At 45.6% G+C, this 57,671-nt stretch carries 49 protein-coding genes and 4 tRNA genes (1 of these 53 cut by a window edge); 25 read left to right on the plus strand and 28 right to left on the minus strand.

Features of this window, described 5'->3' with window-relative positions:
• From ACXABW_RS13625 to ACXABW_RS13635, 3 genes are all read left to right on the plus strand, one after another.
• Nucleotides 1–598: the 3' portion of a DMT family transporter gene (locus ACXABW_RS13625; RefSeq protein WP_457523129.1), read on the plus strand. Its footprint begins 290 nt before the window's first position; only the last 598 of its 888 coding nucleotides appear in the window; its start codon lies off the left edge, out of view; the stop codon is at nt 596–598.
• Between the two features lie 262 nt (nt 599–860).
• Entirely contained in the window at nt 861–2,393 is a 1,533-nt protein-coding gene (gpmM, locus tag ACXABW_RS13630) for a 2,3-bisphosphoglycerate-independent phosphoglycerate mutase (RefSeq protein ID WP_457523131.1), read from the plus strand.
• Nucleotides 2,394–2,593: 200 nt separating this feature from the next.
• Nucleotides 2,594–3,733, plus strand: coding sequence for a murein hydrolase activator EnvC family protein (locus ACXABW_RS13635; RefSeq protein ID WP_457523133.1), 1,140 nt, complete (start codon nt 2,594–2,596; stop codon nt 3,731–3,733).
• Between the two features lie 114 nt (nt 3,734–3,847).
• Here the strand turns inward: ACXABW_RS13635 and ACXABW_RS13640 are convergent, their stop codons facing one another.
• The 4 genes from ACXABW_RS13640 to nudC all read right to left on the minus strand — a co-directional run bounded on the left by ACXABW_RS13640 (nt 3,848) and on the right by nudC (nt 7,779).
• Nucleotides 3,848–4,804, minus strand: coding sequence for a DHHA1 domain-containing protein (locus ACXABW_RS13640; RefSeq protein ID WP_457523135.1), 957 nt, complete (start codon nt 4,802–4,804; stop codon nt 3,848–3,850).
• A gap of 120 nt (nt 4,805–4,924) precedes the next feature.
• Complete coding sequence (locus ACXABW_RS13645; protein WP_457523137.1) at nt 4,925–5,560, minus strand: TetR/AcrR family transcriptional regulator; 636 nt, start codon at nt 5,558–5,560, stop codon at nt 4,925–4,927.
• Between the two features lie 103 nt (nt 5,561–5,663).
• Nucleotides 5,664–6,731, minus strand: coding sequence for a uroporphyrinogen decarboxylase (gene hemE / locus ACXABW_RS13650; protein WP_252028489.1), 1,068 nt, complete (start codon nt 6,729–6,731; stop codon nt 5,664–5,666).
• Between the two features lie 256 nt (nt 6,732–6,987).
• Complete coding sequence (nudC, locus tag ACXABW_RS13655; RefSeq protein ID WP_457523139.1) at nt 6,988–7,779, minus strand: NAD(+) diphosphatase; 792 nt, start codon at nt 7,777–7,779, stop codon at nt 6,988–6,990.
• Nucleotides 7,780–7,956: 177 nt separating this feature from the next.
• On the opposite strand from nudC, the gene rsd reads away from it, so the two are divergent.
• A complete protein-coding gene (gene rsd / locus ACXABW_RS13660) occupies nt 7,957–8,451 on the plus strand; it encodes a sigma D regulator (RefSeq protein WP_252028495.1) in 495 nt (164 codons plus the stop codon).
• Nucleotides 8,452–8,593: 142 nt separating this feature from the next.
• Here rsd and rpoC read toward each other — a convergent pair whose 3' ends face one another.
• The 13 genes from rpoC to ACXABW_RS13725 form a co-directional block, all read right to left on the minus strand.
• Nucleotides 8,594–12,796, minus strand: coding sequence for a DNA-directed RNA polymerase subunit beta' (gene rpoC / locus ACXABW_RS13665; protein WP_457523141.1), 4,203 nt, complete (start codon nt 12,794–12,796; stop codon nt 8,594–8,596).
• A 104-nt stretch (nt 12,797–12,900) separates the two neighbouring features.
• Nucleotides 12,901–16,929, minus strand: coding sequence for a DNA-directed RNA polymerase subunit beta (rpoB, locus tag ACXABW_RS13670; protein ID WP_457523142.1), 4,029 nt, complete (start codon nt 16,927–16,929; stop codon nt 12,901–12,903).
• 234 nt (nt 16,930–17,163) lie between these two features.
• Nucleotides 17,164–17,532 (minus strand): 50S ribosomal protein L7/L12, encoded by a 369-nt coding sequence (rplL, locus tag ACXABW_RS13675; protein ID WP_252028505.1) that lies wholly within the window; start codon nt 17,530–17,532, stop codon nt 17,164–17,166.
• A 57-nt stretch (nt 17,533–17,589) separates the two neighbouring features.
• Entirely contained in the window at nt 17,590–18,084 is a 495-nt protein-coding gene (gene rplJ / locus ACXABW_RS13680; protein ID WP_252028508.1) for a 50S ribosomal protein L10, read from the minus strand.
• A 249-nt stretch (nt 18,085–18,333) separates the two neighbouring features.
• Nucleotides 18,334–19,038, minus strand: coding sequence for a 50S ribosomal protein L1 (gene rplA / locus ACXABW_RS13685; RefSeq protein WP_252028512.1), 705 nt, complete (start codon nt 19,036–19,038; stop codon nt 18,334–18,336).
• Nucleotides 19,039–19,042: 4 nt separating this feature from the next.
• Nucleotides 19,043–19,471 (minus strand): 50S ribosomal protein L11, encoded by a 429-nt coding sequence (rplK, locus tag ACXABW_RS13690; protein ID WP_008078231.1) that lies wholly within the window; start codon nt 19,469–19,471, stop codon nt 19,043–19,045.
• A gap of 146 nt (nt 19,472–19,617) precedes the next feature.
• The gene (nusG, locus tag ACXABW_RS13695) at nt 19,618–20,166 is read right to left on the minus strand and encodes a transcription termination/antitermination protein NusG (protein ID WP_047042347.1); all 549 of its coding nucleotides are present in this window, start codon (nt 20,164–20,166) and stop codon (nt 19,618–19,620) included.
• A gap of 12 nt (nt 20,167–20,178) precedes the next feature.
• Nucleotides 20,179–20,559 (minus strand): preprotein translocase subunit SecE, encoded by a 381-nt coding sequence (gene secE / locus ACXABW_RS13700; protein ID WP_457523145.1) that lies wholly within the window; start codon nt 20,557–20,559, stop codon nt 20,179–20,181.
• Between the two features lie 274 nt (nt 20,560–20,833).
• Nucleotides 20,834–22,018: an elongation factor Tu gene (gene tuf, locus ACXABW_RS13705; RefSeq protein ID WP_252028435.1), complete on the minus strand. Its 1,185-nt coding sequence runs from the start codon at nt 22,016–22,018 to the stop codon at nt 20,834–20,836.
• A 101-nt stretch (nt 22,019–22,119) separates the two neighbouring features.
• Nucleotides 22,120–22,195: transfer RNA gene (locus ACXABW_RS13710), tRNA-Thr, on the minus strand.
• 13 nt (nt 22,196–22,208) lie between these two features.
• Nucleotides 22,209–22,283 (minus strand) — tRNA-Gly (locus tag ACXABW_RS13715).
• Between the two features lie 35 nt (nt 22,284–22,318).
• A tRNA-Tyr gene (locus ACXABW_RS13720) sits at nt 22,319–22,403 on the minus strand.
• A gap of 48 nt (nt 22,404–22,451) precedes the next feature.
• A tRNA-Thr gene (locus tag ACXABW_RS13725) sits at nt 22,452–22,527 on the minus strand.
• A 212-nt stretch (nt 22,528–22,739) separates the two neighbouring features.
• On the opposite strand from ACXABW_RS13725, the gene coaA reads away from it, so the two are divergent.
• The gene (gene coaA / locus ACXABW_RS13730) at nt 22,740–23,663 is read left to right on the plus strand and encodes a type I pantothenate kinase (RefSeq protein ID WP_265687358.1); all 924 of its coding nucleotides are present in this window, start codon (nt 22,740–22,742) and stop codon (nt 23,661–23,663) included.
• A 64-nt stretch (nt 23,664–23,727) separates the two neighbouring features.
• On the opposite strand, the gene ACXABW_RS13735 is transcribed toward coaA, so the two are convergent.
• Both ACXABW_RS13735 and ACXABW_RS13740 read right to left on the minus strand, forming a co-directional pair.
• Nucleotides 23,728–24,153 carry a DUF805 domain-containing protein gene (locus ACXABW_RS13735; protein WP_252028521.1) on the minus strand — a complete coding sequence of 142 codons (426 nt, stop codon included), beginning with the start codon at nt 24,151–24,153 and terminating at the stop codon, nt 23,728–23,730.
• Between the two features lie 35 nt (nt 24,154–24,188).
• Nucleotides 24,189–24,536, minus strand: a complete 348-nt coding sequence (locus ACXABW_RS13740; RefSeq protein ID WP_252028524.1) for a 5-carboxymethyl-2-hydroxymuconate Delta-isomerase — start codon at nt 24,534–24,536, stop codon at nt 24,189–24,191.
• 237 nt (nt 24,537–24,773) lie between these two features.
• On the opposite strand from ACXABW_RS13740, the gene tpiA reads away from it, so the two are divergent.
• Nucleotides 24,774–25,544: a triose-phosphate isomerase gene (gene tpiA / locus ACXABW_RS13745; protein WP_457523147.1), complete on the plus strand. Its 771-nt coding sequence runs from the start codon at nt 24,774–24,776 to the stop codon at nt 25,542–25,544.
• A gap of 80 nt (nt 25,545–25,624) precedes the next feature.
• On the opposite strand, the gene ACXABW_RS13750 is transcribed toward tpiA, so the two are convergent.
• Nucleotides 25,625–26,857, minus strand: a complete 1,233-nt coding sequence (locus ACXABW_RS13750; protein ID WP_457523149.1) for a styrene monooxygenase/indole monooxygenase family protein — start codon at nt 26,855–26,857, stop codon at nt 25,625–25,627.
• 242 nt (nt 26,858–27,099) lie between these two features.
• Between ACXABW_RS13750 and ACXABW_RS13755 the strand changes: the two genes are divergently transcribed.
• Nucleotides 27,100–28,443, plus strand: a complete 1,344-nt coding sequence (locus ACXABW_RS13755; RefSeq protein WP_457523150.1) for an MATE family efflux transporter — start codon at nt 27,100–27,102, stop codon at nt 28,441–28,443.
• A gap of 64 nt (nt 28,444–28,507) precedes the next feature.
• On the opposite strand, the gene rraA is transcribed toward ACXABW_RS13755, so the two are convergent.
• The 3 genes from rraA to efp all read right to left on the minus strand — a co-directional run bounded on the left by rraA (nt 28,508) and on the right by efp (nt 30,689).
• Complete coding sequence (rraA, locus tag ACXABW_RS13760) at nt 28,508–29,020, minus strand: ribonuclease E activity regulator RraA (protein WP_252028535.1); 513 nt, start codon at nt 29,018–29,020, stop codon at nt 28,508–28,510.
• Nucleotides 29,021–29,096: 76 nt separating this feature from the next.
• Nucleotides 29,097–30,014 (minus strand): 1,4-dihydroxy-2-naphthoate polyprenyltransferase, encoded by a 918-nt coding sequence (locus ACXABW_RS13765; RefSeq protein WP_457523152.1) that lies wholly within the window; start codon nt 30,012–30,014, stop codon nt 29,097–29,099.
• 108 nt (nt 30,015–30,122) lie between these two features.
• On the minus strand, nt 30,123–30,689 hold the full coding sequence (efp, locus tag ACXABW_RS13770; protein ID WP_252028537.1) for an elongation factor P: 567 nt from the start codon (nt 30,687–30,689) through the stop codon (nt 30,123–30,125).
• Between the two features lie 32 nt (nt 30,690–30,721).
• Here efp and epmB point away from each other — a divergent pair, with 32 nt between their 5' ends.
• The 3 genes from epmB (at nt 30,722) to ACXABW_RS13785 (ending at nt 33,836) form a co-directional block, all read left to right on the plus strand.
• A complete protein-coding gene (gene epmB, locus ACXABW_RS13775; RefSeq protein WP_265687363.1) occupies nt 30,722–31,744 on the plus strand; it encodes an EF-P beta-lysylation protein EpmB in 1,023 nt (340 codons plus the stop codon).
• Nucleotides 31,745–31,821: 77 nt separating this feature from the next.
• Complete coding sequence (locus ACXABW_RS13780; protein ID WP_457523154.1) at nt 31,822–32,310, plus strand: MgtC/SapB family protein; 489 nt, start codon at nt 31,822–31,824, stop codon at nt 32,308–32,310.
• 203 nt (nt 32,311–32,513) lie between these two features.
• Nucleotides 32,514–33,836, plus strand: a complete 1,323-nt coding sequence (locus tag ACXABW_RS13785) for an anaerobic C4-dicarboxylate transporter (protein WP_457523156.1) — start codon at nt 32,514–32,516, stop codon at nt 33,834–33,836.
• Between the two features lie 84 nt (nt 33,837–33,920).
• Here the strand turns inward: ACXABW_RS13785 and pfkA are convergent, their stop codons facing one another.
• The 3 genes from pfkA to ACXABW_RS13800 all read right to left on the minus strand — a co-directional run bounded on the left by pfkA (nt 33,921) and on the right by ACXABW_RS13800 (nt 36,711).
• A complete protein-coding gene (pfkA, locus tag ACXABW_RS13790; protein ID WP_252028541.1) occupies nt 33,921–34,883 on the minus strand; it encodes a 6-phosphofructokinase in 963 nt (320 codons plus the stop codon).
• A gap of 286 nt (nt 34,884–35,169) precedes the next feature.
• Entirely contained in the window at nt 35,170–36,078 is a 909-nt protein-coding gene (gene fieF / locus ACXABW_RS13795; protein ID WP_457523157.1) for a CDF family cation-efflux transporter FieF, read from the minus strand.
• A gap of 138 nt (nt 36,079–36,216) precedes the next feature.
• The gene (locus ACXABW_RS13800) at nt 36,217–36,711 is read right to left on the minus strand and encodes a CpxP family protein (RefSeq protein ID WP_252028544.1); all 495 of its coding nucleotides are present in this window, start codon (nt 36,709–36,711) and stop codon (nt 36,217–36,219) included.
• Nucleotides 36,712–36,986: 275 nt separating this feature from the next.
• Between ACXABW_RS13800 and ACXABW_RS13805 the strand changes: the two genes are divergently transcribed.
• The 4 genes from ACXABW_RS13805 to trmL all read left to right on the plus strand — a co-directional run bounded on the left by ACXABW_RS13805 (nt 36,987) and on the right by trmL (nt 40,397).
• The gene (locus ACXABW_RS13805; protein ID WP_457523158.1) at nt 36,987–37,679 is read left to right on the plus strand and encodes a response regulator; all 693 of its coding nucleotides are present in this window, start codon (nt 36,987–36,989) and stop codon (nt 37,677–37,679) included.
• Nucleotides 37,679–39,055, plus strand: a complete 1,377-nt coding sequence (cpxA, locus tag ACXABW_RS13810; RefSeq protein WP_457523159.1) for an envelope stress sensor histidine kinase CpxA — start codon at nt 37,679–37,681, stop codon at nt 39,053–39,055. Before ACXABW_RS13805 ends, cpxA begins: the two co-directional genes overlap by 1 nt.
• Before the next feature lie 103 nt (nt 39,056–39,158).
• Nucleotides 39,159–39,776 carry a superoxide dismutase gene (locus tag ACXABW_RS13815; protein WP_457523161.1) on the plus strand — a complete coding sequence of 206 codons (618 nt, stop codon included), beginning with the start codon at nt 39,159–39,161 and terminating at the stop codon, nt 39,774–39,776.
• 141 nt (nt 39,777–39,917) lie between these two features.
• Nucleotides 39,918–40,397 (plus strand): tRNA (uridine(34)/cytosine(34)/5-carboxymethylaminomethyluridine(34)-2'-O)-methyltransferase TrmL, encoded by a 480-nt coding sequence (gene trmL / locus ACXABW_RS13820; RefSeq protein WP_252028552.1) that lies wholly within the window; start codon nt 39,918–39,920, stop codon nt 40,395–40,397.
• 101 nt (nt 40,398–40,498) lie between these two features.
• On the opposite strand, the gene ACXABW_RS13825 is transcribed toward trmL, so the two are convergent.
• The gene (locus ACXABW_RS13825; protein WP_252028553.1) at nt 40,499–41,020 is read right to left on the minus strand and encodes an FxsA family protein; all 522 of its coding nucleotides are present in this window, start codon (nt 41,018–41,020) and stop codon (nt 40,499–40,501) included.
• A 320-nt stretch (nt 41,021–41,340) separates the two neighbouring features.
• Between ACXABW_RS13825 and aspA the strand changes: the two genes are divergently transcribed.
• The 11 genes from aspA (at nt 41,341) to ACXABW_RS13880 (ending at nt 55,568) form a co-directional block, all read left to right on the plus strand.
• Complete coding sequence (gene aspA / locus ACXABW_RS13830; RefSeq protein WP_252028555.1) at nt 41,341–42,792, plus strand: aspartate ammonia-lyase; 1,452 nt, start codon at nt 41,341–41,343, stop codon at nt 42,790–42,792.
• 169 nt (nt 42,793–42,961) lie between these two features.
• Nucleotides 42,962–44,269, plus strand: coding sequence for an anaerobic C4-dicarboxylate transporter (locus tag ACXABW_RS13835; protein ID WP_457523163.1), 1,308 nt, complete (start codon nt 42,962–42,964; stop codon nt 44,267–44,269).
• A 513-nt stretch (nt 44,270–44,782) separates the two neighbouring features.
• Nucleotides 44,783–46,231, plus strand: coding sequence for a YfcC family protein (locus tag ACXABW_RS13840; RefSeq protein WP_252028558.1), 1,449 nt, complete (start codon nt 44,783–44,785; stop codon nt 46,229–46,231).
• Between the two features lie 672 nt (nt 46,232–46,903).
• Nucleotides 46,904–48,127, plus strand: a complete 1,224-nt coding sequence (gene arcA / locus ACXABW_RS13845; RefSeq protein WP_252028560.1) for an arginine deiminase — start codon at nt 46,904–46,906, stop codon at nt 48,125–48,127.
• Nucleotides 48,128–48,195: 68 nt separating this feature from the next.
• A complete protein-coding gene (gene arcC, locus ACXABW_RS13850) occupies nt 48,196–49,107 on the plus strand; it encodes a carbamate kinase (protein WP_252028562.1) in 912 nt (303 codons plus the stop codon).
• Between the two features lie 99 nt (nt 49,108–49,206).
• Nucleotides 49,207–50,217 (plus strand): ornithine carbamoyltransferase, encoded by a 1,011-nt coding sequence (locus ACXABW_RS13855; protein ID WP_457523166.1) that lies wholly within the window; start codon nt 49,207–49,209, stop codon nt 50,215–50,217.
• Between the two features lie 413 nt (nt 50,218–50,630).
• On the plus strand, nt 50,631–51,560 hold the full coding sequence (gene pyrB, locus ACXABW_RS13860) for an aspartate carbamoyltransferase (RefSeq protein WP_457523168.1): 930 nt from the start codon (nt 50,631–50,633) through the stop codon (nt 51,558–51,560).
• A 16-nt stretch (nt 51,561–51,576) separates the two neighbouring features.
• Entirely contained in the window at nt 51,577–52,041 is a 465-nt protein-coding gene (gene pyrI / locus ACXABW_RS13865; protein ID WP_457523170.1) for an aspartate carbamoyltransferase regulatory subunit, read from the plus strand.
• 303 nt (nt 52,042–52,344) lie between these two features.
• Nucleotides 52,345–52,833, plus strand: coding sequence for an arginine repressor (locus tag ACXABW_RS13870; RefSeq protein WP_252028571.1), 489 nt, complete (start codon nt 52,345–52,347; stop codon nt 52,831–52,833).
• 139 nt (nt 52,834–52,972) lie between these two features.
• Nucleotides 52,973–54,766 (plus strand): protein-disulfide reductase DsbD, encoded by a 1,794-nt coding sequence (locus ACXABW_RS13875; RefSeq protein WP_457523172.1) that lies wholly within the window; start codon nt 52,973–52,975, stop codon nt 54,764–54,766.
• Nucleotides 54,767–54,938: 172 nt separating this feature from the next.
• Nucleotides 54,939–55,568, plus strand: coding sequence for a response regulator (locus ACXABW_RS13880; RefSeq protein WP_252028576.1), 630 nt, complete (start codon nt 54,939–54,941; stop codon nt 55,566–55,568).
• A 44-nt stretch (nt 55,569–55,612) separates the two neighbouring features.
• On the opposite strand, the gene ACXABW_RS13885 is transcribed toward ACXABW_RS13880, so the two are convergent.
• The gene (locus ACXABW_RS13885) at nt 55,613–57,337 is read right to left on the minus strand and encodes a potassium/proton antiporter (protein ID WP_457525031.1); all 1,725 of its coding nucleotides are present in this window, start codon (nt 57,335–57,337) and stop codon (nt 55,613–55,615) included.
• Nucleotides 57,338–57,671: the final 334 nt, after the last annotated feature.

Here is a 57,671-nt window from a genome sequence, read left to right on the forward strand (position 1 = left end):
TTCTTGTCATGCCGTTTTCTCTGCTATTTTAGGCTACTTCATTTTCAGTGAAACCATGTCCAATTTAGAGCTGCTCGGCTCTTTGCTGGTGTTTTCAGGCGTTTTGACCGCAATCTTTTTTGGTCGTAGAGGTCAATCAAATAATAAATTAGAAATGATAAAAGGGAATGTGTGGTTTGGAGTGGCGCTTGGCTTGACGGCTGCTATGTGTCAAGCACTAGGGGGCATAATTGCAAAACCTATTATGCAAACGGCCATTGACCCTGTTGCCGCGTCCGCAATGAGAATGATCACCGCTTTTATCGCACATTGCTTGTTTCTGCTGTCCGGAGCCAAACTTGCCAAGGCGACTCAACCAATGAACCGTTCAATCTTCCTCATTACTGCCATTAACGGTTTCTTAGCCATGGCAGTTGGAATGACACTGATCTTATATGCGCTGCAAGAAGGCAATGTCGGCATGGTTGCACTGCTCTCTTCAACAACACCGATAATGCTTTTGCCTATTCTCTGGTTCTACACCAAACAACGACCTAATCGCTATGCTTGGATTGGTGCAATTGTGGCAGTAATCGGCACCGGAATATTGGTTGGTTAGTCATTACTCAGCTATTAGATTAATAGGCATTATCTTCTTTCTTGGATAACTAAACTGTCCGAAACTACAGTTAATGAATTACTTTCGTTTCTGTCGGCTAACTACGCTTTCACCCGTAAATGTGAAAGATAGCTACAATAAATCACAAACAATATTTGATCTTAGCCTACAGTTTTGGTTAAAAAGTGTAGTAAAATTACGCTAGTTTTGTTTCAAGGTCTTCAAGACCGACAGTTACTTAAAATTTGACGAGGTCATCACTATGTCAGCTAAGAAGCCAATGGCTCTAGTTATTCTTGACGGTTACGGTCACCGTGAAGATACCGCAAGCAACGCGATCGCAAATGCAAAAACACCAGTATTAGACAGTCTATTTGCAAACAACCCAAACACGTTAATCTCTGCATCTGGCATGGATGTTGGCCTACCAGACGGTCAAATGGGTAACTCCGAAGTTGGCCACACAAACATCGGTGCTGGCCGAGTGGTATACCAAGACCTAACTCGCATCACTAAATCAATCGCTGACGGTGAGTTCGCTGAAACTCCAGCGCTAGTGGAAGCTATCGACTCAGCTGTTAAAGCAGAGAAAGCGGTACACATCATGGGTCTTATGTCTCCAGGTGGCGTACACTCTCACGAAGACCACATCTACGCAGCAGTTGAAATGGCAGCTGCACGTGGCGCAGAGAAGATCTACCTACACTGCTTCCTAGACGGTCGTGACACGCCACCACGCAGCGCAGAGAACTCTCTACAACGTTTCCAAGACCTATTCGCTACGCTTGGCAAAGGTCGCGTAGCGTCTCTAGTAGGTCGTTACTACGCAATGGACCGTGATAACAACTGGGATCGCGTTCAAGTTGCTTACGATCTTCTAACTCAAGCTAAAGCAGAATTCACATCAGAAACTGCAGTTGCTGGTCTAGAAGCGGCTTACGCTCGTGACGAGAACGACGAGTTCGTTAAAGCAACAGCTATTAAAGCTGAAGGTCAAGAAGACGCAGTGATCGCAGATGGCGACGCAGTTATCTTCATGAACTACCGTGCTGACCGTGCACGTCAAATCACTCGTACTTTCGTACCAGATTTTGCAGGCTTCGAGCGCGCTGTATTCCCAGCTATCAACTTCGTGATGCTTACTCAATACGCAGCCGATATCCCTCTATCAATTGCGTTCCCACCAGCATCTCTAGAGAACACGTACGGTGAGTGGCTATCTAAGCAAGGTAAAACTCAGCTACGTATCTCTGAAACTGAAAAATACGCACACGTTACTTTCTTCTTCAACGGCGGTGTTGAAGACGAGTTTGAAGGTGAAGAGCGTCAGCTAGTTGCATCACCAAAAGTAGCAACGTACGACCTACAACCTGAAATGAGCTCAGAAGAACTCACTGAGAAGATGGTTGCTGCGATTAAGTCAGGCAAGTACGACACAATTATTTGTAACTACCCTAACCCAGATATGGTTGGCCACACAGGCGTATACGAAGCGGCAGAAAAAGCAATTGAAGCGGTTGATACGTGTGTAGGTAAAGTCGTTGCTGCCATTGAAGAAGTGGGCGGCCAAATGCTAATCACTGCTGACCACGGTAACGCAGAAATGATGGTAGACCCAGAGACAGGTGGTACGCACACTGCGCACACGAACCTACCTGTTCCTCTTATCTACGTTGGCGAAAAGCAAGTCGAGTTTAAAGAAGGCGGTAAGCTGTCTGATCTAGCTCCTACAATGCTAGCGCTTACTGACTTAGAAATTCCTGCAGAAATGTCAGGTCAAGTCATCATCAAGTAACTCGCAACACTGATTACTTCCAACGCCCTCAGTTTTCAAGCTGGGGGCGTTTTTTATTGCCGATGTAAGTTTCACGCTTTCATATATTCCAATGACTTAGAATCAGTGAAGTTATAGCAAGATTTGACTTAATCCTTTCTTCTGACAAATGACTTTGGGTATACTGATTTCCCCTGTTGGCATGTGCATATTGGTTTACCATGAAGAAACGTTATACATCGTCGTTAATATCGAAGAGCCGTTGCTCCTCTATCGCAGTTCTAACGACGCTCGCTATAGGGTTTCCCAGCGCATACGCATCTTCACCGAGTGAACTCAAAGAGGTAAAGAGCGAAATATCTCGCCAGCAAAGTTCTCTCAGTAGCCAACAGAAAAAGCTCAACTCTCTACAAGACTCACTGCGTAAGCAAGAGGTTGGGATCAGCTCGCTTGAAACACAGATAAAAAAAACCAAATCCGACCTCGCTACCACCAACACGAATATCGATACGCTACACAACAACATTCAACAACTCGAACAGCAAAAAAATACACAAACCGAACGCTTAGAAGAATTAATCAAAACCTATTACGTTACTCAGCGTGCTAAAGCCAGCTCGAATATTTTGAACAACGGAGTTGAAGAAGATCGAATTAGCCAATACTTTCAGCACCTTGCTAAAGAGCGAGCAGCTGTTATTGAAGAGCTTGAAAAAACACATCAGCAACTTGCTGACAATGAACGCCAGCTAGCACTAGAAAAAGAGCAAATTACCCAACTACTTAACGAGCAAACACGTAAGCGAGACTCCCTAGCAAAAACTCAGAATCAACGTAAAAAGACTCTTGGCCAAATTAAGAAAAGTATTTCTAACGATCAGGTATACCTGTCAGAACTGCAACGTAACGAAACTCGCCTAAAGGCTGAAATAGCCAAAGCAGCCAAACGCAATGCTGTACCGATGAACGGATTAGGCAGCAAACAAGGCAAGCTGCCATGGCCTCTCAAAGGCAAGGTAATTCACAGCTATGGGACAAGACAAACAGGCCAAGTCGACTGGAGCGGAATTGTAATTGATGCCGATTATGGACAAGCAGTGAAGTCCGTTTACTCTGGTACCGTTGTATTTGCTGAATATCTACGTGGCTACGGGTTGGTGGTGTTACTCGATCACGGTAAAGGGGACATGACACTTTACGGCTTTAACCAAACCTTGCTAAAGAAAGAAGGGGATAAAGTAACGGCTGGAGAGACGATCGCACTCGCAGGGGATACGGGTGGTCAAAGCAGGCCTTCATTATACTTCGAGATCCGACGTAATAGTAAAACCCAGAACCCTAAGCGCTGGCTGACTCGTTAATCCCAAAGCCAAACATATAGCCACAAAATAAAAACGCCTCGCAGTACAGTAACGCTACTTCAGTTAGCACTACCGACTACAAGGCATTTCTTAACCATTTACCTCGAATAGGCGTTATGAGTAATGGTTTTCTACCGCACTAATAAACGCTTCTACGTGCTCTTTCGCGAGCGCATTGATACCAGCCGCCGCCGCTCGACCGCCACCAGTTTCAAACTGGCTGCAAATATCACCAGCGCCCTGCTTATTAGACAAAGGCGCTCGCAAAGAAACGGTATAAGTCCCATCCGCGTTTTCAGTCAAAACGGCATGAGCTGAATCAGGGGCTTGATTAGCTAACAAGTTTCCATATACACCACTGATACGTCGTGATGCAGCATTGTTTGGTAGTTCGAACAAGCCCAGCTTATCACTACGATATTGCGCATCGATAGCCAATGCTTTATCCATATCTTGCTGATAAGCCTGTTGCAGCGTGTAATAAGGTGATCCTTCGTCGGCGATAGCATCGAATGGAGACTCATACTTCAACAGAGCCTGATACAAATCAGCAGGATGGTAGTGCAAATCTTCTACTTTCGCACCATATCCATTGTAGTTAATCAGCGTACCAAGTTCTTTCAATTGCTCTTTCTGTTTGCTTGTTAGACCTTGTCTATCGGCTAATTCATCAGCCTTAGCAATAAGGTTATCACCGTATGCCGCAGTAATAGCCCATAGATGGAACTGACCATCTAACAGCTGATCAATAATCAAAGCAGTACATACGTTAGCATCTAGGTCGATATGCGCATCTAGTGCGTCATGTTGTGGGATATCACCAGCTTGGTGATGATCGGCATAAAATACGCTCGCTCCCGACTCCAAAGCAGCTTCTAGAGCATCCATGTTCTTTGCCATTGAGATATCCAAAATGGTCAAAGTGTCGTCCTTTTCGATAGCTAGCTTTTCCACCAACTTAATATCACGCTTCACCCCAGTCACTAATTGAGATGCCTTAGGCTCAGCTAAGCGCAGTTGCAAAAGCGCAATGATGCCATCCGCATCACCATTGAATACATCGTAGTGCATACAAAACCTTAATTGTTGAAAATTGAGCCTAATGTATTGGAATTAAAAGATAATACAAAGACCTAAAAGAAATATCTGAGTACCAGTCTCGATTCTAAGCTTTACTCTAGCGTTGCTGTTTTACGCGTGCATCGCTTTTACGCCATCTTCAAGCAGTTGTAACTGCTCTCTACCTTGCTCGGTCGCTTTTGGCTTCACCACTGCAATCATCTGCAACATTCCTTGATGAACTATTTGCTCGGTAATCTGGGTTCGTGGCGACATCGCCGATTGATAACCTAGCCAGCTTGAGGCAATCAAGTGCAAGGTTGTGACCAAAGACTTCAGTTCGTGCTCTTCAACTTTTAACAGCTTGAGCTCGACAAAGGCACGCATGATGTTAATCAAGTTAGTCTGAAGCTTGTCTTGTACCTGAATATAGTCAGCGTGAAGATCGGTATCGCGTTGCAGAATCTCAGGTAGGTTGGCGTAGAAAAAACGATATTTCCACATCAGAGTAAATATCGAATCGAGGTAGTGTTTTAGAAGAACTAAGCTTTCTTGTTGGCCTTGAATAGGTGTGAATCGTTCAAGAAGCTCTGCAGAATATAGAGCGAAGATCTCTCGGACAATTTCTTGTTTGTTGCGAAAGTGGTAATACAAGTTACCTGGGCTAATATCGATATGAGCCGCTATATGGTTAGTAGTAATGTTACGTTCACCATGTTCATTGAACAGCTCCAATGCCGCATGCACGATTTTGTCACGAGTCTTCATGTAGTCTAACTATCCCTTTTCGTTCGTTCAGCCAGTATACCGACAAGTGTAACCGATAACAAAAAAGCGCCTGGTCATATCAGGCGCTTTCATGAGAAGTTTATTACTTGTGGTATGGCTTCGATAACTCATGTACCGCATCCACAAAAACGCCCGCATTCTCTGGTGGGACATCCAAGTGGATACCGTGGCCAAGGTTAAACACGTGACCAGTACCTGCATCACCAAAGCCTTCAAGGATAGTCGCGACTTCTTCACGGATTCGCTCTGGAGAAGCGTACAACATGGATGGATCCATATTACCTTGCAGAGCAACCTTGTCACCCACACGCTTAACAGCATCTTGAATGTTGATAGTCCAGTCTAGGCCAACTGCATCACAGCCCGTTGCTGCGATTTGCTCCAGCCACATGCCACCGTTCTTCGTGAATAGCGTTACAGGTACGCGACGACCGTCGTTTTCACGGATTAGGCCATCAACGATCTTGTGCATGTATTGCAGTGAGAATAGGTTGTAATCGCGTGGAGTAAGAACACCACCCCAAGTATCAAATACCATCACTGATTGAGCACCGGCTTTGATCTGCGCATTTAGGTATTCAATAACACTGTCTGCTAACTTATCTAGAAGCAAATGTAGTGTTTGAGGCTCTGCGTACATCATCTTTTTGATCTTGGTGAACGCTTTTGAGCTACCACCTTCAACCATATAAGTTGCAAGCGTCCAAGGACTACCCGAGAAACCAATCAATGGTACATCACCGTTAAGATCTTTACGAATCTGACGTACTGCATTCATCACGTACTGCAGTTCACCTTCAGGATCTGGAAGACCAATTTTTTCGACATCGGCTTTACAAGTGATTGGCTTGTCAAATACTGGCCCCTCACCTGCTGCAAAGCGTAGCTCTAACCCCATTGCATCAGGGATAGTGAGAATATCAGAGAAAAGGATAGCCGCATCGAGAGGGAATCGACGCAGTGGTTGTAATGTCACCTCTGAAGCCAACTCTGCATTCTTACACAGAGACATAAAATCCCCTGCTTCTGCACGAGTCGCTTTATATTCTGGTAGGTAGCGACCTGCTTGGCGCATCATCCATACTGGAGTGCAATCTACTGGCTGTTTAAGTAGAGCACGTAGATAACGATCATTCTTTAATTCAGTCATTCCATTTTTCCAATATTTGGGCTTCTTAATGTTGGGGGTATTCTAACATTGATTTAGCTCTAAAAGCTGTGTGCTTTGCAACCTGGATCATGTTATTAACGATTAAATCAATGCTTAATTTGCACCCAACATGTAACAGTGTTAAAAATTTGTTCGCTAGCGAAAACTACAATTATAAACTGAGTACTTGTGACTCAGCATCTCATAACGACATCTTACTTACCCCCTCCTTCTCGGAGGGTTTTTTTTATCTATTTCAAAGAGATGACGCCCTATTAATCACCTCTATCGTGTACTCAATCAACTCTCTAGCAATGGTTCCGTGTGGCGCAACTGGAGGCAATTCGTTGGCATTAAACCATCTTGCATCCGTTAGTTCACGATAATCTGGCTTCACCTCTCCAGAGCTATATTCGGCGACAAAGCCCATCATCATACTGGAAGGAAACGCCCAAGGCTGGCTACCAAAATACTGGATATTCGTAACTGTAATACCCGTTTCTTCCTTTACCTCGCGAGCAACACACTGCTCTAGCGTCTCTCCTACCTCTAGAAAGCCAGCAATGACAGTGTACATCCCACCTCTGTGACGAGGGTGCTGAGCCAACAGAATTTGCTCTTGGTTCCTGACCGCAACAATGATGCAAGGAAATATCCTTGGATAATGCAATGTTCGACAATCTTTACACTGCATCGCGAGTTGATTGTGATTTAGGTGGTTCCTGCCACCGCATTGAGGGCAGAACCGCATCGACTGGCTCATGTGCCCGTATTGAACGGCTTTACTCATCAAAAGAAACTTAGCTTGTTCAAAATCCAGACAATCACGCAGTGAGGTAAATTGCAATACTTGTTCGCAATCCGACTCATTCAACCACATCACCGGTAGGTTATTGTACTGTCCAATGAGCTGTGCTTTCTCCACTGGCAGATTAAGTGACTGCGCACTGGCACAAGGCCAGTCACTTCCTTGGAGCCATAGCTCACTTCCAGATACAACACACCAATAAGCTTTTGTCTCTGCAGTTACTTTACTTAATTTTAACATCCCTGCCCCTCATCACTTGCAGTTCGTTCATTTTACTGGCAATCTAATTTCATACCAGAGTTAGTTGAGCAGTAATTTTCTGAGAATAAACTCTAGTAAGGACAAGAAGTTGTATCTTTAATTGTGCTTTGCAATGCAAAGGAAAGATCACCAACGTTGTGATCCGATCATGAGGGCATGGTCATGCTAAATAAATTCAAACAAACGCAAGAACAATGGGGTGGCTCCAGTGAGGTCATCGATCATTGGCTGGAAACTAGGCAAGCTCTTATCGTTGAATATTGTAAGCTTGGCTCACTTCAACCTGCTCAGGCACAATCCAATGTTGTCGAGCTTCCCTCTCCAAAAGACATTGGTTCATTTTGTGACCATTTAGTCGACTATATTTCTGAAGGTCACTTCAAGATCTATGACATGGTTATGGACAAGTGGAAGGCCACTGGTTTTAAAACCAATGAAGAGATCGATCAAACTTACGCTAAGATTGTCTTAACAACGGAACCTTTACTTGAGTTCCACGATAGATATACCAAAGTATCGGCAGAAGATGACTTACCTAGCTTTGAATCTGATATGTCTAAAGTGGGTGAAGTACTTGAGCTTCGATTTGAAGTGGAAGACAAGCTCATTCAACTCATAGCAGACAGCTTAGCGATTCCTCCAGGAGCGTAAGCTCAGCTCAAACACACTTTTAAGGGCAGGTGTATTAACACCTGCCCTTTGTTTTTGTCGCTGAATCTATATTGTCAATTAGTAGCTCATAAAAACAAAAAAGGCACCCTAGGGTGCCTTTTATCATTTCTCGACTCAGCGATTACTCGTCTGAAGAGAAGCCTGCATTTAGAAGTGCAGCTAGGTTATCTGTTGCTTGTTCAGCAGATGGACCTTCTTGCGCTTCGTCACGCTTAGCTTGACGGTCTTGGTGGTATGCGAAACCAGTACCAGCTGGGATCAGACGACCAACAATAACGTTCTCTTTCAAGCCACGTAGATCATCACGCTTACCAGAAACCGCAGCTTCTGTTAGTACGCGAGTTGTCTCCTGGAACGATGCCGCAGAGATGAACGACTCAGTCGCTAGAGATGCTTTAGTGATACCTAGTAGTTCACGTTCGAAACGTACTAGCTCTTTGCCTTCAGCTTCTAGCTGACGGTTAGCGATCTTAACTTGTGAGTATTCAACTTGCTCACCAGGTAGGAACTCAGAGTCACCAGCATGAGTGATCGTACACTTACGAAGCATTTGACGAACGATAGTCTCGATGTGCTTATCGTTAATCTTAACGCCTTGTAAACGGTAAACTTCTTGTACTTCGTTAGCGATGTACTGAGTTACTGCGTGGATACCACGTAGACGTAGAATGTCATGTGGAGTCTCTGGACCGTCAGCGATAACATCACCACGTTCCACTTTCTCACCTTCAAACACGTTTAGCTGACGATGCTTAGGAATCATTTCTTCGTAAGTTTCGCCACCGTCGCGAGTGATGATCAGACGACGTTTACCCTTAGTTTCTTTACCGAATGACACAGTACCTGTGTGCTCAGCAAGAATCGCAGGCTCTTTCGGCTTACGCGCTTCAAATAGGTCAGCAACGCGTGGTAGACCACCGGTAATATCTTTGTTACCGCCAGACTTCTGAGGAATACGCGCTAACGTATCACCAATACCCACTTCTGCGCCATCTTCGATGTTTACAATCGCTTTACCAGGTAGGAAGTAGTGAGCTGGCATATCAGTACCAGGGATCATTACATCGTTACCTTGCTCATCAACAAGTTTGATAGCTGGACGCATATCTTTACCTGCTGCTGGGCGAGCTGCTGCTTCAGTTACTTCGCTTGAAGATAGACCCGTTAGGTCATCTGTTTGACGAGATACTGTTACACCGTCGATCATGTCAACGAATTGGATGCGACCTGCCACTTCAGTGATGATTGGCATAGTGTGCGCTTCCCAGTTAGCTACTGTTTCACCAGCAGTTACTGAATCGTTGTCCGCTTTGCTTAGTACAGAACCGTAAGGAAGTTTGTGCTTCTCTTTCGTACGGCCGAACTCATCAATGATGGTTAGTTCAGATGCACGAGAAGTGATTACAAGCTTCTTGTCTTTGTTGATTACGAACTTAGCATTGTGAAGTTTCACAGAACCTGTGTTCTTCGCTTGGATGCTGTTCTCTGCTGCTGCAGTAGATGCCGCACCACCGATGTGGAACGTACGCATCGTAAGCTGTGTACCCGGCTCACCGATAGACTGAGCAGCGATAACACCAACTGCTTCACCTTGGTTCACTAGGTGACCACGTGCTAGGTCACGACCGTAACACTGTGCACAACAACCGAAGTCTGAATCACAAGTAACTACAGAGCGCACTTTCATGCGGTCTACTGAGTTCTCTTCCATGATCTGACACCACTTCTCATCAATGAGAGTATTACGTGGGATCAGTACATCTTCAGTACCTGGCTTAAGAACGTCTTCTGCTACTACACGACCTAGAGCAAGTTCCGTTAGGGCTACCTTAACGTCACCACCCTCGATGTGAGGCATCATGTCGACACCTTCGTGAGTACCACAATCGTGTTCGTGTACTACAACGTCCTGCGCTACGTCTACTAGACGACGAGTTAGGTAACCCGAGTTCGCAGTTTTCAGTGCTGTATCCGCAAGACCCTTACGAGCACCGTGCGTTGAGATAAAGTACTGAAGTACGTTTAGACCTTCTTTAAAGTTCGCTGTGATCGGCGTTTCGATGATAGAACCATCTGGACGCGCCATCAGACCACGCATACCCGCTAACTGACGAATCTGAGCAGCAGAACCACGAGCGCCCGAGTCAGCCATCATGTAGATGCTGTTGAACGACTCTTGCTGTTCTTCTTCACCGTCACGGTTTACAACTGTTTCAGAAGAAAGGTTATCCATCATTGCTTTCGCAACGCGGTCGTTGGTAGACGCCCAGATATCGATAACTTTGTTGTAACGCTCACCCGCAGTAACAAGACCCGATTGGAACTGTTCTTGGATTTCGCGTACTTCTTCTTCCGCTTCCGAGATCTCTGTGTATTTCGCATCAGGTACAACCATGTCGTCGATACCTACAGAAACACCAGATAGAGCTGCGTAAGCAAAACCTGTGTACATGATTTGGTCAGCGAAGATTACTGTGTCTTTCAGACCAAGCTTACGGTACGCCTCGTTAAGCAGAGTAGAAATTTGTTTCTTACCTAGCTTTTGGTTAACGATGCTGAACGGTAGGCCCGCTGGCACGATTTGCCATAGCATTGCACGACCGATAGTGGTATCCACCATCTTAGTTTCTGTTGTGCTGTTGCCATCTTCATCAACGACAGTTTCCGTGATACGAACTTTAACGCGAGCATGTAGCTCAGCAGTCTTAGTACGGTATGCCTTCTCAGCCTCTTCAGGGCCTGCAAGGTACATACCTTCGCCTTTCACATTAATCTTTTCGCGAGTCATGTAGTAAAGACCCAATACAACGTCCTGAGAAGGTACGATGATCGGATCACCTGACGCTGGCGACAGAATGTTGTTTGTCGACATCATCAGAGTACGAGCTTCAAGCTGTGCTTCTAGAGTTAGAGGCACGTGTACCGCCATTTGGTCACCATCGAAGTCCGCGTTATACGCCGCACACACAAGTGGGTGTAGCTGAATCGCTTTACCTTCGATTAGTACTGGTTCAAACGCTTGGATACCTAGACGGTGAAGTGTAGGTGCACGGTTAAGCAGTACTGGGTGTTCGCGGATAACTTCGTCTAGAATATCCCAAACGATCGCTTCTTCGCGCTCTACCATTTTCTTAGCAGCTTTGATTGTCGTCGCCATGCCACGAGTTTCTAGCTTGCTGTAAATAAATGGTTTGAAAAGCTCAAGTGCCATCTTCTTAGGAAGACCACACTGGTGCAGACGAAGGTATGGACCTACTGTGATTACAGAACGGCCAGAGTAGTCTACACGCTTACCTAGAAGGTTCTGACGGAAACGACCTTGTTTACCCTTGATCATATCAGCAAGAGATTTCAGAGGACGCTTGTTCGAACCAGTAATCGCACGACCGCGACGACCGTTATCTAGAAGTGCATCAACAGACTCTTGCAGCATACGCTTTTCGTTACGTACGATGATGTCCGGAGCAGCTAGCTCTAGAAGACGCTTCAAACGGTTGTTACGGTTGATTACGCGACGGTATAGGTCGTTCAGATCAGATGTCGCGAAGCGACCGCCATCTAGTGGTACTAGAGGACGTAGATCTGGCGGAAGTACCGGAAGCACCGTTAGGATCATCCACTCTGGGTTGTTACCAGATTGAACGAACGCTTCAACTAGCTTCAGACGCTTAGTGATTTTCTTACGCTTAGTCTCTGAGTTAGTAGACTGAAGCTCTTCACGCATTTCTTCGATTTCAGCAGGCAGATCCATAGACGCAAGTAGGTCTTTGATCGCTTCCGCACCCATCTTAGCCGTGAATTCGTCACCCCACTCTTCTAGACGATCCAGATACTCTTCTTCAGTAAGCATCTGACCTTTTTCTAGATCCGTCATACCTGGTTCAGTTACAACGTACATTTCGAAGTAAAGAACACGCTCGATATCACGTAGAGGGATATCCATTAGTAGACCGATACGAGACGGTAGTGATTTTAGGAACCAGATGTGAGCAACTGGTGATGCAAGCTCGATGTGGCCCATACGGTCACGACGAACTTTAGTTTGTGTAACTTCAACGCCACACTTCTCACAGATAACGCCACGGTGTTTCAGACGCTTATATTTGCCACAAAGACATTCGTAGTCTTTTACTGGACCAAAGATACGCGCACAGAACAGACCATCACGCTCAGGCTTGAACGTACGATAGTTGATCGTTTCAGGTTTTTTAACTTCACCAAAAGACCATGAACGGATCATGTCTGGTGAAGATAGACCGATTTTGATTGCATCAAATTCTTCGGTCTTATGCTGCGCTTTTAGAAAGTTTAATAAGTCTTTCACAATCAGCTCCTGTAAGGAGTTAAAAGGGGCTCACCCGCAAAAGTGAGCACCTTCTACCAAATAATCGCTTTTTATCCTCTCAACCTTAGTCGAGAGGAAAGAGATTACTCTTCGTCTTCTAGCTCGATGTTGATACCTAGCGAGCGAATCTCTTTCAACAGTACGTTGAACGATTCTGGCATGCCAGGTTCCATGCTGTGGTTGCCATCTACGATGTTCTTATACATCTTAGTACGGCCGTTAACGTCATCCGACTTAACTGTTAGCATTTCTTGTAGGGTGTAAGCAGCACCGTAAGCTTCAAGTGCCCATACTTCCATCTCACCGAAACGCTGACCACCGAACTGAGCTTTACCACCAAGTGGTTGCTGAGTTACTAGGCTGTAAGAACCTGTTGAACGAGCGTGCATCTTGTCATCAACAAGGTGGTTCAGTTTCAGCATGTACATGTAACCTACAGTTACAGGACGCTCAAACGCATCACCAGTACGACCATCAAACAGAGTTAGCTGGCCAGATTCTGGTAGATCACCAAGTTTTAGAAGCTCTTTAATCGACTTCTCTGATGCACCGTCAAATACAGGAGTCGCGATCGGTAGACCGCCACGCAGGTTCTTGATCAATGTACGAACTTCATCGTCAGATAGTGACGCAATGTCTACAGACTGGCGAGTTTCGCCTAGGTCGTAAACTTTTTGCAGGAGTTCGCGGAATTTCGCTAGCTCTTGCTGCTCTTTCACCATCTGGTTGATCTTGTCACCGATACCTTTCGCTGCCAGACCTAAGTGTACTTCTAGGATCTGACCGATGTTCATACGCGAAGGTACACCCAGTGGGTTCAGTACGATGTCGACAGGTTGACCTTTCTCATCGTATGGCATGTCTTCAACAGGGTTAATCTTAGAGATAACACCCTTGTTACCGTGACGACCCGCCATCTTATCACCAGGCTGGATGCGACGTTTAACCGCTAGGTAAACCTTAACGATCTTCAGTACGCCAGGCGCTAGATCATCACCTTGAGTGATCTTACGACGCTTAGTTTCAAACTTCTTATCGAAATCTGCTTTTAGCTCATCCCACTGCTCAGCAAGTTGCTCAAGCTGTGATTGTAGCGCATCGTCTTCTAGCGTTTGCTCTAGCCACTTCTTACGATCGATAGCATCAAGCTTAGCTTCAGAGTAACCACCTTGTAGTAATACAGCACGAACACGAGCAAGTAGACCACCTTCAAGAATTTGGAACTCTTCAGTAAGGTCTTTCTTCGCTTCTTTAAGCTGCATTTGCTCAATTTCAAGCGCACGCTTGTCTTTTTCTACGCCATCGCGAGTAAAGACTTGAACGTCGATGATGGTACCTGAAACAGAGTTTGGTACACGTAGTGAAGTATCTTTAACGTCTGATGCTTTCTCACCGAAGATAGCACGTAGTAGCTTCTCTTCAGGTGTTAGCTGAGTTTCACCTTTAGGCGTCACTTTACCAACTAGGATGTCACCACCCTTAACTTCAGCACCGATGTAAACGATACCTGACTCGTCTAGTTTAGACAGAGCAGATTCACCTACGTTTGGAATATCCGCTGTGATCTCTTCAGAGCCCAGTTTAGTATCACGTGCCACACAAGATAGTTCTTGAATGTGGATAGTTGTGAAACGGTCTTCTTGAACTACGCGCTCAGATACTAAGATCGAGTCTTCGAAGTTGTAACCATTCCAAGGCATGAACGCGATACGCATGTTTTGACCGAGCGCTAGTTCACCAAGGTCTGTTGAAGGACCATCAGCAAGAACGTCACCGCGTGCAACAGGTTCACCTGGCATTACAGTTGGGCGCTGGTTGATACATGTGTTCTGGTTAGAACGCGTGTATTTAGTTAGGTTGTAGATGTCGATACCAGCTTCACCAGGGATCAGCTCATCTTCATTTACTTTAACTACGATACGAGATGCGTCTACAGACTGAATCATACCACCGCGTTTAGCTACGGCTGTTACACCAGAGTCTACTGCGATGTTACGTTCGATACCTGTACCAACTAGAGGCTTATCAGCTTTAAGTGTTGGAACAGCCTGACGTTGCATGTTCGCACCCATCAATGCACGGTTCGCATCATCGTGTTCTAGGAACGGGATTAGCGATGCAGCGATAGATACTACTTGGTTAGTCGCAACGTCCATGTAGTTAACATGTTCGCGAGGGTGAAGACCAGATTCACCTTTCTGACGAGCAGTGATGAGTTCTTCAGCAAACGTACCTTCTTCAGTAAGAACAGTGTTTGCCTGCGCGATTACGAATTGACCTTCCTGAATTGCAGATAGGTAATCTACTTCGTCTGTTACTACACCATCTACCACACGGCGGTACGGAGTTTCTAGGAAACCGTACTCATTACAACGTGCGAACGCAGATAGTGAGTTGATTAGACCGATGTTCGGACCTTCAGGTGTTTCGATAGGACATAGACGACCGTAGTGAGTTACGTGTACGTCACGTACTTCGAAGCCTGCACGCTCACGAGTAAGACCACCAGGACCCAATGCAGAAATACGACGCTTGTGCGTTACTTCTGATAGAGGGTTGTTTTGGTCCATAAACTGAGAAAGCTGTGAAGAACCGAAGAATTCTTTAACTGCCGCAGAAATTGGCTTAGCGTTGATTAGGTCTTGAGGCATGATTGCATCGAGATCACCAAGGCTTAGACGCTCTTTAACAGCACGTTCTACACGAACTAGACCAACACGGAATTGGTTCTCTGCCATTTCACCGACTGAACGGATACGACGGTTGCCTAGGTGGTCGATATCGTCCACTTCGCCTTTACCGTTACGGATCGCGATCAACTTCTTCATCACTTCGATGATATCAGTTTCGTCTAGAGTGCCTTGCTCGCCAGCGTCTTCACGTTCGATAGAGCTGTTAAACTTCATACGACCAACAGTCGATAGATCGTAACGCTCTTCAGAGAAGAACAAGCTCTCGAACAGAGACTCTGCAGCTTCTTTTGTTGGCGGCTCACCAGGGCGCATCATGCGGTAGATTTCTACCAATGCTGAAATACGATCAACAGTGCTGTCGATACGAAGAGTTTCAGACATGAATGGACCGTGGTCTAGATCGTTAGTAAATAACGTTTCTAGTGCTTTGTGACCCGCTTGAGATAGGTTTGCTAGAGCTTCTAGACTGATCTCTTGGTTTGCACCAACGATGATCTCGCCAGTTGCTTCGTTGATGTAATCTTTCGACGCAACTTTACCTACGATGTACTCAACTGGTACTTCGATGTGCTCTACGCCATCTTTTTCAAGTTGGCGAATGTGACGCGCAGTCACACGACGACCAGTCTCTACGTAAGTTTTACCATTTGCTTCGATGTCGAATGACGCAGTTTCACCACGTAGACGATCTGGTACCAACTCCATTAGAAGAGTTTGGTCTTTCACTTCGAAGTTCACTTTCTCGAAGAATAGATCCAAGATCTCTTCTGTCGACTTACCTAGTGCACGAAGGATGATTGAAGCAGGTAGCTTACGACGACGGTCGATACGAACGTACAAGTTATCCTTAGGGTCAAACTCGAAATCAAGCCATGAACCACGGTAAGGAATAACACGTGCGTTATATAATACTTTACCTGAAGAGTGAGTCTTACCTTTATCGCTGTCGAAGAACACGCCTGGGCTTCGGTGCAGCTGAGATACGATAACACGCTCAGTACCGTTGATTACAAAGGTACCATTGTCTGTCATAAGCGGAATTTCGCCCATGTAGACTTCTTGTTCTTTAATGTCTTTTACAGTGCCTGCTGGTGCATCTTTATCAAAGATAACTAGGCGCAGTTTTACACGTAGTGGCTTTGAGTACGTTACACCACGAATTTGACATTCTTTAACATCAAATACTGGCTCACCAAGACGGTAGCTAACGTATTGCAGCTCAGAGTTGCCGTTGTAGCTCTGGATTGGGAATACAGAACGGAAAGCAGCTTCAAGACCGTATTGACCCTCAGGATCCTGTTCGATGAATTTATCGAAAGAATCAAGCTGGATCGATAGCAGGTATGGAATGTCCAAAACTTGTGGACGAGTACCAAAGTCCTTACGGATGCGCTTTTTCTCGGTATAAGAGTAAACCATGGGGTTCCTCAGCTCGCTGATAAGTGACCCAAACTGTCCAAAACGTTTTCAAACGGGACAGTGACTAACAACTGTTTGATCGTAGTGACATTTCATTAGGAGCTAACAAAATGTTTTTTGCTAGGTATCTGGGTGCTCAAACAGCGGAAAATCACCCGACCCCTACAGCGCAAAAAGGCCGGTGGTCAATAAACCACCAGCCATTAGCCATTCGGCTAAGAAATTAAGTAATAATTACTTAACTTCAACAGAAGCACCAGCTTCTTCTAGTTGAGCTTTAAGAGCTTCAGCTTCAGCTTTGTCAACACCTTCTTTTAGAGGTGCTGGAGCGCCGTCTACAAGACCTTTAGCTTCTTTAAGACCTAGGCCAGTTGCGCCACGTACTGCTTTGATTACAGCAACTTTGTTACCGCCAGCAGCAGTTAGGATTACGTCGAACTCAGTTTGCTCAGCAGCAGCTTCGCCGCCAGCAGCGCCGCCAGCTACAACAGCAGCAGCAGCAGAAACGCCGAATTTCTCTTCCATCGCTTCGATTAGTTCAACAACTTGCATTACAGACATTTCTGCAACTGCGTCTAGGATTTGCTCGTTAGTAATAGACATAACAATTCTCTTTTAAATCAACAATAAGTTTATTAAGCAACCAGTAAAAAGCAAGGCTTACGCCGCAGCTTCTTCTTTTTGATCGCGTAGTGCAGCGATAGTACGTACCAGCTTGCCAGCAGAAGCTTCTTTCATGCACATCATTAGGCGTGCAATTGCTTCGTCGTAAGTTGGTAGTGTCGCTAGTACTTCAGCATCAGTAACCGCGCCTTCAAATGCAGCAGCTTTGATCTCGAAATCTTTGTTCTCTTTAGCGAAGTCTTTGAAAAGACGCGCTGCAGCACCTGGGTGCTCGTTAGAGAATGCGATTAGAGTAGGACCAGTGAAAGTGTCAGCTAGACACTCGTAGTCAGTACCTTGAACCGCACGGCGTGCAAGTGTGTTACGAACAACTTTCACGTAAACGCCAGCTTCACGAGCTTGCTTACGTAGAGAAGTCATTGCGCCAACTTCAACGCCACGAGAATCAGCTACAACTGCAGAAAGTGCACCACTGGCTGCTTCGTTGACTTCAGCAACAATTGCTTTTTTGTCTTGAAGATTCAATGCCATCTTGGATTAACCTCTGGTTGTGATTACAGCACTCATCACAGCATGTAATGAGCGTTTACGATGTGTTAGAGAAGTAAACAAGTTTACTCTAAACTGCCACATCGCCTACGTAGGGAAATTAAGCTATATCTGAATCAGTTACAGCACCTACGGTCTTGGGATAGATGATTTCAAATCACTTCAAAGATCACCCAACCACAATAATTAGGCGCAGAATTATACACTAATTCTGCGCCTAAGCAAATTGAATTAGCTTGCTTGAGTATTCAGGCTAGCTTGATCAACAGCAACACCAGCACCCATAGTAGTAGAGATGCTTACTTTCTTCAGGAAAGTACCTTTCGCTGAAGATGGCTTAGCTTTCTTAAGAGCGATTAGAAGAGACTCTAGGTTCTCTTTGATCTGCTCTGCAGAGAAGTTAGCTTTACCGATAGTAGTGTGGATGATGCCGTTCTTGTCGTTACGGTAACGAACCTGACCAGCTTTAGCGTTCTTAACTGCTTCAGCAACGTTAGGAGTTACAGTACCAACTTTAGGGTTTGGCATTAGACCGCGAGGACCTAGGATAGTACCTAGTTGACCTACAACGCGCATTGCATCTGGAGAAGCAACAACTACGTCAAAGTTCATTTCGCCTTTCTTCACTTGCTCAGCAAGATCTTCCATACCTACGATGTCTGCGCCAGCTTCTTTAGCTGCTTCAGCGTTTGCACCTTGAGTGAACACTGCAACGCGGATTTCGCGGCCAGTACCGTGAGGTAGTACAGTTGCACCACGTACGTTCTGGTCAGATTTACGAGCATCGATGCCTAGGTTAACAGCAACGTCTACAGACTCAACGAATTTAGCAGTTGCTAGTTCTTGAAGAAGAGCTACAGCTTCGTTGATTTCGTATTCTTTAGTTACGTCAACTTTTTCGCGGATTACGCGCATGCGCTTAGTTAGTTTTGCCATGATCTTAACCCTCTACCACTAGGCCCATTGAACGAGCAGTACCAGCGATTGAACGCTTCATTGCTTCGATGTCAGCACCAGTCATATCAGCAGCTTTAGTTTCTGCGATTTCTTGGATTTGAGCGTCAGTCACAGTACCCACTTTTTCAGTGTTTGGACGACCTGAACCAGACTTAACGCCAGCAGCTTTCTTAAGAAGAACAGCAGCAGGTGGAGTCTTAGTTACGAACGTGAAAGAACGATCGTTGTATACTGTGATTACTACAGGAGTAGGTAGACCTTTCTCAATAGATTCTGTTTTTGCGTTGAACGCTTTACAGAATTCCATGATGTTTACACCGTGTTGACCTAGTGCAGGACCAACCGGTGGACTTGGGTTTGCCATACCAGCTGCAACTTGCAGTTTGATATAAGCTTCAACTTTCTTAGCCATGATATTTCCTAAATTTTGGGTTCAGACGCCAGCTTTATCAGCCAGCTCCCCAGTTTTCATAAAAACTTTTTACAGTCTTACCTGTAAAAAGGCGCGAAATTATAAGCATAATTCGCGCCTTAGACAACCCTTTAAAAGGTGTTTTTTTAGTCAAGTTTTTCCACTTGACCAAATTCAAGCTCAACAGGAGTTGCACGACCAAAGATCGATACAGACACCTTAATGCGGCTCTTCTCGTAATCCACTTCTTCAACAGTACCGTTGAAGTCAGCAAATGGACCATCGTTAACACGTACCACTTCACCCGCTTCGAACATCGTCTTAGGACGAGGAGCTTCGCTCGCTTTCTCAAGGCGGTTTAAGATAGCATCCGCTTCTTTATCAGTGATAGGCGCTGGACGGTCAGAAGTACCACCAATGAAGCCCATTACACGTGGGATACTACGAACCAAGTGCCATGATTCATCGTTCATGATCATTTGCACTAGCACGTAGCCAGGAAAGAACTTACGTTCGCTTTTACGACGCTGGCCCGCACGCATTTCAACTACTTCTTCAGTAGGGACGAGTACTTCGCCAAATAGTTCTTCCATGCTGTGCATTTTAATATGCTCACGTAGCGATTGTGCTACACGACCTTCAAAGCCAGAAAAAGCTTGAACTACATACCAACGTTTTTTTGGAGCTTCACTCATGAATCAGAACCCTCACACCCCAGTTGCTAAGGCAACAAGACGAACCATAATTCCGTCAATGCCCCATAGCACTAGAGCCATTACAATACTTACAGCTAAAACGATCAAAGTTGTTTGCATAGTTTCTTGGCGAGTTGGCCAAACCACTTTGCGAACTTCCATACGAGATTCGCGTGCAAACTCGATCGCTGCTTTACCTTTTGTTGTAGTTGCAGCAACACCAAGTGCAGCAGCAATCAATACAACCACACCTGCAGCACGAACTACTACAGACATCTCACCATACAGGTAATTACCCACAACAGCGGCAGCTAGAAGTATAAAAGTGACAATCCACTTAAAAATATCAGCTGCGTTTGAGCTATCAGGAGTTTCAGCATTATTTGCTTTCATAAAACCAACCTGTCACAAGTCTTAATATAGACGACAACAACCCCGCTGTTGCAGGGCGAATTCCATTACATCGAGAAAATTTCGCGATGTACACTTTCAAGAGAGAGGACAACGGCCTCAATCTAAAAATTCCTTCTTCTATGCATGTTTGATCAGAAAACCAACAAACATAATATCGAGCGCAGAAAAAGGGCATCAAATGATGCCCTTTTTGCTACTGGTTCGTCAAATCTAATTGATAGATTTTCAGAAGACTTTCGTCAATTCCTAAGAATTAGTCGAAGATCTTAGCAACAACACCAGCACCTACTGTACGGCCACCTTCACGGATAGCGAAACGTAGACCTTCGTCCATTGCGATTGGAGCGATTAGTTCAACAGTCATTTGAACGTTGTCGCCTGGCATTACCATTTCTACGCCTTCTGGAAGAGTGATGTCACCAGTTACGTCCGTTGTACGGAAGTAGAACTGTGGACGGTAGCCCTTGAAGAATGGAGTGTGACGGCCGCCTTCGTCTTTAGAAAGTACGTATACTTCTGACTCAAACTTAGTGTGTGGGTTGATTGACTTAGGAGCCGCTAGTACTTGACCACGCTCTACTTCGTCACGCTTAGTACCACGCAGAAGTGCACCAACGTTCTCACCCGCACGACCTTCGTCTAGAAGCTTACGGAACATCTCAACACCAGTACAAGTAGTTACTGTAGTATCTTTGATACCTACGATTTCTACTTCGTCACCTACTGTTAGGATACCACGCTCGATACGACCAGTTACAACTGTACCACGACCTTGGATTGAGAATACGTCTTCAATCGGTAGTAGGAACGGTTGGTCTACTGCACGCTCTGGCTCTGGAATGTAAGAATCTAGTGCTTCTGCAAGCTCAACGATTTTGTCTTCCCATTGCTTCTCGCCGTTTAGTGCGCCAAGAGCTGAACCTTGGATTACTGGTAGGTCATCACCTGGGAATTCGTACTCAGAAAGAAGTTCACGAACTTCCATTTCTACTAGTTCTAGTAGCTCTTCATCGTCAACCATGTCACATTTGTTCATGAATACGATGATGTATGGGATACCAACCTGACGGCCTAGTAGGATGTGCTCACGAGTTTGTGGCATTGGGCCATCTGTCGCAGCTACAACTAGGATACCGCCGTCCATCTGTGCAGCACCTGTGATCATGTTCTTAACATAATCCGCGTGTCCTGGACAATCTACGTGTGCGTAGTGACGAGTTGGAGTGTCGTACTCAACGTGAGACGTTGCGATTGTGATACCGCGCTCACGCTCTTCTGGAGCGTTATCGATAGATGCGAAGTCTTTCGCTTCACCGCCGTATACTTTAGCTAAAGTAGTACAGATTGCAGCAGTTAGAGTTGTTTTACCGTGGTCAACGTGGCCGATAGTACCAACGTTTACGTGCGGTTTCGTACGTTCAAATTTTTCTTTAGACATGAGTTGTCCCTCTAGGTACGGATTTAGGTGGCTTTGACGACCACGCAACCAAAATAGTTTGGTAGTAAAGTATAAATCAAAAGGAAATTTTTGCGCAGAGCTGGTGCTGATACCCAGATTTGAACTGGGGACCTCACCCTTACCAAGGGTGCGCTCTACCGACTGAGCTATATCAGCACTCAAAATGAGTTGGAGCGGGCAGCGGGAATCGAACCCGCATCATCAGCTTGGAAGGCTGAGGTAATAGCCATTATACGATGCCCGCAACACGTAACTCTGAGAGCTATTTCCTTAAGAATATGGTGGAGGGGGACGGATTCGAACCATCGAAGGCAGTGCCAACAGATTTACAGTCTGCTCCCTTTGGCCACTCGGGAACCCCTCCAAATTTTTCGCCACTTTCTTTGCACTTACGCCTAGCGTAAGGAGAAAATGGTGCCGACTACCGGAATCGAACTGGTGACCTACTGATTACAAGTCAGTTGCTCTACCTACTGAGCTAAGTCGGCATAAGTGGTGCGCATTCTATTGAATGATTTTCCTGCTTGCAATAGGAAATTTGAAAAAAAATCTCTTTTTAATCAGATTGTATTTATTTGGTGAATTTTCATGCAGTTTTCATGTTTTAAATCGAATCTTAGGTGTTTGTCATTTGCTTTCAAACTCGCTTGATGTATGTTCGCAACTCAGAACAGTCTTCATTTATTGATGTAGGTAAACTATGAGTCCTTTTATGTCTTTCGATCGCGCGATGTGGGCGGAGCTGCGTAATGCCGTGCCCATGACGTTATCCGAAAGCGACGTAAAAGAACTGCAAGGGGTTAATGAGAAGCTGACAATGAAAGAGGCGGTAGAAATTTACCTACCTCTCAGTCGCTTATTGAATCTTTACGTTGCTGCTCGCCAGCGCCGTAACTCGGTGTTACATGAGTTTCTTGGTAACGACCAAGTCGCCCCGCCCTTCATTATTGGTATCGCTGGCAGTGTAGCGGTAGGTAAAAGTACCACCGCGCGTATTCTTAAAGCACTTCTGTCTCGATGGGATAACCACCCAAAAGTGGAGCTGGTTACTACAGATGGCTTTCTTTACCCTAAGAAAGTGTTAAATGAACGCGAGATCATGCAGCGTAAGGGCTTTCCAGAGTCATACGACATCAAGCGCTTGGTTCAATTCGTTTCTGATGTAAAAGCGGGCAAACCCAACCTGACGGTACCAGTTTATTCACACATCACTTATGACATTACCGAGGAGGTTAAAGTTGTCGACCGCCCAGATGTGCTCATCATCGAAGGGTTAAATGTACTCCAAAGTGGGATGGATTATCCCCACGACCCGCATCGGGTGTTTATTTCTGATTTCTTAGATTTCTCTTTATATGTTGATGCCGAAACTGAAACCATCGAGCAGTGGTATGTCGAACGTTTCCTAAAGTTTCGCCAAGGCGCCTTTACTAAACCAGGCTCCTATTTCAGCCATTACACTCAGCTTTCGGAGCCGCAAGCAATCGAAAAAGCCAAAAGCATTTGGCAATCCATTAATGGATTGAACCTCGAGCAAAATATCCTACCGACTAAAGAGAGAGCGCAGTTGATTCTCCGTAAAGGCTTGGATCATACAGTTAAAGAAGTGCTACTCAGAAAGTAGGAAAAAGAAAAAGGTTGGCTTTAGGCCAACCTTTTTTGATCCAGTCAGTTTGAAAAGTAAGTGATTACTTTGGCTCAGGGCCGTACTGGTTGTCACCCTCTTCACCTTTCATAAAACCACACTCTACAAGAATCCATGCACCACAAATGAGCGCTGCCAAAGAGCTGACTAATTGCAGTGTCGTGGTTTCAGTCATCTGACTCGGGTCGCCAACCGGTACTGTCATTCGGCCAATCACCAATGGTACGTTGAGCAAGAGGAACCAGCTTGAACGGCCTCTGTCGTGCCAACGTTTAGCAGTAATGGCTAAATCAGGCACCAATACACACAGTAGGAATAAAGGAAGAGCCAAGTGGGCAATAGCAGGGAAAAGAATGTTAATTCCCCCAGCAAATCCCATGATCGCCATGTAGTACACAGCATTCCAAATCCAGTAAGTTTTACGACCAATTCGCCCTTGAAACGAAAATAGCAGTTCTTTCATCGACATCTTATTTAATCCACAAACACCACGAAACAGCGTGGTTAATTAATCACTTTTTGAAAACACTCTTTATCCATATCTCGAATGTTGACCGTTAAGCTTCGAACATGCCCGGCTTGCTGTTGAAGCACATCCATCAATTGACGCGACAGCTCCCTTTTTTGTTCAGGTGTACGCCCGTCTAACATTTCGAAACTGATATGAATAAAGTCTACGCTATCACCTTCATCGCCGACTAGCCAATTGTGGCAACGCAGCGAGCGTGACTTTACGGAAATCACATCAAACAAACCACAGTTAAGCACGACTTCATGGAGATCTTCCAGCAGCCCCTGCACATTCACTCGTTCGTCGACTGAGTTTGAATATTCCATTACAAGATTCGGCATGTTATTTCCTTAAAATTGGCAGAAAGCGTGTAAACCGCGATAAATTCGCGTCAATCTCACCACTAATACCAATTAACAGCCAAGATTCCGAGATAATCGCTAATATTCTGTCTATTGGATCACTCAAGAACGACTCCAACCATTACATAAGACATGATTGGAATCATGATCTAGCGAATATTATCTGTTATATTCTTACGAAGATTTTTTACATTAATTAAAAAGGGAGATATTCCTATGCGTCGTCCTGTAGTGATGGGTAACTGGAAACTTAACGGCAGCAAAGCTATGGTAACTGAGCTGCTAACTGGCCTTAACGCTGAACTTGAAGGTGTTGAAGGTGTTGACGTAGCAGTAGCTCCACCAGCGCTATACATCGATCTTGCAGAGCGTGTAATCGCAGAAGGCGGTAACAAGATCATCCTAGGAGCTCAAAACACTGACCTAAACAACAGCGGTGCATTCACTGGCGATATGTCTCCAGAAATGCTGAAAGACTTCGGTGCTTCTCACATCATCATCGGTCACTCTGAGCGTCGTGAATACCACAACGAATCTGACGAGTTCATCGCTAAGAAATTCGCATTCCTAAAAGAGAACGGTCTCAAGCCTGTTTTCTGTATCGGTGAATCTGAAGCTCAAAACGAAGCTGGCGAAACTGAAGCAGTATGTGCTCGTCAAATCAACGCAGTAATCGACGCTTACGGTGTTGAAGCGCTAAACGGTGCAATCATCGCATACGAACCAATCTGGGCTATCGGTACTGGTAAAGCAGCAACAGCTGAAGATGCACAACGTATCCACGCTTCTATCCGTGCACTAATCGCAGCGAAAGACGAAGCAGTAGCAGCACAAGTAATCATCCAATACGGTGGTTCTGTTAAGCCAGAAAATGCTGAAGCTTACTTCTCACAACCAGACATCGACGGTGCTCTAGTGGGCGGTGCTTCTCTAGACGCTAAGAGCTTTGCAGCAATCGCTAAAGCAGCGGCAGCCGCTAAAGCGTAATCGTTGATTCGAAGTTAATACAAAAAAGGCCAGCAATATGCTGGCCTTTTTATTTGGATGAAACCATAAAAGCGCGAAGATTAAACGGCAGACAGCTCTGCTAAGTATGCATTAGCGTGTTCTTCGTGTGAAAACCATGGGAACAAATCCGCAGGGTCATCGAAAGCATTCACAATCCGGTTTGCCAGTTTAGGATACTGACCAGCAGCCCCTAGCAGGTTTAAGACAAATTCCGGTGGCGCTGCCAGCATCATATTTGACCATGTGGTTGGCCACTGCGCGTATTGCCAAAACTGCTCAAATGTCTCTGTCATCCATTGTTCATCAAATGCCTGCTGACCATGAGAAATGATGCGCTCCAAATACAATTGCGCCGCTTTTGCTGCGTTGTTTGCCCCTTGCCCTGTAATCGGGTCATTCAAGCATAAAGTATCCCCTAGCCCAAATACCAACTTACCCGACGCTAGCTTCGCGACTGGTTTACGAACCGTAGGTACGAAACTTCCAGAGATCACCGCATTGTCATCAGTGAGTACTGCCTGTTCAATCCGCTGAGCTTCCCAAGGTAAGTAAGTGTTTAACACACTTCTGGCCTTTTCTAACACCTGCTCATTGCTCTCTAAACCTTCAAAACAGTCTAGTGGCCCATCAGGAATAACTTCAAATAACATCGCTTCACAAGCGCCATTATGACTAAGCGCCGGCATGATAAAGAACTCCCCCGCACCAGGTATAACATTGAAACTGACGTTATCAAGCGGCTTATCGCCTTGCGGGTTTTGTAGATACAGCAACACTAATTTGCGTTGTGGTCGTTCAAATGGGCTGCGCAATGAATCACGTTCAAACAGGTTGGCCAGCTCCGCTTTTCCCGTTGCCAGTATGAGTAAATCACTTTGCTCACCTAGCTGGTCTAAATCGCTCGGTTGAGTGCGTTTTACCACCAAATCGCCACCTAACTCCTCAAACTTATCCATCCAGTTTGGAAACTTGATTCTTTGGTCGACAGACAGAGCAAAGTGTGACAATCCACCTCGCCAGTTGATCACCTTCTCACCTAACGATTCAGGATGAGTCACACAAAGGTTAATCGCTTCAATTTTTGGGCATTGTTGCTCCCAATGGTTCAGAGCCAGTGCTCGTTCAGATTCTAATGCCGAGTGGAACATACATTGGGTCGACATCACCGGACCGTTTGCAATTTGTTCACCCGTGCGATCAGTTACTAACGTCACTCGATACCCGTTTTGTAATAATCCTATCCCTAATTGAAGTCCAGATTGCCCAGCGCCAACTATCGTAATATGTTTCATTGCTTTCTCCTTGGCCTTTAGACCTGAATGTAACTTATTGATATTTTTAAAATTAAAGATACAAGCCAATACTCAGCCATAATAGTAAAAAGAAACAATCACGCAACATCAGATAAACGCTTGAATACTTTTATTACAATTCAATCAGGTAGTAGCTGCCTAGTTTCGCCGCATCGGGTAAGCGCTAGTGCCTAATCACAATATCTTGTATCCTAGGCGTTTTCCCTCGCAGCGTATCGAAGATGCACGATAAACATGGCTTATTAACAGCCCCTATTCCTAACGTGCTACGTCAGATGACCATCCCTATGATATTCGGCATGGTCGCGATTTTGATGTTCAATTTAGTCGATACCTTTTTTATCTCCTTGCTCGGCACCGATGCTTTGGCTGCCATCAGCTTTACCTTTCCTGTCACCTTCGCTGTGAACTGCATTACCATGGGGATTGGTATGGGGCTATCGACCAGTATTGGTCGCTTGCTTGGTCAAGGAGAGACTCAAGACGCTGCACGATTTTCCAGCCACGGCTTATTGCTAGCGGTATTACTGGTTGCATGCGCTTCCTTTATCGGCTTGCATACTATTGAGCCTTTGTTTCGCATACTAGGTGCCGAGCAGCACCTGATCCCACTCATCGAGCAATACATGGTGGTGTGGTACTGGACCATTCCGCTGCTGGTTATCCCAATGGCTGGCAACAGCGCCATTCGAGCCACTGGCGACACCAAAACCCCAGCCAAGATCATGATGCTGGCCGGTATCATTAACGGTGTACTCGACCCACTGTTGATTTTTGGTTATGGACCTTTTCCTGAACTTGGCATTCAAGGGGCGGCGATCGCCAGCGCATTGAGTTGGTTTGGCGCTTTGTGTGGCTCGTTATACGTCTTGATAAAACGTGAAAAACTGCTCACTCTACCAAACCCTCGAACCTTATTGAACGATTGGCAACAGATCCTAAAGATTGGCACCCCAGCGGCTCTATCCAATGCAATGAACCCGCTGTCAGGGGCACTGCTAATGATGATGTTAGCATCGCATGGTACCGCAGCAGTGGCAGCCTACGGTGCCGCGCAGCGTGTTGAGTCTATTTTGATTTTAGTGCTGATGTCGCTCACCTCTGCACTGACTCCATTTATGGCTCAGAACCTTGGTGCTAATAATCCGCAGCGCAGCTTTGCTGGGTTATTTCTCAGTATGAGATTTTCCATCGTCTTCCAATTACTGATTTTCATCATGATGATTCCACTCAGCATCCCACTTTCAGCACTCTTTTCCCAGGAGCAAGCTGTTGGAGACCTGCTGTGGCATTACTTGCTTGTGGTGCCATTCAGTTATGGCTTTCAAGGTATCGTGATGATGCTGGTTTCTGGGTTGAATGCCTTACATCAACCACTGAAAGCTTTCCAATGGAGCTTTATGCGCTTGTTTGTCTTCACTTTACCTGCGGCATGGCTTGGCAGCATGCTTTACGATATTGAAGGACTATTCATTGGTATTGCTGTAGGGAACATACTCGGTGGTGTATTAGGTTACCTGTATGCATTGAAAGTACGCCGAGAGCACTGTGCATCATTATCGTAATTGACACCTTGCCCAGATAAGCACACACAAAAAAGCCGACACTCAATGTCGGCTTTTTTGTTACTTATAATTCGTCGTCTTCTTCGACTTCCAGCTCTACGTCGAGCGGCTCTTGAGAAAGTATGATGCCAGTGTTGTCGGCGTATAGGTAATCTTCTGGTAAGAAAGTCACGCTACCAAAGTTAACGGCTACATCGACTTCGCCGACACCTTGCTGAGAAGCTCCTACGGGAATTGAAGCTAGCGCTTGGATACCCACGCTCATGTCTTCAAGCTCGTCGACTTCACGTACACAGCCATACACCACAATACCTTCCCATTCGTTCTCTTCAGCAAGCGCTGCCAGTTCCGCATCGATCAGCGCTCGGCGTAATGAGCCACCACCATCAATAAGCAGTACACGGCCTAAGCCATCTTGTTCTAAGATTTCACGAATCAGCTGATTGTCTTCAAAACACTTAACCGTTGTGATTTGTCCAGCAAAGGAAGCACTGCCACCAAAGTTACTAAACATAGGCTCTACAACATCTACTTGATCCAAGTAAATATCACACAGGGCTGAGGTATTGTATTCCATAGCTATAGTTCTCATACCGATAGACATCTCAATCGAGTATATAGGGTCATTAAGTCAATGCAATGACAGAACTCAATTAACTGGCGAGAGTTTGAGCTATAACAACCCCGGCAAACAACAAGTTAGTAATCAGGGAACATTTCACTATGATTGGCATCATAGGGGCAATTTGCTTAGGTTGCTGTGCATCCCACACCGCTTTACCGTGCTTAAATACCACAACGACACTCAATAGAAATGGCAAACTGATCCAAACCGGCTTTGGTTGCAGCAGTAGGTATAGTGCAAACGCCACTAGGGCGCCAACTAGTAGGACAAAGTGGTAATGCTTAGCTCGAGTTTGACCCAAACGAACCGCAACAGTCTTCTTTCCGCACGCTGCGTCATTTTCAATATCACGCATATTGTTGATATTGAGGACGGCGACGGCAAGCAGCCCACAGCCAATCGCAGGAAGAGCAAGAGCACTGTCTATGGTTCCGGTATGCAGGAAAAACGTCCCCGCGACACCTAACAAACCAAAAAAGATGAACACGGATATATCTCCAAGTCCAACGTAACCATAAGGCTTACTACCCACGGTATAGGCAATCGCTGCGATAATGGCCAATACCCCTAGACCAATAAACGCCAATATACTTTGCATACTGTCTAACGCATAAAAAACCAACACTAAGCCAGCAGCCATCGTCAGCACAATATTAATAATAATGGCTTGCTTCATATCTTTGGTTGTCACTGCGCCTGATTGAATCGCGCGAACAGGGCCTAGCCTGTCTTCGTTGTCTGTCCCTTTTACTGCATCACCATAATCGTTCGCAAGGTTCGACAAAATCTGCAGCAAAGTCGCAGTGAGAAAAGCTAACAACGCAATAGGGAGAGAGAAGTGCCCTAAAGAAAAGGCCAGTACACTGCCGGTTAGAATAGAAACTAACGCTAATGGAAGCGTTTTTGGCCTAGCCGCATCTAGCCAGATTTGCAGAGATTGATTCATAGAAATAATTTCTAACAGTAGACGTTATATGGATTGTGTCATATCGATTCTCTAGGCGCAAAAACTAAAAAAAGGCCACCGAAGTGACCTTTTTTCTCACCGAAGTGATTATTTTACGCGACCTACGTATTCGGCGCTGCGAGTATCAACTTTGATTACTTCGCCAATTGCGATGAATAGTGGAACACGTACTACAGCACCAGTTGATAGTGTTGCTGGCTTACCACCTGTACCTTGAGTATCACCTTTCAGGCCAGGGTCAGTATCTGTAACTTCAAGCTCAACGAAGTTTGGTGGTGTTACCGCGATTGGGTTACCGTTCCAAAGTGTCAGCATACAAGTGTTGTTTTCTACCAACCACTTAGCGTTTTCACCTACCGCTTTAACATCAGCAGCGATCTGCTCAAATGTTTCGTTGTTCATAAAGTGGTAGAATTCGCCGTCGTTATATAGATAATCTAGGTCGATATCCATTACGTCTGCAACTTCACAAGTTTCACCAGACTTAAAGGTTTTCTCTAGCACTTTACCAGAAAGAAGCTTACGAATTTTTACACGGTTGAACGCTTGGCCTTTACCTGGTTTTACGTACTCGTTTTCCAGGATAACGCAAGGCTCGTTATCAAGCATTAGTTTCAAACCGCCTTTAAATTCATTAGTGCTAACAGTAGCCATTTTGTCCTCTTACATTCTTAGAGCTAAATTCAATGCCACACATCATAACCCGAAAAGTCGAATCTGTTGAGCAAAACTGGCTCAAACAACTGGCGAATGCGATCTCTGATCCGACAAAGTTGTTGGAATCTCTACAGATAGACCCTTCGCCATGGCAAAGCGGGTTTGAAGCTAAAAAGCTGTTTGCGCAGCGTGTTCCGCAAAGTTTTGTCGATAGAATGGAAAAAGGCAATCCTTACGACCCACTTTTACGTCAGGTACTGCCACTGTGCGAAGAATTTGAAGTTCATGATGGCTACTCAAACGATCCTCTCGAAGAGCAGAACAATCAAGTACCAGGACTGTTGCACAAATATCGCAATCGCGCTCTGATGATTGTCAAAGGTGGCTGCGCAGTGAATTGTCGCTACTGCTTTCGCCGTCATTTCCCATATCAGGAAAACAAAGGCAACAAGTTAGCTTGGCAGCAGAGCCTCGACTATATTGCTGAGCATACCGAACTCAATGAAGTCATTTTGTCCGGTGGTGACCCACTAATGGCTAAAGACAATGAGCTCGAATGGCTGGTTCAGTCTATTGCTGACATCCCACACATCAAACGACTAAGGATTCATAGCCGACTGCCCGTTGTGATCCCAGCAAGAGTCACGGATGAGTTGTGCCAACTACTTAATCAAACACGCCTGCAAGTGGTCATGGTTACGCACATCAATCACGCCAATGAAATCAATCAAGAACTCAGCGATAAACTCGCTAAGCTAAAACGCGCTAACGTTACCTTATTGAACCAAGCCGTGCTTTTAAAAGGAGTTAACGATTCTGCTCACGCCCAAGTTATGCTCAGTGAAGCGCTGTTTGATGCTGGTATACTGCCATACTACTTGCACGTGCTAGATAAGGTTCAAGGCGCCGCACATTTCTTTGTTTCTGACCAGCAAGCGAAAGCCATTATGGCAGGCTTGATTGAGCGCGTATCCGGTTATTTAGTCCCAACCCTAACCCGAGAAATCGGTGGCAGAGCCAGCAAAACACCACTCGACTTACACCTAGAGTAATCGTTCGTCTCGATTAAAAACTTTTGTTCGATAGTCCGGTCTTTTATATGCATACTCCGCGCTTTTGGGAGGTCAAAATGCAAGCGACTATTGAACAACTGTTCGATCTCGGCCCTTTCAGTTGGTGGGCTCTTCTCTGCTGCGCCATCAACGGCATACTTATCGGTGTTGAAAGGCAAACTCGCGGGAAACCCGTTGGAATCCGCACCTCTATTTTGGTCATTTCAGGTACATACTTTTTTATGTCGATGGCGGTATCGCTCTCACCTAATACCCTCGACCAAGCACGCGTACTCGGTCAAATCATCACTGGCGTTGGTTTCTTAGGCGCTGGCGTCATGATGACCTTAGACGGAAAAATCCACGGGGTGACCTCGGCGGCGGTGATCTGGGTGCTCGCAGCTCTGGGTATGATGATTGGACTCGGCTATTTGCAGCAATCTGTAGTTATCACGACTCTCGCACTTACTGTATTACTGGGTGTCGACAAAGCAGAAAACCGTATTAAGTCACTGCGCCGTGGGGTTCACCAAAAATTTCAAAATCGCAAACAGGTCAGTAAATAAACTGCGTATCTGCCGTTATTCATAGTGTGATTAATAGTCAAAAATCGCATAAACACTTGTTACTCAGAGTAATTTTTTGACCGAAGACAATGAATGTGCCGATCGTAAATTGAGCTCAATTGATACGCACATTTGCTCACAATTACACCTACTACTTTTGGGTAAGATAAACCTCTACAAACAAAAGTGTTGGAGGTTTGATTATGTTTTATGTGCATATGCTCCTGTTGTTGACGGTCATATTCATTGGTATCCGCCATGGAGGCATTGCGTTTGGATTACTAGGTGGGCTTGGTGTGTCTGTGCTCGCCTTTGTATTCGGGATTGCACCAGGGACGCCACCAATCAGCGTAATGTTGATCATTCTCGCCGTAGTTGCGGCATCCGCGACGTTAGAGGCCACCGGTGGTCTTAAACTCTTGGTTAAGTTTGCAGAACGTCTGCTGCGCAAGCACCCAAGCCAAATCGTATTTTTAGGTCCTTTGTGCACATACTCTCTCACTGTCTTGGTGGGAACAGGTCACTCCGTTTATCCACTACTTCCTGTTATCTATGATGTCGCTTACAAAAAAGGCATCCGCCCAGAAAGACCAATGGCGATGGCGACTATAGCGTCGCAAATGGGCATTACCGCCAGCCCTATCGCCGCCGCAGCAGCCGTAGTGATGGCAACGGCTGCCGACAACAGTCTAGACATCAGCTTAGTCAATGTCTTACTGGTGACGATCCCAGCAACTCTCATTGGTGTATTAGTTGGCTGTTTGTGGAGCCTGAAGCGCGGTAAGGACCTCGACCAAGATCAAGCCTTCATCGAACGCTGCAAAGATCCTGAGTTCAAAGCTCAGCTGATTGATATCGAAGAAGATAACGAAAATGACGCGCAAGTGGGTAGCCAAGCGAAGAAAGGCCTAACGATCTTCTTGGCCGGTATCGTAACGGTTATTTTTGTCGCGATGTTTGGTAAAGATCTGTCATTACTTCCTGACGGTGTGAACATGTCTGTCGCGATACAGTTCTTAATGCTGTCTGTCGGTGCCTTGATCCTACTCACTACTAAGGTCGACCCGAAAAAGATCGTACACAGCAACGTGTTCATTGCTGGTATGACGGCGGTGATCATCATCTTCGGTATTGCCTGGATGAGTGACACCATTATCGGATTCCACAAAGCTTATTTGATCAGCTTAGTAAGCGACTTAGTCGCTGCCCACCCATGGACGTTTGCAATCGCGATGTTCGTGGTGTCGGTATTCCTGAAAAGCCAAGCGGCAGTACTCACTATCATGCTGCCACTCGGATTTGCAATGGGCATCCCTGCTCCAGTATTAATCGGTGTTTTACCTGCGTGTTACGCCTACTTCTTCTTCCCGTTCTACCCAAGCGACCTAGCGGCAATTACTTTCGACCGCTCAGGTACCACGCAAATAGGTAAGTACGTTCTCAACCACAGCTTCCTATTGCCTGGTTTCATCGGTGTCGTTACTGCAACGACTGTCGGCTACATCATCTCAATGGCTATCAACTAGTGAGCCGCTAAGATCAAAAAAGCCAGTTGGTATACCAACTGGCTTTTTTATTAACTTTGTTTGAGAAATTGTTTAAGCCATCGCTTAGAACAACTCTTCTGCAACTTTGAATAGATCGTTGCGAACTGGGCGCTTCAAGTTCTCGATTGCATCAATAATGTCATGGTGAACAAGTTGCTCTTTTTGGATACCTACACAACGGCCACCATGACCTTCTAGTAGTAGGTGAACCGCGTAGTTACCCATGCGAGACGCTAGAACGCGGTCAAATGCCGTTGGACGACCACCACGCTGGATGTGACCAAGAACCGTTGCACGAGTTTCGCGACCTGTTGCCGTTTCAATCTCTTTTGCCAGTTCGTTTGCGTCCATCATAAGCTCAGTTAGCGCGATGATAGCGTGCTTTTTACCTTTCGCGATGCCGTCTTGGATATTGCTGATCAACTGCTCTTTATCAAGGCCAGTTTCTGGAGTGATGATGTATTCACAACCACCCGCGATTGCAGACATCAAAGTCAGGTCACCACAGTGACGACCCATGATTTCTACGATAGAAATGCGTTGGTGAGAAGATGACGTGTCACGTAGACGGTCAATTGCATCGATAACTGTGTTCAGCGCAGTTAGGTAACCGATCGTGTAATCCGTACCTGCAATATCGTTATCGATAGTGCCCGGAAGACCAATACATGGGTAACCCATTTCAGTTAGCTTCTTCGCACCCATGTAAGAACCGTCACCGCCGACAACAACAAGTGCGTCGATGCCGTGCTTCTTCAAGTTCTCGATCGCTTTTTCACGTACTTCTACGTTTTTGAATTCAGGGAAACGAGCAGAGCCTAAGAAAGTACCGCCTTTGTTGATCACATCAGATACGCTTGAACGATCCAGTTTTTGGATACGATCTTCGTATAGGCCTAGGTAGCCATCAAAAATACCGTAAACTTCTAGACCTTCACCCAATGCTGTGCGAACAACACCACGTACTGCTGCGTTCATACCAGGAGCGTCGCCGCCACTTGTTAAAACACCGATCTTCTTAATCATGCTCACCCTCGAATTTTTGGAAATCAATTTCAATTTTTAATGTTAGAAGCTAACGACATGCTTCCAACGAAATCTGTCTAATCTGCGCATTATGTTACCTTTACTAAAAAGGAATACTACTTTTATTTGCAGCAAATTATGTAACTTTTCTACTTCTGTAAGAGTATTACAGTTTTACTGTTTCACTTTGTTGATGCACATCAGAATCACGTTTTTTTCTTTTGACGCTGAAAAGATAGTCAATAGCGACCACTTTGTCTCCCCAGTTCAGTGTGAATATCTCTGGCTACCAGCCTTGAGACTTTTGTTCCCTCTCTGCGGTCAAAACGACAGAGTACGGATCTTGGTGGATCAGAATATCCGCGTCTGGAAAACTGGATAGCAGCTTCAATTCTACATTGTCAGAAATGCGGTGAGCTTCAATCAAAGGAATGTGATCCTCCAACTCTAAATGCAGCTGGATAAAGCGTACCGGGCCCGACATACGAGTACGAAGCTGATGCACCCCCAACACGCCCTCTATAGACAGGCAGTCTTCTCTGATTTGTTTTAGTTCTTCATCGGGGAGCTTTCTGTCTAACAAGGTTTGAATCGCTTCTGACACCATCTTAAATGCGCTGTATAGAATGAATATACCGATCGCGACAGCAAATACCGCATCGGCTTGAGTGAGACCAAACCAACTTAGCCCCAACGCCAGCATAATAGCCGCATTCATATACAAATCAGATTGATAATGCAGAGAGTCGGCAGCAATCGCTTGGCTACCTGTTTTCTTCACGACGTGCTTTTGGAATGTCACTAAGCCGTAGGTCACGACCATGGCAAATAAACTGACGTAAACACCATACTCGGGCGAGTTGAGTTCATGAGGGCGGAAGAAACGATCAATACCGTTGAGGATAAGAAAACACGCCGAACCAGAGATAAACATGGCTTGCGCTAAAGCAGCGAGAGACTCGGCTTTACCATGGCCAAAAGTATGTTCTTTGTCAGCAGGCTGAAGTGCATAACGCACCACAATCAAGTTCACAACTGACGCTGCGATATCCAACATAGAATCAATCAGCGATGCTAATAAACTCACTGAGCCTGTCACCCACCACGCCGCAACTTTCACAATCAATAGCAAAGTCGCAACCGTTGTTGCTGTCCAAGCAGCCAAAGTGACTAGGCGAGCATATTCTTGTTTCATAAGCGTAAATTTCGCTAAAGCGTCAATCTTTTATTAAGAAAGGATAATAGAAAGTATACCTCGCATTAGTTTAAATGAATATGAAAGCAACAAAAGGCGGCTATAAAGCCGCCTTTAACAGGAAGGGAGAGGTCAAATTTACTTGTGGTGTCTTGCCATCTTGTCTGCACACTTCTGATGACGCTCTTGCGACAGCTCAACAAACTTTTCTTTTTGCTCTGGAGTTAAGATGCTTAGCATCTGGTGCTGCTTCTCTAGCATTTTCACGCGGCGCTCTGCTTGCTTCTCAGCCATCTCTTTTGCTAAATCATTTGCTGCTGCTTGGTCAAACGTGTCTGCCAATACCAAAGCTTGAACTTTTTCGTGGTGCGCTTTCATTGCTGCTTGGCGCTCTTCGCCACCTTGCTCAAACTTGGCTTTCATTTCTGCTTTGCCCGCTTCGCGCATCTCTTTTAACTGCTCTTTTTGCGCATCAGTTAAGTCAAGTTGGCGCATTACACCACGGTCGAAGCCGCCGCATTTACCGCCCATACCTTTACCGTGGTCTTTACCACCGAAAGCAAACGCGCTTGCTGTACCTAGAGTAAGAGGAAGAACAACAGCAGCTAATACTAATTTCTTTGCAGTTTTCATAAGTCGTACCTTATTTTTCATGTTATTTGAGGTGCTGTATAAGGGCATGTTGACCTTTCACCCTAGAGAATCACATCGGCGCTAAATTTAGCAGACAGTGGTTGATGTGTTTCGTTCTCTTCACAGCGGTTGAGTATAGAATACGACCTGCTAGGTAAAGCGACGTATAGAGAGCGTAAAGAATCGTAAAGAGCAAAATTTACCCTGCTCGAAACCGCCGTTTCACAGTAATATAAAGGTAACAAGACTCATGCAATCCAATCGAGGAAAGAGTAATGGCGCATATCCTACTTATTGATGACGACACAGAACTGACTAGCTTGCTCAAAGAAGTGCTCACTTATGAGGGCTTTACTATCTCTGAAGCAAATGACGGAGAGTCAGGGCTGGCTGCAGTGAATAAGGATATCGACCTGATCCTACTGGATGTAATGATGCCAAAACTGAACGGTATGGATACGCTAAAGCGCCTACGTGAGAACTGGCAGACCCCCGTGTTGATGCTCACTGCCAAGGGCGAAGAAATTGATCGTGTGATTGGCCTTGAGCTCGGTGCCGATGACTATTTGCCAAAGCCATTTAGCGATCGTGAATTACTGGCTCGCATTAAAGCTATTCTGCGCCGTACTCAAACTCAATCAGCACCTGCGAATAAAAACAGCGACGCCATTGAGTACATGGATATCAAGGTGTATCCAGGTAAACAAGAAGCCTACTGCCAGGAGCAGTTACTCGAGCTGACCACAACGGAATTTGCCCTGCTAGCGCACTTTATTCAGCACCCAGGAGAAACGTTAACCAAGGAAGCTCTCAGCTTAGATGTACTGGGTAAAAGGCTGGCCGCGTTCGACCGGGCGATCGACATGCACGTTTCTAATTTACGTAAGAAGCTACCCGATACCTTGTCTGGCAAATCTCGCATAAAAACGTTGCGCGGCCGAGGTTACTTGTTGGTTGAGGAAGACTGATGCGCCTGCCAAAGATCACCAGCCTTTATGGCCGTATTTTCGCGATATTCTGGTTTACCATGCTGCTGGTTCTGCTGGCCGTACTGTCCTTGCCGCATTTAGATCCTCGCAAAGCACGTAATATCCCAGCGGATCATTTTGAGCGCCTCAATGTGCTGCAGCAGAAGATCGAGAAGCGCTTTCGCGATGAGAAAGATCTACGCAAAATTATTTTCAGCCTTGAAGATCAAGGGCGATCACCACGAGATAAAGCCCCTCGCCTTTTCTTAACTGATCTAGAAGGCAACATCTTAACCACTAAACGCCATCACGATTTCAAAATTCGTGCACTGCAAAACTTCATTACCAGCATTGAGCAAGGTGAGCCAAAACAAAAACTGTATGGTCGTTACATGATTGCAGGACCACTGCCAATCACGCTAGCCGAACATAACTTACTGCTTTACATCGGAGTAAAATGGGATCAAACCCCTCCGTTCCTTTTGCGCTTATTCGACAAACCGTTCCAATTACTGTTTGCCGTGATGGTGGTGAGTACACCACTGTTGTTATGGCTAGCTTGGGCACTCAGTCAACCCGCACGTAAATTAGAGCGAGCAGCTAAGCGAGTCGCCGGTGGTGAGTTTGTTGTCGACCCAGAACTTGAAAAAGGCACTTCTGAATTTAGGCAAGCAGGCGCGAGCTTCAACCAGATGGTTGAGGCAGTGAATCACATGATTTCTGGCCAGCAGCGGCTGTTGTCGGATATTTCCCATGAGTTACGCTCTCCGTTGACTCGCTTGCGAATGGCCAATGCGCTCGCGACAAGAAAGCAAGGAGACAGCCCAGAGCTGGAACGCATCGATACCGAAGCCCAGCGACTCGAACAGATGATCGGCGAGCTGTTAGAGCTGTCGCGTATGCAAGCCGATAGTCACCTGACTCGTGAGCTTCAACCCATTTCTAGCTTATGGGAAGAGATCCTCAAAGATGCGCAGTTTGAAGCCGAGCAAATGGGCAAGCAGCTTAACTACTCCGCTATCCCAGAAGGCTCAATCTCAGGTAATCCAAAACTGTTGATGAGCGCTGTCGAGAACATCATCCGTAACGCTATTCACTACGGTGAAGACCTGATTCAGGTTACCTTAACTAAAGATGATGAGCAGCTTTCGATTGTCGTGGAAGACAACGGGCAAGGGGTGCCAGACTCTGAATTGGAAGATATATTCCGCCCGTTTTACCGCGTATCAACAGCCCGTGATAGAAATTCAGGTGGTGCAGGGCTAGGATTGGCGATCACAGAAAGTGCCATTCGCCAGCACAGCGGCTCCATCGCTGCCAGTCGCAGCCAACTCGGTGGTTTAATGGTCCTAATCAAGTTGCCTCTGAGTAGCTAACAAGACGAAGAACGTCAACGAGCGACAAAACCCTACAAAGATCGCAGTTGAAAATGATATTCATTATCAATAAAGTAAATCCTTCGATTACGGAGGATTTACTATGTCTCACAGTTTCCCTGAACTGCCATACGCTTACGATGCACTAGAACCATACATCGACGCCCAAACAATGGAAGTGCATTACAGCCGTCACCACAGAACCTACTACGACAAATTCATCACTGCAGTTAAAGGGACTGAGCTTGAAAAAGCCCCTTTAACTGACATCTTCGCCAGTATTTCTCAGCATGCTCCTGCTATCCGAAACAACGGTGGCGGGTACTACAATCACATTATCTATTGGAACTGCATGACACCAAACGGCCAGCATGAACCAGATGGTGCACTTGCTCAGGCCATCATCCAAACCTTTGGCACCTTTGAGCAATTTAAGCAAGAGTTTAGCCAAGCGGCGATCAATACTTTTGGTTCAGGCTTTGTGTGGTTAATCGTGCAAAACGGTGCATTGAAGATCACCTCCACTGGCAACCAAGATAACCCACTAATGGATGTCGCACAGGAACAAGGTGAGCCGATTCTCGCTTTAGATGTGTGGGAGCATGCCTACTACATCAGCTATCGTAACCGCCGACCAGATTATATTGATGCATGGTGGAATGTGGTCAATTGGGATGCAGTCAGTGAGCACTACGCCATTGCACTTGCGCAAAATGCTTAGCGAATTCGACACATCAGGGGGCGACGTGCTGTCGCCCTTTGGATACATACCACGGATACAATGTCTGCGCTTTGAACCCTGCACCTTAGCGTCATTTGGGTATATACTCTTTGCCACCTAAGCTAACCCAGATGAACCAAGATGTTTGATATTGCCCTTTACGAACCAGAAATCGCTCCAAACACCGGTAACATAATTCGTTTGTGCGCGAACTGTGGCGCTAATTTACATTTGATTGAACCATTAGGGTTTGACCTAGAAGAGAAGAAAGTTCGCCGTGCTGGCCTTGATTATCACGATCTCGCTCGTGTTAAGCGCCACAAGGATCTTAATGCTTTTCTAGAGTATCTAGAAAATGAACGTGAAGGTGACTATCGCCTTTTTGCCTGCACCACCAAAACAACTGGCCATCATATCGATGCGCAATACCAACAAGGTGATGTGCTATTGTTCGGGCCTGAATCACGTGGCCTACCAGCAGAAGTAATTGAAAGCCTTCCAATGGAGCAGCGTATTCGTATTCCAATGATGCCAGAAGCTCGCAGCCTAAACCTGTCTAACGCCGTCGCAATCATTGCTTTTGAAGCTTGGCGACAAATGGGGTTTGAAGGCGCGGTGTAACCCCATTAGATAGACACAAAAAAGGCTCTGAATACAGAGCCTTTTTTATATATGCTTCAATGAGCCAGCACAGCCCAACTAGTTGAGACGGTTGTTATTGTTTAGTTAAGACGATTATTGTTATCTTGGTCGTCTTTTTCTTTGCGCTCAAACTCACCTTCGAAGGTGTTGCCATCTTGATTGGAGTTAAATGGGTCGCGGTGGAATGGGTCTTGCTCGAATGGGCTTTGACCAAATTGGCCACCAGCAAATCCACCCGATACATTTTTCACCACCATTTTACTCATTAGGTATTTAGCAATCACAGCTCTTGGCGCTGGCAGCAGAACTAGCATGCCCAGTGCATCGGTCATAAAACCAGGAGTTAATAGTAGAACCCCGGCCACCGCCAGCATAACGCCTTCAAAAATTTGCTGAGCAGGCAACTCACCTTGATTTAAGCGATTTTGCACCGACATTAGGGTTTGAATACCTTGGCTACGCACCAATGACGCACCCACAAATGCTGTGATCAGCACTAAACCGATGGTCGGCCAAAGGCCAAGGAAACCACCGACTTGAATAAACAGGCCAATCTCAATGATTGGGACAAATATAAATAGCAATAATAAGATAGGAAACACACGCCCTCCTTTGTTCACTCCAGTGTACGTCTAAAGCGCCTTGAAGCTCAAATTTATCGTGTAAAAAAGCGTGATTTTGACCACTAAAATCCCCTACCCCTTTATGGTTATTAATAACCTATTCATAGTTTGAAAATTATTGACTAAATAAAGTTAGAAAAGGTGATCCAGTTACTATTTTTATGTACGTAGTGCAGTATGATGTGCCACAGAAGTCAGGACGGATTTTCCAGCCAAAAAACTCTGACGAACGGATTCTTACTTGCAGAAATGGCTAATAAATCACTTTATTATCAGAATAATTCTCTAAGGATCCTGTTATGGCTAGCCTATCTGATACACAAAATACAACACACCAAGCAACCCGTATTGAAGAAGACCTACTAGGTCAACGTCACGTTCCCGCAGACGCGTACTACGGCATTCATACTCTTCGCGCAATCGAAAACTTCAATATTTCAAGCTCAACGATTTCAGACGTACCTGAATTTGTACGTGGCATGGTGATGACCAAAAAAGCGGCGGCGCTTGCAAACAAAGAGCTCGGCGTTCTACCTAAAGATGTTGCTCAGTACATCATTGAAGCGTGTGACGTGATCCTTGAAACAGGAAAGTGCATGGATCAATTCCCGTCAGACGTATTCCAAGGTGGCGCTGGCACTTCAGTGAACATGAACACTAACGAAGTGGTTGCCAACGTAGCACTTGAGCTAATGGGCAAAGAAAAAGGCCAATACGAGTTCATTAACCCAAATGACCACGTAAACAAGAGCCAATCGACTAACTGTGCTTACCCAACGGGTTTCCGTATCTCTGTATTTAATAGCGTACGCAAGCTATTAGATGCAATTGAGTACTTAAAAGGCGCCTTTGAACTGAAAAGCCAAGAGTTCGATACCGTGCTAAAAATGGGTCGTACTCAGCTACAAGACGCGGTTCCGATGACGGTAGGCCAAGAGTTCCACGCTTGGGCCGTTACTCTGAACGAAGAAATCCGCGCACTTGAATACACCTCTAAGCTACTGCTTGAAGTCAACCTTGGTGCAACAGCAATCGGTACTGGCTTGAACGCCGCTCCTGGTTACCAAGCACTGGCAGTTAAACACCTTGCTGAAGTGACTGGTCATGAATGTGTGCCAGCTGAAGACTTAATCGAAGCAACGTCTGACTGTGGTGCATACGTAATGACTCACGGTGCGCTAAAACGTCTCGCGGTGAAACTGTCTAAGATTTGTAACGACCTACGCCTACTGTCTTCAGGCCCACGTGCAGGTCTGAATGAAATCAACCTACCAGAGCTACAAGCTGGCTCTTCAATCATGCCGGCCAAAGTAAACCCAGTGGTACCAGAAGTGGTAAACCAAGTGTGTTTCAAAGTGCTAGGTAACGACAACACTATCTCGTTTGCAGCAGAAGGCGGCCAGTTACAGCTAAATGTAATGGAGCCGGTAATTGCGCAAAGCATGTTCGAGTCTCTCGATATCCTAACCAATGCATGTGTCAACTTGCGTGACAAGTGTATCGACGGCATCACAGTGAACAAAGACGTATGTGAAGGCTACGTATTTAACTCTATCGGTATCGTGACTTACCTAAACCCATACATTGGCCACCACGAAGGTGACATCGTTGGTAAGATTTGTGCGGAAACCGGTAAGAGCGTTCGCGAAGTGGTACTGGAACGCGGCTTACTCAGCGAAGAAGAGCTTGATGACATCTTCTCTGTTGAAAATTTAATGCGTCCGCAGTATAAAGCGAAACGCTACGAATAATCGCAGCGAACAGGGTCCCTTACGGGGCCCTTTTTTGGGTTAAACCGGAGTACCCATACTTTTCCTGAGTTATTTTCGTGCTTTATCGTAATAGCGATTTTCATTATTTGAACGTTTAGCCTATGAGCTTTCCAATAATTAAAATCAAAAATCTAAATGAGGTATCAATATGGTAGCGGTTGAACTATTTGTCGTGCTGCTCTTTATTTATTTGGGGGCACGCATTGGCGGTATCGGCATCGGCTTAGCCGGTGGTGCGGGTGTGATTGCACTGTCGTTGTTTTTAGGTGTGCCTACTAGTCAGGCATTCATTCCCGTCGATGTTATCTTGATCATCATGTCGGTCATCACCGCGATTGCAGCAATGCAAGTAGCGGGTGGTTTAGACTGGATGGTTCAAGTTGCTGAGAACTTTCTAAGAAAACACCCTGAACGCATCACTTTCTACGCACCAATCGTCACTTTCTTAATGACGTTAATGGCGGGTACTGGCCACACTGCATTCTCTACTCTACCGGTTATCGCAGAAGTGGCTAAAGGCCAAGGTGTGCGTCCTTCTCGCCCATTATCGATTGCCGTTGTTGCGTCTCAAATCGCAATTACAGCATCGCCAATTTCAGCAGCCGTTGTTGCTTTTGCAGCAATGCTAGCGCCATTTGGTGTGGATTACTTAACGCTACTAGCTGTTTGTATTCCAACCACTTTCTTGGCCTGTATGGTCGGTGCATTCGTCGCTAACTTTATGGGCAGCGAGCTAAAAGACGATCCTGTTTACCAAGAGCGTTTGGAAAAAGGCTTAATCAAACTAGCGACACAAGAGAAACGTGAAATCCTACCAACGGCAAAGAAAGCAACATTCATCTTCCTTGGCGCAATTGGTTTCGTTGTCTGTTACGCAGCCGCTATTTCAGGTTCAGTTGGTCTTATTGAAGATCCAGCACTTGGCCGTAACGAAGCGATCATGACAGTTATGCTAGCAGCAGCGGCAGCCATTGTTCTGTTTACCAAAATCGATGCCTCTAAAATTCCATCTGCAGCAACATTCCGTTCTGGTATGACGGCATGTGTGTGTGTACTAGGTGTAGCTTGGTTAGGCTCTACTTTCGTTAATGCACACGTAGATGGCATCAAAGAGTTCGCTGGTGGTCTACTTTCTGATTACCCATGGATGCTAGCGCTGGTGTTGTTCTTTGCTTCTATGCTGCTGTACTCACAAGGTGCGACTACCGTTGCTCTAATGCCAGCAGCACTAGCCATTGGTGTTGCCCCGCTAACAGCAGTTGCTTCGTTCGCAGCCGTGAGCGCTCTGTTCGTTCTACCAACATACCCTACGCTACTCGCGGCGGTTGAGATGGATGATACAGGCTCAACACGTATCGGTAAGTACGTGTTTAACCACCCGTTCTTTATTCCGGGCGTAACAACTATTGCAACTGCTGTTGCTCTTGGTTTTGCATTCGGTGGTTTGTTTATCTAACCATCAGCACTCATTCTAGGGAGCCTATTGGCTCCCTTTTTTTATCACTAAAGATAGAGATCACTGTTTGAATTTGATTGGAATCAAATTAATGTTCGAAAGTTAATTTTTAACATCAAGAAGAAAGGTTGAATAAAATTCCCCTATTTTATTTCACTCCCTCTAGTTAGCTCGCTGTAAAATCACATCATGATAATTATTCGAATATAAATCCAAACGAATTAAAAAATTACCCTCGTAAAAATACCCTTCACTTAGTGACTAAAATTAATCCCGCTATTTTTGTGAAGACATCGAAAGTTAACCCACGATTAGCAGAATAAAATAGCCATAGAAAAATAAATTTAGCTCATATTTTTTTGAGCAACACTATTTCTAATCTGTATTTAACTATTTTAATTCCAATAACTTTAGTTCGAATCAATGGTGTTATCCATTGTGGTAATGGACGACTCATCATTAGTCGCTGATTCACACCTTTGCCAAATCATGGTTAGGTGTAAGGAGATAGCTATGACCACTCAAACTCTACCAACAGAAAACAAAAAAGGCGGCTTCTTTGCCAACTTTAAGTTTCCTTCCGCCTATACCATTTTATTTCTACTGATCGCTTTCGTTGCCGTTCTCACTTGGATAGTTCCGGCAGGCCAATATGACCGAGCAATGAATGAAGAACTGGGCCGTGAAGTTCCTGTAACAGGCACGTACCAAGCTGTAGAAGGTAACCCTCAGGGTGTTATCGATGTTCTTCTGGCACCCATTGACGGCTTCTATGACCATAATAGCTATGAAGCTGCGGCTATCGACGTCTCGCTGTTTATTTTAATCATTGGTGGCTTCCTAGGGCTAGTAACTAAAACAGGGGCAATTGATGCAGGGATAGAGCGAGTCACAGCGCGGTTAGAAGGACGAGAGGAATTGATGATACCGATACTCATGGCGCTGTTTGCGGCTGGCGGTACTGTCTACGGTATGGCAGAAGAATCACTGCCTTTCTACACCCTACTTGTCCCTGTCATGATGGCGGCCCGCTTTGACCCATTAGTCGCCGCAGCAACAGTACTACTTGGAGCAGGCATTGGTGTTCTAGGCTCAACCATTAACCCATTTGCGACCGTTATCGCGGCCAACGCATCAGGTATTCCATTCACCGACGGTATCATGCTAAGAATCGCTATGTTGGTTATTGGTTGGGGCATCTGTGTTGCTTATGTCATGCGCTACGCAAAAATGGTGCAAGCAGACCCATCAAAATCGATTGTTTACGACAAATATGAAGAAAACAAAGCACACTTCTTAGGAAACCAAACTGGTGAGCAATTAGAGTTTACTGGCACTCGTAAGTTAATACTCACTATCTTTGGTGGCTCATTTGCTGTAATGATTTATGGTGTGTCTGTGGCAGGTTGGTGGATGGCTGAGATTTCTGCCATGTTCCTTGCAGCAACCATTTTGGTTGGCCTAGTGGCACGTATGAGTGAGGAAGAGTTCACGACCAGTTTTATTGACGGCGCGCGTGACTTATTAGGCGTTGCCCTCATCATTGGTATTGCTCGCGGGATCGTGGTGGTAATGGACCGAGGCATGATCACCGACACCATCTTGTTCTCTGCAGAGCAAATGGTCACTGGGTTGTCTTCCGTGGTATTTATTAACGTGATGTTCTTCTTAGAAGTGCTACTGTCCTTCTTAGTACCGTCCACTTCTGGTCTTGCGGTATTAACTATGCCGATTATGGCACCGCTTGCCGACTTTGCTGGCGTAGGCCGAGATTTGGTCATCACCGCTTATCAATCCGCGTCTGGGTTGGTTAACTTGATTACGCCAACATCGGCAGTCGTGATGGGCGGTTTAGCCATCGCGCGCGTACCATATGTTCGTTGGTTGAAGTGGGTGATGCCGTTAATCGGTATTCTGACTGTGTTCTGTATCGTGGTACTCAGCATCGGTGCACTTATCTAGCTCTGAGCCCTGTTTACCCTATAACCAACTTCTCAAGCCGCTATCTCGATAGCGGCTTTTTTTATTGCTATCACTCTTTCCTAATAAAAGGTGGTATTGCTTGGGATATTTAAGCAAACTCTATCGTTATTTATATTGAAGAGTATATTTCCTGCATTAGTTTTTATTTAATCTTGATTATTAAAACTAATCACTTCCATAAAAACATTCATCACTAGATAAAAATAGCAATGTGATCCCGATAGCTATATTAGCAAAAAGTTTGTTAACACCTATAGAATATCAATTTTAAAAGTCACTATCTAAATACAAAGTTTGCATACTTTCACTATATCGACACTTCTCTCTTTTATTTATTTAAGAATAAAATTCCTCTGTTTTATTCCCACCAGCGAAAGAACAATACAGTTCATGCATAAACTTCCCAGAAACGTGTCTTTTTAGGGTGGCGCCCCACCCAGTTCCAAGTGCATAAAAATTGTTAAAATCCCTGTATTTAAAGGCTTCATCAAGAAAAAATGATTTGTGATTGAAGTCTAAGAAAGCCCTCCAAACAAGCGTAATATGAATTCCAGAGCAAATAATTGGATATATAAATCCATTCCTTATTCCCTACAAAATAAATATTGTTTTTGAATAAAAACAATACCAATAAATAAGAGAGATACAATCATGAGTAAGTTATACGTAGGTTCTGAAATCGGTCAATTACGTCGCGTTCTTGTTCATCGCCCTAGACGCGCTCTCACTCACTTAACGCCTTCCAATTGTCACGACCTGTTGTTTGATGACGTACTCGCTGTTGAGCGTGCAGGTAAAGAGCATGATGCATTTACACAAACTCTGCGTGATCAAGGTGTCGAGGTTTTACTCCTAACAGATCTACTGGCTGACACGCTTGCGGTACCGGAAGCAAAAGACTGGCTACTGAGTCAGCAAGTATCCGATTATCGCTTAGGCAAAACTTTCGCTAACGATGTGCGCTGCTACTTAGGTGACTTACCAAACATCGACTTGGCTAAAATCCTAACGGGTGGCTTGTCTTACGCAGAAATGCCAATGAAATCTTCTTCCATGATGCAAGGTTTGCATGCGCCGACAGACTTCATCATTGAGCCACTACCAAACCACCTATTCACTCGTGACACGTCTTGCTGGGTCTATGGCGGCGTTTCTATTAACCCAATGGCGAAACCTGCTCGTCAACGCGAGACCAACCATGTGCGCGCCATTTATCGCTGGCATCCAAGCTTTGCTGGCCAAGACTTTATTAAGTACTTCGGCGATCAAGAACACATCAACTATGACAACTCAACAATTGAAGGTGGCGATGTCTTAGTTATTGGCCGCGGTACGGTACTGATTGGTATGTCGGAACGTACTACAGCACAGGGTGTAGAACACTTAGCATCCGGCTTATTCAAACACGGTCAAGCGAAACAAGTGATTGCAATGGAGCTACCAAAACACCGCTCTTGCATGCACTTAGACACAGTAATGACTCACATGCGTGAAGATACCTTCTCTGTTTACCCGGAAGTCGTGCGTAAAGACGTGAAATGCTGGAGCTTAACCGGCGATCAATCGGGTGCTGTGAACGTGAAAGAAGAAGGCTACTTCGTCACAGCGATAGAAAAAGCTTTGGGTGTTGATCAACTCAACCTCATCACAACAGGTGGTGACAACTTCAACGCTGAGCGTGAACAGTGGAATGATGCCAATAACGTTCTGACAGTCAAACCTGGCGTGGTCATCGGCTACGAAGGTAACACCTACACCAACGAAAAATACGACAAAGCAGGCATCACGGTTCTACCAATTCCTGGCGACGAACTCGGCCGCGGCCGCGGTGGTGCGCGCTGCATGAGCTGTCCAATCGAACGAGATGATATCTAACTCACCTTGATTGCTAACTTATCGCTGGGTGCGACATATCGCACCTAGCACAAAAAAGAGATAAAACCATGAGTAAACAAACTGTTGTTGTCGCTCTGGGTGGAAACGCCCTACTCCGTCGCGGTGAGCCTCTCGAAGCCGAAGTTCAACGCCACAATATCGAAGTCGCAGTCAAAACCATTTCTGAAATTGCCAAAGAATACAATGTGGTGCTAGTGCACGGTAACGGCCCACAAGTTGGCTTATTGGCCTTGCAAGGTTTGGAATACAAAAAAGTGGCGCCTTACCCATTAGACGTATTGGGCAGTGAGACTCAAGGCATGATCGGCTACATGCTGATGCAAGAGTTCAAAAACCAAATGCCTGACATCAATGCCACCTGCATGCTGACTCAAATGACCGTCGATCCCAATGATCCTGCATTTGCAGATCCAACCAAACCGATCGGCCCGATCTATGAAGAAGCTGAAGCGCGTGAACTGGCTGAAAAATACCATTGGACAATCAAACCAGACGGGCAGCATTTCCGCCGCGTCGTTCCTAGCCCACAACCAACGGGTATCGTTGAGCATCAAGCGATCACCAAGTTGATCGACGAAGGTCACTTAGTGATCTGTACAGGTGGAGGCGGTATTCCGGTCAAAAAGGAGCACGGGAAGCTTGTTGGTGTAGAAGCGGTTATTGATAAAGATATGTCCGCTGCATTCCTCGCCAAGCAATTAGATGCGGATGCACTGTTGATCCTTACCGATGCCGAAGCGGTGTACCTCGACTGGGGTAAACCCACTCAACACGCACTTCGCAGCACCACCCCAACAGAATTGGCTAAATATCAGTTCGATGCAGGCTCAATGGGGCCAAAAATTGAAGCGTCGTGCGAATTCATCAAACAGGGCGGAAAAGTCGTCGGTATTGGTTCATTAGAAGATGGCTTACGCATTCTTCAAGGCGAAGCCGGTACCAATATCACCAAAGGCTAGTCACCGCTGATTGCAAAATTTTAGATAAACACAGTGCGCTTTCTTACCTCTTTCCCTGCAAACGAGAAAGCGCCCTTAAAACATAAGAAGGAAAACATCATGGCTTTTAACCTACGCAACCGTAACTTCCTAAAATTACTAGATTTTACTCCACGTGAAATCCAACACATGTTGGATCTATCTGCGGAGCTTAAAAAAGCGAAATACAACGGCTATGAGCAACCTCGCCTCAAAGGCAAAAACATCGCGCTGATCTTCGAAAAAACCTCAACGCGTACTCGCTGTGCATTTGAAGTAGCTGCGTTTGATCAAGGTGCGCAGGTTTCATACTTAGGCCCATCCGGCTCTCAAATCGGCCACAAAGAATCGATGAAAGATACGGCTCGCGTACTGGGCCGCATGTACGACGGCATCGAGTACCGTGGCTTTGGTCAGGAGATTGTGGAAGAACTAGGCGCATACGCTGGTGTACCAGTATGGAATGGCCTAACAGACGAGTTCCACCCTACTCAAATCCTAGCTGACTTCCTAACTATGATGGAACACGGCCGTGGCAAGCAACTGCATGAAATGACGTTTGCTTACCTAGGCGACGCGCGCAACAACATGGGTAACTCGCTAATGGTTGGCGCTGCGAAAATGGGCATGGACATTCGCCTAGTTGCTCCTAAGCAATTCTGGCCAGAAGAAGCGCTCATAACACAATGTCGTGAAATCGCGGAAGCAACAGGCGCGAAAATCACCCTAACTGACGACGTTCAAGAAGGCGTTCAAGGCTGTGACTTCCTGTACACAGATGTATGGGTATCAATGGGTGAAGCAAAAGAAGCATGGGCTGAGCGAGTCAATTTAATGATGCCTTACCAAGTGAACATGGCAATGCTAAAAGCAACTGGGAATCCACATGTGAAGTTCATGCACTGCCTACCTGCTTTCCACGGTGAAGATACCACTGTGGGTAAACAGCTCGCAGCAGAGTACCCTCAGCTAAAAGATGGGGTTGAGGTAACGGATGAAGTGGTTGAGTCTGACTACTCTATCGTATTCGATGAAGCGGAAAACCGCATGCACACCATCAAGGCAGTCATGGTTGCTACTCTAGGCGACTAATCTGCAGGGAAATGCGGGTGGCATGATGACTCTTCTCGAATTCGTCTGAATAAAGCCCGCATTTTTTTTCATCGAGCATTAGCGAGATTTGTGATGAAAACGTCCCCAAGCAAGATCTAGCAAAGGTTGATTAAAAGTTTCGAAAAGGTGCGAAATTCGCATAAAAATCTAATTTCTGGATACTTTTCGCAAACGCTTGCGTGGCGTTTTTTTGTCCGTATAATCCTCCGCAATTTGTCTTAGGAGAGAACAATGAAACCGTCTATAGCCATTTGCCTTGGTTACAAAAAGCGCCCTGAACTAGGGTCGCTGCCTGTTTCATTTTCTCTATTAATTCTATTTTGAAGCCTCCTTTTTAAGGGGGCTTTTTTTTACCTGTCACATACGTTTATTCGAGTCGAGGAAATACTGTTATGGCGCATTCGTTATATAAAAAGCACATTATCTCCATCCCAGAACTCAGCCGTACCGAGCTGGAACTTATTGTCGATACTGCAGCGCGATTAAAAGCTGAGCCAAACCCAGAGCTATTGAAAAACAAAGTCGTCGCTAGCTGTTTCTTTGAGCCTTCCACTCGTACTCGCCTGTCATTCGAAACTGCAGTTGAACGCTTAGGTGGCAGCGTGATTGGCTTTGATAACGGGGGCAACACTTCTCTCGCTAAGAAAGGAGAAACGCTAGCAGACTCAGTACAAGTGATTGCGTCTTATGTGGATGCCTTTGTTATGCGTCACCCGCAAGAAGGTGCTGCACGTTTAGCGTCAGAGTTTTCGAATGGTGTGCCTATCATCAATGGCGGCGACGGTGCTAACCAGCATCCAACGCAAACCCTGCTGGATCTATTTTCTATCTACGAAACTCAAGGCACGCTAGACAACCTAAATGTCGCATTCGTTGGCGATTTGAAATACGGCCGTACCGTACATTCACTGACTCAAGCGCTAGCTAAGTTCAACAACGTCCGTTTCTTCTTTATCGCTCCAGATGCGTTAGCGATGCCAGATTACATCTGTGAAGAACTGGAAGAAGCTGGCATTGCTTTCAGCATCCACAGCAATATTGAAGAGGTGGTACCGGAACTGGATGTGCTGTACATGACACGAGTACAAAAAGAACGTTTTGATGAATCAGAATACGCCCATATCAAGTCGGCATTTATTCTCACCGCAGACACACTAACTGACGCGCGTGACAACCTGAAAGTGCTTCACCCACTGCCTCGCGTGGATGAAATCACCACCGACGTAGATAAGACCAAGCACGCTTATTATTTCGAACAAGCCGAAAACGGCGTTTACGCACGTGAAGCCTTACTGGCTCTTGTTCTTAATTCCACCCTTTAATCGCAGGAGAGAAATCATGATGAAGCAAACTCAACTACAGGTAGAAGCAATTCGCAACGGTTCAGTAATCGACCATATTCCTGCGCATATTGGTATTAAGGTCCTGAAATTATTCAAAATGCACAAGACTAATCAACGCATTACGATAGGGCTCAACCTGCCGTCTTCAGCTCTGGGCGCAAAAGATCTGATCAAGATAGAGAACGTCTACCTCACCAAAGAGCAAGCGAATCAGTTGGCTCTTTACGCGCCAAAAGCGACAGTGAACCAAATTGAAGAATACAAGGTGGTCAACAAACTGAATCTCGTTCTGCCAGAAAGCATTACCAATGTGTTTGAATGCCCAAACAGCAACTGCATTTCTCATGGTGAACCAGTCGAAAGTCGCTTTAACGTTCAGGAAAAGCAAGAGAACGTGCAGCTAAAATGTCACTACTGTGAAAAAGTATTCTCTCGCGAGATCGTGACTGAACTGCGCTAAGCCTGAGTACGAGACTCTTTACTAAGAATATCTCAGCTCGAACTTGGATAATTATTCCAACACCGGAATAATTATCCAAATCAATAGATTATTTCACTAATCACACCATGGTAAATCAGTTATTTATTTGGTGATCCCCTTCAAAAAGCCCCTCCCCCTTTAGTGTTACACTCAAACGACAAACAATAATAAACCACCACCAAGTGGTCAGGCTCAATCTGATATCCACACTCTATGGGTTGATAGAGTGCCCAAAAGCGCTAAGGACTGGCGACACCCAAACGTCAATTTAAGGAGGTACCCGTGAACGACACACTAGAGCACGGTTCCTTGTGTACTGCTGAAGATAAAACTCTCACCGCTGCATGTAAGCGCTTATTACAACAGCAAAGCTTTGCGACCCAAAACGACCTACGACAAAAGCTGGTAGAGATTGGCTTTGAAGGTATTAGTCAATCCACTGTATCTCGTTTACTTTCACAACTTGGTGTCGTGAAAGTACAAAACGCATGCGGCAAAAAGGTTTATTGCATCACGGTGGAAAATGCCCCTGTTCGAGTCGAATCCTCGATTGCCTCGCAAATAGAGTTCATCACACATAATCAATCGACAGTGGTAGTCAAAACTCACCCCGGTAGCGCTCAGTTAGTTGCACGATTAGTTGATATCGACCCACATACTGAAATTTTAGGTACCGTTGGTGGCAACGATACCGTGCTCATCATTCCTAAAGACATCGCTAAGATAGATGCTTGTGAAGCCGTTGTGCGAGCAAGGCTGGGCGTCAGGTAAGCGTACTTAGTATTCAAATCCAAGCACTTGATTACTGGCCTGATTATTCAGGCCAGTTTTATATTGGGTGAAACTTATCGCACCTTTCATGGGTCTGATTGAGTTAAGATACCCCAATGATTCTTTCAAGACTGTTTGTATGCGTTTACTTGCCACATTACTGATTCTTTGTTTATCGATATTTTCTCAGCCTGCACTTGCGCTGTTTGGTAATAACGACACACCTAGCTTTGCTCCAAGCAACAATACCTTTGTGCCGGTGGATCAAGCGTTTCCATTCAATTACTACCAGCAAGGCGACAAAGTCTATCTCGATTGGCAAGTGAAGAAAGACTACTACCTCTATCAGTCACGAGTTTCTATCACAGGTGAGAACCTGATGATTGGTGAGTACCAAATGCGTGATGGTCAGCCATATGAGGATGAGTTTTTTGGCAAGGTCAATATTTACACCGAACCGCTTTTGATCGAAGTGCCATTGATTGAACACCAAGAAGGGGCAAACCTAATTGTTCAGTACCAAGGGTGCGCCAAAGCCGGATTTTGTTATCCGCCTGAAACTCGACTCATCCCGATCAGTAGCTTTGAATTTAACGACCAAAATCAGGTCGCTCAGCCTATCGTCGACGCTGCAGCAGCAACCGAATCTAAACAGACTGTCACTCCGGCTCCAACGTCTCAGCAAGACAGCTTAGCGAGCAACCTAGCAGACAACTGGTGGACGCCACTGCTGTTTCTCGCTCTGGGTGTTGGCCTTGCCTTTACGCCTTGTGTGCTGCCTATGTACCCAATTTTGACCAGCATTGTGTTGGGTAGTGGCAAACTCAGCCACCGCCGCGCTCTGGGGTTATCGTTTATTTATGTTCAAGGCATGGCGCTAACCTATACGCTACTGGGTTTAGTCGTCGCTTCTGCTGGGATGCAATTCCAAGCCGCTATGCAACACCCATATGTATTGATTGGCCTGAGCATACTGTTTGTTGCGCTCGCTCTGTCGATGTTCGGTGTCTATAGCCTACAACTGCCAAGTGGTATGCAAACATGGCTAAATAACCTAAGCAATAAACAAAAAGGCGGTAGTAGCCTAGGTGTATTCGCTATGGGAGCGATTTCGGGTTTAGTCTGCTCCCCTTGCACCACCGCACCATTATCTGGGGCGCTGTTGTATGTGGCACAAAGTGGTGACCTACTCACTGGTGGTATCGCCTTGTACGCCTTAGCGATGGGAATGGGAATTCCATTGATGTTGGCCGCTGTATTTGGCAACAAACTACTGCCGAAGGCGGGCGGTTGGATGGACGTAGTGAAAACCCTATTTGGTTTTATCCTTCTTGCGGCACCCATTTTCTTACTCGAGCGTATTCTTCCGGCGCTATGGGCGACGGCATTGTGGTCACTACTTGGTTTCATCGCCTTTGGCTGGCTATACCACATCAAAAACAAACTACCGTTTGGTGGTTGGAAGCAGAGCGTGGTGGGCATCATTGCTTTCCTCGGGCTATTTGCTTCCGCACAGCCTGCGCTGAATTACTGGTTCGCAAAAGATGCGGTGGTAGAGCAAACCAGCCGCATCGAGTTTATCCGCATCAATAACGTCAGCGAACTCGAACAGCAATTGGAACAAGCAAAGCTGGCAGGAAAACCGGTCATGCTCGACTTCTATGCCGATTGGTGTGTCGCGTGTAAAGAGTTTGAAAAGTACACCTTCCACCAAACCGATGTGGAAGCCAAATTGGAACAATTTGTTCTGCTGCAAGCGGACGTCACTCGTAACCAACCTCAAGATATTGAATTACTCAAGCGTATGAATGTTCTTGGCTTACCTACCATCGAGTTTTGGAATGCCAACGGTGAACATGTTTCAAACGCACGTGTGACAGGCTTTATGCAAGCACAGCCATTTTTGCAGCACATCAACGACCACCAGCTCTAACTTCTATCCACCCTATCACCTGTTCGAGTTTAGCCATTCAAACAGGTGATGGATATGGATCAGCTGCCATATAAAAGTCGATACAGTTCAGACTTTTAGTGCATAAATATTGTCCGCAAACGCAAAGGGGACAATAATTTATTTAACTTTATTATCAAAAGTATTTTACGTCATGGATTCGACCTACTCCATCATCATTGCTGATGATCATCCCCTTTTTCGTAACGCGCTTTTCCAGTCAGTTCATATGGCGGTAAGTGGCGCTAATTTACTTGAGGCCGACTCCCTCGACGCTTTGCTGGCACTACTGGAAAAAGAAGAAGAGCCAGACTTGTTGCTGCTCGACCTGAAAATGCCAGGCGCCAATGGTATGTCAGGGCTTATACACTTACGTGCCGAGTATCCAGATTTACCTATTGTTGTCGTTTCGGCGAGTGAAGAAGCCGCAGTCGTCACTCAGGTGAAAAGTCATGGTGCATTTGGCTTTATCCCTAAGTCGAGCGATATGCGCGAACTCGTTAGCGCACTAAACCAAGTACTCAATGGCGAACCCTTCTTCCCAGAAGGGCTGATTACCAACAACGCAGCGTGTAATGATTTAGCAGAAAAGATAGCGGCTCTAACGCCGCAGCAATACAAGGTATTAGGGATGCTGTCTGATGGCTTGTTGAATAAACAAATCGCCTATGAACTCAATGTTTCAGAGGCGACAATCAAAGCGCATATGACGGCAATATTCCGCAAATTAGGCGTAAAAAACCGTACTCAAGCGGTGATCTTATTGTCTGAAGTAAACGAATAACAGCACGCTAAATTACAGCAAACTTTGTAAGGCGAGTAACTGAGTTACTCGCCTTTTTCGTTTGACTCAGGTAAGCAGAGCCCAAGTTGAGTCACTTGATAGTCGTCTACTTGAGACACCACAAATTGTAACCCTTGCCATTCAAAGTGGTCACCCAATACAGCCTGCTCAGCCAAATGTTCTGCTGCCAACTCTTTAAGCGTTTTTACCTGATAGCCCTCTGGCAGCACCACACCATAAATGCAGGCTATGTCTCTCAGTAGCACATCAACATTAAAGAAGAAGTCACCAAAGAAACGACTCTGCTCTTCAGCCAAAGGTGCGGTACTAAATAGCTCACTCAACTGTGGGAGGTTTGCCTCTCGGCCAAGTACACATAACGTGTCACCAGCCTCAAGCACTGTACTGCCCGATGGATGCAGTAAGGTTTGCTTTCTAAACAGGGCGGCAATACGAGTTCCAGCCGGCATTGCTAGTTTGCGTAGAGGCTCACCAATACACCACTTTTCGGCTTCTAGGCGATAGACGTACAGCTCCCAGTCGCTGGTAGGAAAGATCTCAACGCCAGCACGAGAGACAGGCTCTGGCTGAGGAGGCAATTCGACTTTGGCTATCTTCGCTGCGCGAGTGAGGCTTGCGCCTTGTACCACCAGCGACACCATCACCACGAAGAACGCGATATTGAAATAAGTTTGTGCATTGGGTAAACCGGCCATCAAAGGGAACACAGCAAGGATGATAGGCACTGCGCCACGTAACCCTACCCAACTTAAGAACCAGCGCTCACGGCTTTGGTACTTACGAAACGGCAATAGGCTGAGCCACACCGCCAACGGCCTAGCAAACAAGATCATACCAAAGGCTAATGCCAATGCTGGCAATGCAATCTCAGTCAGATCTTTCGGGTTCACCAATAAGCCAAGTACAACGAACATGATGATTTGGCTAAACCAAGTCAGGCCATCCATGACATTCAAAATCGAATGGCGAGAGCGAGTCGGTAAATTACCCAGCAGTAAGCCGAACAGGTAGATACTTAAAATGCCACTACCACCAAAGGTATTAGACAGCGCGAACAATCCGACGCCAAAGCCGGTTACCAATATCGGGTATAGGCCTTCTGGCAGGCTGATTCGGTTAATCACCTGCAACGCCAACCAACCGCCACCAAGTCCGAGGGCAATACCTATCCCAAACTGAAGAGCAAAACTTAGGGCGACAAAGTCCATGCCTAAGCTCACGTCTGGGTTAGCTAATATTGCAATCAAGGTTACGGTGAGAAACACCGCCATCGGGTCATTAGTACCCGATTCGATTTCCAGTGTCGCACCAACGCGCTCGTTGATACTGCGGCCTTTAAGAAGCGAGAACACAGCAGCCGCATCGGTAGAGCCGACAATTGCACCTAATAGCAGGCCTTGCAGCAAACTCAGATCAAACAGCCACGTAGCCAACAATCCGGTAAACAGAGTGGTACAAAACACTCCTACCGTCGCTAAGGAAAAGGATGGCCAAAACGCTACTTTGAAACTTGCGACTCGAGTACGCAAACCGCCATCAAGCAGAATGATCGCCAGAGCAAGGTTACTTACGAGGTAAGTGGTGGAATAGCTGTCGAACTCAATACCACCAGGGCCATCTTGCCCTGCCATCATGCCGACAAATAAAAACATCAATAAGATAGGAACGCCAAGGCGCGAAGACAGTTGACTGAATAGAACACTAATAACAAGCAATAATGCCCCAGTAAGAAATAACCCGTTAATCATCTCTACAGTCAAATCGACACCTCCAAAACCCAAATAAAAAACCAATAAAATTCAATAACCTACCTTAGTGGTTATTATACATAATTTCCGCTAATGGCAGTAACAGCAAATTGTCAGCATATGCAAACAAACGGTGAATTAAAACTCGCAAAAATGAATATTCATTTAACACAGCGTATTAGACCTTTGGCTAATTTAACACACAGTTAACATCACAGTTTTCTATCAATAAGAGATAAACCTCTAATTTTTATTATCTTTTTGTTTTTGCTCACACGACTAAAGTTGAAAAGAATCCTTACTACACCCTTGCTATTGTAAATTGTGAAACATT

The sequence above is a fragment of the Vibrio paucivorans genome, assembly GCF_054053395.1.

Coding starts and splice junctions, on each gene's coding strand:
- gpmM (WP_457523131.1), top strand. CDS start 861: ATGTCAGCTAAGAAGCCAATGGCTCTAGTTATTCTTGACGGTTACGGT.
- ACXABW_RS13635 (WP_457523133.1), top strand. CDS start 2,594: ATGAAGAAACGTTATACATCGTCGTTAATATCGAAGAGCCGTTGCTCC.
- ACXABW_RS13640 (WP_457523135.1), bottom strand. CDS start 4,804: ATGCACTACGATGTATTCAATGGTGATGCGGATGGCATCATTGCGCTT.
- ACXABW_RS13645 (WP_457523137.1), bottom strand. CDS start 5,560: ATGAAGACTCGTGACAAAATCGTGCATGCGGCATTGGAGCTGTTCAAT.
- hemE (WP_252028489.1), bottom strand. CDS start 6,731: ATGACTGAATTAAAGAATGATCGTTATCTACGTGCTCTACTTAAACAG.
- nudC (WP_457523139.1), bottom strand. CDS start 7,779: ATGTTAAAATTAAGTAAAGTAACTGCAGAGACAAAAGCTTATTGGTGT.
- rsd (WP_252028495.1), top strand. CDS start 7,957: ATGGTCATGCTAAATAAATTCAAACAAACGCAAGAACAATGGGGTGGC.
- rpoB (WP_457523142.1), bottom strand. CDS start 16,929: ATGGTTTACTCTTATACCGAGAAAAAGCGCATCCGTAAGGACTTTGGT.
- rplL (WP_252028505.1), bottom strand. CDS start 17,532: ATGTCTATTACTAACGAGCAAATCCTAGACGCAGTTGCAGAAATGTCT.
- rplJ (WP_252028508.1), bottom strand. CDS start 18,084: ATGGCATTGAATCTTCAAGACAAAAAAGCAATTGTTGCTGAAGTCAAC.
- rplA (WP_252028512.1), bottom strand. CDS start 19,038: ATGGCAAAACTAACTAAGCGCATGCGCGTAATCCGCGAAAAAGTTGAC.
- rplK (WP_008078231.1), bottom strand. CDS start 19,471: ATGGCTAAGAAAGTTGAAGCTTATATCAAACTGCAAGTTGCAGCTGGT.
- nusG (WP_047042347.1), bottom strand. CDS start 20,166: ATGAGTGAAGCTCCAAAAAAACGTTGGTATGTAGTTCAAGCTTTTTCT.
- secE (WP_457523145.1), bottom strand. CDS start 20,559: ATGAAAGCAAATAATGCTGAAACTCCTGATAGCTCAAACGCAGCTGAT.
- tuf (WP_252028435.1), bottom strand. CDS start 22,018: ATGTCTAAAGAAAAATTTGAACGTACGAAACCGCACGTAAACGTTGGT.
- coaA (WP_265687358.1), top strand. CDS start 22,740: ATGAGTCCTTTTATGTCTTTCGATCGCGCGATGTGGGCGGAGCTGCGT.
- ACXABW_RS13735 (WP_252028521.1), bottom strand. CDS start 24,153: ATGTCGATGAAAGAACTGCTATTTTCGTTTCAAGGGCGAATTGGTCGT.
- ACXABW_RS13740 (WP_252028524.1), bottom strand. CDS start 24,536: ATGCCGAATCTTGTAATGGAATATTCAAACTCAGTCGACGAACGAGTG.
- tpiA (WP_457523147.1), top strand. CDS start 24,774: ATGCGTCGTCCTGTAGTGATGGGTAACTGGAAACTTAACGGCAGCAAA.
- ACXABW_RS13750 (WP_457523149.1), bottom strand. CDS start 26,857: ATGAAACATATTACGATAGTTGGCGCTGGGCAATCTGGACTTCAATTA.
- ACXABW_RS13755 (WP_457523150.1), top strand. CDS start 27,100: ATGCACGATAAACATGGCTTATTAACAGCCCCTATTCCTAACGTGCTA.
- rraA (WP_252028535.1), bottom strand. CDS start 29,020: ATGGAATACAATACCTCAGCCCTGTGTGATATTTACTTGGATCAAGTA.
- ACXABW_RS13765 (WP_457523152.1), bottom strand. CDS start 30,014: ATGAATCAATCTCTGCAAATCTGGCTAGATGCGGCTAGGCCAAAAACG.
- efp (WP_252028537.1), bottom strand. CDS start 30,689: ATGGCTACTGTTAGCACTAATGAATTTAAAGGCGGTTTGAAACTAATG.
- epmB (WP_265687363.1), top strand. CDS start 30,722: ATGCCACACATCATAACCCGAAAAGTCGAATCTGTTGAGCAAAACTGG.
- ACXABW_RS13780 (WP_457523154.1), top strand. CDS start 31,822: ATGCAAGCGACTATTGAACAACTGTTCGATCTCGGCCCTTTCAGTTGG.
- ACXABW_RS13785 (WP_457523156.1), top strand. CDS start 32,514: ATGTTTTATGTGCATATGCTCCTGTTGTTGACGGTCATATTCATTGGT.
- pfkA (WP_252028541.1), bottom strand. CDS start 34,883: ATGATTAAGAAGATCGGTGTTTTAACAAGTGGCGGCGACGCTCCTGGT.
- fieF (WP_457523157.1), bottom strand. CDS start 36,078: ATGAAACAAGAATATGCTCGCCTAGTCACTTTGGCTGCTTGGACAGCA.
- ACXABW_RS13800 (WP_252028544.1), bottom strand. CDS start 36,711: ATGAAAACTGCAAAGAAATTAGTATTAGCTGCTGTTGTTCTTCCTCTT.
- ACXABW_RS13805 (WP_457523158.1), top strand. CDS start 36,987: ATGGCGCATATCCTACTTATTGATGACGACACAGAACTGACTAGCTTG.
- cpxA (WP_457523159.1), top strand. CDS start 37,679: ATGCGCCTGCCAAAGATCACCAGCCTTTATGGCCGTATTTTCGCGATA.
- ACXABW_RS13815 (WP_457523161.1), top strand. CDS start 39,159: ATGTCTCACAGTTTCCCTGAACTGCCATACGCTTACGATGCACTAGAA.
- trmL (WP_252028552.1), top strand. CDS start 39,918: ATGTTTGATATTGCCCTTTACGAACCAGAAATCGCTCCAAACACCGGT.
- aspA (WP_252028555.1), top strand. CDS start 41,341: ATGGCTAGCCTATCTGATACACAAAATACAACACACCAAGCAACCCGT.
- ACXABW_RS13835 (WP_457523163.1), top strand. CDS start 42,962: ATGGTAGCGGTTGAACTATTTGTCGTGCTGCTCTTTATTTATTTGGGG.
- ACXABW_RS13840 (WP_252028558.1), top strand. CDS start 44,783: ATGACCACTCAAACTCTACCAACAGAAAACAAAAAAGGCGGCTTCTTT.
- arcA (WP_252028560.1), top strand. CDS start 46,904: ATGAGTAAGTTATACGTAGGTTCTGAAATCGGTCAATTACGTCGCGTT.
- arcC (WP_252028562.1), top strand. CDS start 48,196: ATGAGTAAACAAACTGTTGTTGTCGCTCTGGGTGGAAACGCCCTACTC.
- ACXABW_RS13855 (WP_457523166.1), top strand. CDS start 49,207: ATGGCTTTTAACCTACGCAACCGTAACTTCCTAAAATTACTAGATTTT.
- pyrB (WP_457523168.1), top strand. CDS start 50,631: ATGGCGCATTCGTTATATAAAAAGCACATTATCTCCATCCCAGAACTC.
- pyrI (WP_457523170.1), top strand. CDS start 51,577: ATGATGAAGCAAACTCAACTACAGGTAGAAGCAATTCGCAACGGTTCA.
- ACXABW_RS13875 (WP_457523172.1), top strand. CDS start 52,973: ATGCGTTTACTTGCCACATTACTGATTCTTTGTTTATCGATATTTTCT.
- ACXABW_RS13880 (WP_252028576.1), top strand. CDS start 54,939: ATGGATTCGACCTACTCCATCATCATTGCTGATGATCATCCCCTTTTT.
- ACXABW_RS13885 (WP_457525031.1), bottom strand. CDS start 57,337: ATGATTAACGGGTTATTTCTTACTGGGGCATTATTGCTTGTTATTAGT.